The 57,671-nt window shown below is 63.6% G+C and carries 48 protein-coding genes (2 of these 48 running past the window's edge); 32 read left to right on the top strand and 16 right to left on the bottom strand.

The features are described 5' to 3' along the window. Both AB7M33_RS26080 and AB7M33_RS26075 read right to left on the bottom strand, forming a co-directional pair. Positions 1 to 1,319 carry the 5' portion of an RHS repeat-associated core domain-containing protein gene (locus AB7M33_RS26080; RefSeq protein ID WP_454243974.1) on the bottom strand. Its footprint begins 3,262 nt before the window's first position, so 1,319 of the gene's 4,581 nt are visible here — the first part of the coding sequence; the start codon lies at positions 1,317 to 1,319; its stop codon lies off the left edge, out of view. Continuing rightward, on the bottom strand, positions 1,312 to 4,071 hold the full coding sequence (locus AB7M33_RS26075; RefSeq protein ID WP_454243973.1) for a type VI secretion system Vgr family protein: 2,760 nt from the start codon (positions 4,069 to 4,071) through the stop codon (positions 1,312 to 1,314). Before AB7M33_RS26075 ends, AB7M33_RS26080 begins: the two co-directional genes overlap by 8 nt. 350 nt (positions 4,072 to 4,421) lie before the next feature. On the opposite strand from AB7M33_RS26075, the gene AB7M33_RS26070 reads away from it, so the two are divergent. Genes AB7M33_RS26070 through AB7M33_RS26060 form a run of 3 tightly spaced genes read left to right on the top strand, consistent with a single transcriptional unit; the run spans position 4,422 to position 8,600 of the window. Further along, positions 4,422 to 5,090: an ABC transporter ATP-binding protein gene (locus AB7M33_RS26070; protein ID WP_099428970.1), complete on the top strand. Its 669-nt coding sequence runs from the start codon at positions 4,422 to 4,424 to the stop codon at positions 5,088 to 5,090. Continuing rightward, a complete protein-coding gene (locus tag AB7M33_RS26065; RefSeq protein ID WP_454243972.1) occupies positions 5,087 to 7,549 on the top strand; it encodes an ABC transporter permease in 2,463 nt (820 codons plus the stop codon). The genes AB7M33_RS26070 and AB7M33_RS26065 overlap by 4 nt, the downstream gene beginning before the upstream one ends. Continuing rightward, positions 7,539 to 8,600, top strand: coding sequence for a lipocalin-like domain-containing protein (locus tag AB7M33_RS26060; RefSeq protein WP_454243971.1), 1,062 nt, complete (start codon positions 7,539 to 7,541; stop codon positions 8,598 to 8,600). Before AB7M33_RS26065 ends, AB7M33_RS26060 begins: the two co-directional genes overlap by 11 nt. A gap of 279 nt (positions 8,601 to 8,879) precedes the next feature. Here the strand turns inward: AB7M33_RS26060 and AB7M33_RS26055 are convergent, their stop codons facing one another. Beyond that, a complete protein-coding gene (locus AB7M33_RS26055; RefSeq protein WP_454243970.1) occupies positions 8,880 to 9,626 on the bottom strand; it encodes an enoyl-CoA hydratase in 747 nt (248 codons plus the stop codon). A gap of 130 nt (positions 9,627 to 9,756) precedes the next feature. Here AB7M33_RS26055 and AB7M33_RS26050 point away from each other — a divergent pair, with 130 nt between their 5' ends. The 15 genes from AB7M33_RS26050 to AB7M33_RS25980 all read left to right on the top strand — a co-directional run bounded on the left by AB7M33_RS26050 (position 9,757) and on the right by AB7M33_RS25980 (position 28,647). Beyond that, positions 9,757 to 10,401, top strand: coding sequence for a TetR family transcriptional regulator C-terminal domain-containing protein (locus tag AB7M33_RS26050; protein ID WP_027593676.1), 645 nt, complete (start codon positions 9,757 to 9,759; stop codon positions 10,399 to 10,401). A 74-nt stretch (positions 10,402 to 10,475) separates the two neighbouring features. Further along, positions 10,476 to 11,192 (top strand): response regulator, encoded by a 717-nt coding sequence (locus AB7M33_RS26045; RefSeq protein ID WP_099428974.1) that lies wholly within the window; start codon positions 10,476 to 10,478, stop codon positions 11,190 to 11,192. Positions 11,193 to 11,197: 5 nt separating this feature from the next. After that, positions 11,198 to 11,971, top strand: a complete 774-nt coding sequence (locus tag AB7M33_RS26040; protein ID WP_027593674.1) for a substrate-binding periplasmic protein — start codon at positions 11,198 to 11,200, stop codon at positions 11,969 to 11,971. After that, complete coding sequence (locus AB7M33_RS26035; protein ID WP_454243969.1) at positions 11,968 to 14,220, top strand: ATP-binding protein; 2,253 nt, start codon at positions 11,968 to 11,970, stop codon at positions 14,218 to 14,220. The genes AB7M33_RS26040 and AB7M33_RS26035 overlap by 4 nt, the downstream gene beginning before the upstream one ends. 196 nt (positions 14,221 to 14,416) lie before the next feature. After that, positions 14,417 to 15,826, top strand: coding sequence for an amino acid permease (locus AB7M33_RS26030; RefSeq protein ID WP_454243968.1), 1,410 nt, complete (start codon positions 14,417 to 14,419; stop codon positions 15,824 to 15,826). Positions 15,827 to 16,055: 229 nt separating this feature from the next. Then, a complete protein-coding gene (locus tag AB7M33_RS26025) occupies positions 16,056 to 16,850 on the top strand; it encodes an enoyl-CoA hydratase/isomerase family protein (protein ID WP_186683219.1) in 795 nt (264 codons plus the stop codon). Between the two features lie 27 nt (positions 16,851 to 16,877). Next, positions 16,878 to 18,038 (top strand): acyl-CoA dehydrogenase family protein, encoded by a 1,161-nt coding sequence (locus AB7M33_RS26020; RefSeq protein WP_099453726.1) that lies wholly within the window; start codon positions 16,878 to 16,880, stop codon positions 18,036 to 18,038. Between the two features lie 18 nt (positions 18,039 to 18,056). Next, positions 18,057 to 20,174: an acetate--CoA ligase family protein gene (locus AB7M33_RS26015; RefSeq protein ID WP_454243967.1), complete on the top strand. Its 2,118-nt coding sequence runs from the start codon at positions 18,057 to 18,059 to the stop codon at positions 20,172 to 20,174. Then, positions 20,167 to 21,774 (top strand): 5-guanidino-2-oxopentanoate decarboxylase, encoded by a 1,608-nt coding sequence (locus tag AB7M33_RS26010; RefSeq protein ID WP_454243966.1) that lies wholly within the window; start codon positions 20,167 to 20,169, stop codon positions 21,772 to 21,774. Before AB7M33_RS26015 ends, AB7M33_RS26010 begins: the two co-directional genes overlap by 8 nt. A gap of 34 nt (positions 21,775 to 21,808) precedes the next feature. After that, positions 21,809 to 23,038 (top strand): alanine racemase, encoded by a 1,230-nt coding sequence (gene alr, locus AB7M33_RS26005; RefSeq protein ID WP_454243965.1) that lies wholly within the window; start codon positions 21,809 to 21,811, stop codon positions 23,036 to 23,038. Between the two features lie 22 nt (positions 23,039 to 23,060). Then, positions 23,061 to 24,248 (top strand): pyridoxal phosphate-dependent aminotransferase, encoded by a 1,188-nt coding sequence (locus AB7M33_RS26000; protein ID WP_454243964.1) that lies wholly within the window; start codon positions 23,061 to 23,063, stop codon positions 24,246 to 24,248. After that, positions 24,245 to 24,946, top strand: coding sequence for an NAD(P)H-dependent oxidoreductase (locus AB7M33_RS25995; RefSeq protein WP_454243963.1), 702 nt, complete (start codon positions 24,245 to 24,247; stop codon positions 24,944 to 24,946). The genes AB7M33_RS26000 and AB7M33_RS25995 overlap by 4 nt, the downstream gene beginning before the upstream one ends. Before the next feature lie 251 nt (positions 24,947 to 25,197). Beyond that, on the top strand, positions 25,198 to 26,301 hold the full coding sequence (locus AB7M33_RS25990; RefSeq protein WP_099428982.1) for a polyamine ABC transporter substrate-binding protein: 1,104 nt from the start codon (positions 25,198 to 25,200) through the stop codon (positions 26,299 to 26,301). A gap of 34 nt (positions 26,302 to 26,335) precedes the next feature. Continuing rightward, entirely contained in the window at positions 26,336 to 27,748 is a 1,413-nt protein-coding gene (locus AB7M33_RS25985; protein WP_454243962.1) for an aminotransferase, read from the top strand. Then, entirely contained in the window at positions 27,745 to 28,647 is a 903-nt protein-coding gene (locus tag AB7M33_RS25980; protein WP_454243961.1) for a helix-turn-helix domain-containing protein, read from the top strand. Before AB7M33_RS25985 ends, AB7M33_RS25980 begins: the two co-directional genes overlap by 4 nt. Positions 28,648 to 28,662: 15 nt before the next feature. Here AB7M33_RS25980 and AB7M33_RS25975 read toward each other — a convergent pair whose 3' ends face one another. Continuing rightward, positions 28,663 to 29,754 carry a tartrate dehydrogenase gene (locus AB7M33_RS25975; protein WP_454243960.1) on the bottom strand — a complete coding sequence of 364 codons (1,092 nt, stop codon included), beginning with the start codon at positions 29,752 to 29,754 and terminating at the stop codon, positions 28,663 to 28,665. A gap of 97 nt (positions 29,755 to 29,851) precedes the next feature. On the opposite strand from AB7M33_RS25975, the gene AB7M33_RS25970 reads away from it, so the two are divergent. After that, the gene (locus tag AB7M33_RS25970) at positions 29,852 to 30,763 is read left to right on the top strand and encodes a LysR substrate-binding domain-containing protein (RefSeq protein WP_027593660.1); all 912 of its coding nucleotides are present in this window, start codon (positions 29,852 to 29,854) and stop codon (positions 30,761 to 30,763) included. A 226-nt stretch (positions 30,764 to 30,989) separates the two neighbouring features. Here AB7M33_RS25970 and AB7M33_RS25965 read toward each other — a convergent pair whose 3' ends face one another. Next, positions 30,990 to 31,472: an Lrp/AsnC family transcriptional regulator gene (locus tag AB7M33_RS25965; RefSeq protein WP_027593659.1), complete on the bottom strand. Its 483-nt coding sequence runs from the start codon at positions 31,470 to 31,472 to the stop codon at positions 30,990 to 30,992. Positions 31,473 to 31,595: 123 nt separating this feature from the next. Between AB7M33_RS25965 and AB7M33_RS25960 the strand changes: the two genes are divergently transcribed. Beyond that, the gene (locus AB7M33_RS25960; RefSeq protein ID WP_454243959.1) at positions 31,596 to 32,630 is read left to right on the top strand and encodes a histone deacetylase family protein; all 1,035 of its coding nucleotides are present in this window, start codon (positions 31,596 to 31,598) and stop codon (positions 32,628 to 32,630) included. A gap of 70 nt (positions 32,631 to 32,700) precedes the next feature. Further along, entirely contained in the window at positions 32,701 to 34,098 is a 1,398-nt protein-coding gene (locus AB7M33_RS25955; RefSeq protein ID WP_027593657.1) for an amino acid permease, read from the top strand. Here AB7M33_RS25955 and AB7M33_RS25950 read toward each other — a convergent pair. Further along, entirely contained in the window at positions 34,095 to 35,426 is a 1,332-nt protein-coding gene (locus AB7M33_RS25950) for a D-serine ammonia-lyase (RefSeq protein WP_454243958.1), read from the bottom strand. The genes AB7M33_RS25955 and AB7M33_RS25950 overlap by 4 nt on opposite strands. A gap of 212 nt (positions 35,427 to 35,638) precedes the next feature. On the opposite strand from AB7M33_RS25950, the gene eutH reads away from it, so the two are divergent. After that, on the top strand, positions 35,639 to 36,871 hold the full coding sequence (gene eutH, locus AB7M33_RS25945; RefSeq protein WP_454243957.1) for an ethanolamine utilization protein EutH: 1,233 nt from the start codon (positions 35,639 to 35,641) through the stop codon (positions 36,869 to 36,871). A 115-nt stretch (positions 36,872 to 36,986) separates the two neighbouring features. Beyond that, complete coding sequence (locus AB7M33_RS25940; RefSeq protein WP_238217751.1) at positions 36,987 to 37,787, top strand: helix-turn-helix domain-containing protein; 801 nt, start codon at positions 36,987 to 36,989, stop codon at positions 37,785 to 37,787. Between the two features lie 60 nt (positions 37,788 to 37,847). On the opposite strand, the gene AB7M33_RS25935 is transcribed toward AB7M33_RS25940, so the two are convergent. The 3 genes from AB7M33_RS25935 to AB7M33_RS25925 form a co-directional block, all read right to left on the bottom strand. Next, on the bottom strand, positions 37,848 to 39,119 hold the full coding sequence (locus tag AB7M33_RS25935; protein WP_454243956.1) for a D-arabinono-1,4-lactone oxidase: 1,272 nt from the start codon (positions 39,117 to 39,119) through the stop codon (positions 37,848 to 37,850). Between the two features lie 28 nt (positions 39,120 to 39,147). After that, positions 39,148 to 39,915, bottom strand: a complete 768-nt coding sequence (locus AB7M33_RS25930; protein WP_186683188.1) for an SDR family NAD(P)-dependent oxidoreductase — start codon at positions 39,913 to 39,915, stop codon at positions 39,148 to 39,150. Positions 39,916 to 40,062: 147 nt separating this feature from the next. Further along, the gene (locus AB7M33_RS25925) at positions 40,063 to 40,935 is read right to left on the bottom strand and encodes a LysR family transcriptional regulator (protein ID WP_099428992.1); all 873 of its coding nucleotides are present in this window, start codon (positions 40,933 to 40,935) and stop codon (positions 40,063 to 40,065) included. A gap of 135 nt (positions 40,936 to 41,070) precedes the next feature. On the opposite strand from AB7M33_RS25925, the gene AB7M33_RS25920 reads away from it, so the two are divergent. The 3 genes from AB7M33_RS25920 to catA are packed head-to-tail and all read left to right on the top strand — an operon-like array spanning position 41,071 to position 43,494. Further along, on the top strand, positions 41,071 to 42,192 hold the full coding sequence (locus AB7M33_RS25920) for a muconate cycloisomerase family protein (protein ID WP_027593654.1): 1,122 nt from the start codon (positions 41,071 to 41,073) through the stop codon (positions 42,190 to 42,192). Between the two features lie 32 nt (positions 42,193 to 42,224). Beyond that, a complete protein-coding gene (catC, locus tag AB7M33_RS25915; protein WP_027593653.1) occupies positions 42,225 to 42,515 on the top strand; it encodes a muconolactone Delta-isomerase in 291 nt (96 codons plus the stop codon). 43 nt (positions 42,516 to 42,558) lie between these two features. Beyond that, on the top strand, positions 42,559 to 43,494 hold the full coding sequence (catA, locus tag AB7M33_RS25910; RefSeq protein WP_099453741.1) for a catechol 1,2-dioxygenase: 936 nt from the start codon (positions 42,559 to 42,561) through the stop codon (positions 43,492 to 43,494). Between the two features lie 907 nt (positions 43,495 to 44,401). Here catA and AB7M33_RS25905 read toward each other — a convergent pair. The 7 genes from AB7M33_RS25905 to AB7M33_RS25875 form a co-directional block, all read right to left on the bottom strand. Then, positions 44,402 to 45,760 (bottom strand): spinster family MFS transporter, encoded by a 1,359-nt coding sequence (locus tag AB7M33_RS25905; RefSeq protein WP_454243955.1) that lies wholly within the window; start codon positions 45,758 to 45,760, stop codon positions 44,402 to 44,404. 94 nt (positions 45,761 to 45,854) lie between these two features. After that, positions 45,855 to 47,162: an MFS transporter gene (locus AB7M33_RS25900; RefSeq protein WP_027593650.1), complete on the bottom strand. Its 1,308-nt coding sequence runs from the start codon at positions 47,160 to 47,162 to the stop codon at positions 45,855 to 45,857. A gap of 22 nt (positions 47,163 to 47,184) precedes the next feature. Further along, complete coding sequence (locus AB7M33_RS25895) at positions 47,185 to 48,429, bottom strand: OprD family outer membrane porin (RefSeq protein ID WP_265970356.1); 1,245 nt, start codon at positions 48,427 to 48,429, stop codon at positions 47,185 to 47,187. A 114-nt stretch (positions 48,430 to 48,543) separates the two neighbouring features. Next, positions 48,544 to 49,503 carry a PDR/VanB family oxidoreductase gene (locus AB7M33_RS25890; protein ID WP_258703980.1) on the bottom strand — a complete coding sequence of 320 codons (960 nt, stop codon included), beginning with the start codon at positions 49,501 to 49,503 and terminating at the stop codon, positions 48,544 to 48,546. A 10-nt stretch (positions 49,504 to 49,513) separates the two neighbouring features. Beyond that, positions 49,514 to 49,990 (bottom strand): aromatic-ring-hydroxylating dioxygenase subunit beta, encoded by a 477-nt coding sequence (locus tag AB7M33_RS25885; protein WP_454243954.1) that lies wholly within the window; start codon positions 49,988 to 49,990, stop codon positions 49,514 to 49,516. After that, positions 49,990 to 51,270, bottom strand: coding sequence for an aromatic ring-hydroxylating oxygenase subunit alpha (locus AB7M33_RS25880; RefSeq protein ID WP_454243953.1), 1,281 nt, complete (start codon positions 51,268 to 51,270; stop codon positions 49,990 to 49,992). The genes AB7M33_RS25885 and AB7M33_RS25880 overlap by 1 nt, the downstream gene beginning before the upstream one ends. A gap of 340 nt (positions 51,271 to 51,610) precedes the next feature. Next, the gene (locus AB7M33_RS25875) at positions 51,611 to 52,561 is read right to left on the bottom strand and encodes a LysR family transcriptional regulator (RefSeq protein ID WP_225876706.1); all 951 of its coding nucleotides are present in this window, start codon (positions 52,559 to 52,561) and stop codon (positions 51,611 to 51,613) included. 486 nt (positions 52,562 to 53,047) lie between these two features. On the opposite strand from AB7M33_RS25875, the gene iacA reads away from it, so the two are divergent. The 6 genes in view from iacA to AB7M33_RS25845 are tightly spaced (at most 51 nt apart) and all read left to right on the top strand, a layout consistent with a single transcriptional unit that may run on beyond the window. Then, positions 53,048 to 54,217 carry an indole-3-acetate monooxygenase gene (iacA, locus tag AB7M33_RS25870; protein ID WP_085274412.1) on the top strand — a complete coding sequence of 390 codons (1,170 nt, stop codon included), beginning with the start codon at positions 53,048 to 53,050 and terminating at the stop codon, positions 54,215 to 54,217. 17 nt (positions 54,218 to 54,234) lie between these two features. Next, the gene (locus AB7M33_RS25865) at positions 54,235 to 54,597 is read left to right on the top strand and encodes an IacB protein (RefSeq protein ID WP_265970364.1); all 363 of its coding nucleotides are present in this window, start codon (positions 54,235 to 54,237) and stop codon (positions 54,595 to 54,597) included. Between the two features lie 15 nt (positions 54,598 to 54,612). Continuing rightward, a complete protein-coding gene (locus tag AB7M33_RS25860; RefSeq protein WP_454243953.1) occupies positions 54,613 to 55,893 on the top strand; it encodes an aromatic ring-hydroxylating oxygenase subunit alpha in 1,281 nt (426 codons plus the stop codon). Next, positions 55,893 to 56,369, top strand: a complete 477-nt coding sequence (locus AB7M33_RS25855) for an aromatic-ring-hydroxylating dioxygenase subunit beta (protein WP_099428997.1) — start codon at positions 55,893 to 55,895, stop codon at positions 56,367 to 56,369. Before AB7M33_RS25860 ends, AB7M33_RS25855 begins: the two co-directional genes overlap by 1 nt. A gap of 10 nt (positions 56,370 to 56,379) precedes the next feature. Continuing rightward, positions 56,380 to 57,132, top strand: a complete 753-nt coding sequence (locus AB7M33_RS25850) for an SDR family NAD(P)-dependent oxidoreductase (RefSeq protein ID WP_454243952.1) — start codon at positions 56,380 to 56,382, stop codon at positions 57,130 to 57,132. Between the two features lie 51 nt (positions 57,133 to 57,183). Beyond that, positions 57,184 to 57,671: the 5' portion of a PDR/VanB family oxidoreductase gene (locus tag AB7M33_RS25845; RefSeq protein ID WP_238216803.1), read on the top strand. Its footprint extends 472 nt past the window's final position; 488 of the gene's 960 nt are visible here — the first part of the coding sequence; the start codon lies at positions 57,184 to 57,186; the stop codon falls past the right edge of the window.

Below are 57,671 nucleotides of genomic sequence, written 5' to 3'. Positions count from 1 at the left end.
CCATGACGTTGGTAGATCTCCTGGCTATCATGGCCTCGTAGTATGGCGAGGGTGTCGTTTGCGATCCGTGCGATGACTACGTTCTCGATGGCGTCGTAGTGGCTGCCTTTGAGCTTCGGCAACGCATAGCGCTGGCTTCTGCCATCGCTGCCATGGAAAGTGAGGTGGTCTTCATTCAGATCGAAGCGTGCTGCAAATGGAGTAGTCCAGCGTGCGCCGTAGGGGCTGCTGTCGAAGGCTGACAGAGAGGAACGATAGGTACGGTTCCACTCGATGGGGAACACACCTGGTAGCTGGAAATCGGTGTGGACGATTGTTTCGGTCCCTGTGGCGAAGCTGATGCTGCAATGGGTGCCAGCTTTTGTCCCGCGCTTTTTGCAGTTTGGGTCTGCCTTTGTCGCGCGTTGGGCGGGAGCCGCCTCGGTGCCGTGGCGCCCCTGCACATTGCGGCTTTGGCTGGTTGAGTTTGGCGCGATGTTGCTTCGCCTCGGTGTGTACCCTCTTTTACGTAAAGCCAGGCTTAGTACGCTCAGAATATCGGCGATGCTGCCAGGGTTCGCCTTGCTGCCAATTGCGACTATTTTCTCGCCTGCCATCCGGCCGATGCTTTCGAGGCTTCGTGCTGCAGGTTCAAGAAGTTTTTTTAGCTTTTCGTTTTGTCCGAACCCCAGTTCATTTTTGCTGAAGCCAAGCCCCGTTTTTCGTTTGAAATAGTCAGAGGCTTCCGCCACTAATCGTACTCCGGGGAACAGGGCGGTCAGGGCGACATCCTTCACTGTCCCGTCTGCCACCGACCGGATCAAGTTGGCCAGGAACCTGCAGACCTCGACAACTTTCTCGGCGAAGCTGGCAAGAATGCTCTGCAACTTGGCTTCGATCTCGCCTATGAACGCTTCGAGGTCCCCAGGACAAACATGGGCTAGCGCACCTTCAATCGCTTTGAGAAGCGCTTGAGCAATGCCGTCCTTGGACGCGGTTCTTAGCGACTTCAGCGCTGGGCGCATGACTATCCGCGCCGGGCCGATACCAGGTAATGGAGCGATTGCGAATAGGTTGATGCCTAGACCTACCCAGTTGAACACGTCAGCTCGATAGGCACTGTCACCTTTGGCCAGTTCTATGATGTCGCCAATGGCATCCGTAGCCGCAAAAATCGACCCGGCGACAGGTAGCATCTCGCCTACGGATATGACGGTCCTCCAGTTAACAATGTCTCCAGTGAGGTCTGTGAGCCACTTGGCCAGCATCTCGGTGCTGGCTGTTACGTCTTCTTCATCGAAGGTATCTTTAGGGGCGACCACCCCGCTGCACCTATCCATGTTGGTTGTTCCTTGTATTGCGGAGCGTCATCGGATGGGAGCGCTCTTTCAACGTTGCTTCGGTGGCGAGTGGAGCCTTGAGGGCCGCCTGCATGAGGTGCTTGGGATCGCGAGCATCCATCTCCCCTGACTTGATGAGTTGATTGACCGCCTCCTGCATTGCGTCTGCCGGACTGAGGGGCATGCTTTTGTCGGAGGTGGTTGACGGGGGCGGCTCCTGGAACGGTGCTGCAGACGCAGCCCTGGCTTTGTCTCGCCCGAACTGCACTTTCACGGGGCCGGATGCGAGACCTGATACGGCAGAAAACCCGTTCTCATCCAAAGTGCCTTTGATGACTTGACCTAGCGCGTCTTCAACTTCGTACTTGGCTCCTTTGAATGCGTGGTTATTTGCGTAATGCTGAAAAAGCTCCAGATTGCCCTTGCCCGATTTGAGGTCTTCAGGAAACGCCGCCGCCTGGCTCTTTGAGGCCTTGTAGATGAAGTCCGTCGCGTGTGCCGTGTACTGCCCAGCCGTGGCGTGCAGAATGCCGCCCGCGTTGTAGGTCGTACTGCTGCCACCGGCTTGAATCACCAGTTCCTCCTTGGCACTGAGGGTGATCCGTTCTGCGGTCACGGTGACCTTGAGCTTGGCCAGCAGGTTGATGTTGTCCTTGAGCGCTTTCAGGTCGATGTCGCCGGAGGCCGCGACTAGTCGCCAGCCCATGCTCTGTACGAACTGCCGTATGCCCCGACTGGCACTGATTAACAGGCGCTTGCCGATGGCCATGCTGGTGTGGCCGCCTGTGCTAAGGCCCAGGTGTTCGCCGCTGGCGATGTGGGTGGATTCCGGTGTGCTTGTCGCAATGCCGGCCGGGCTGGCGATCACCAGTTGCGGATCGGCCAGTTCGGCGAAGCGGTTGGCTTCAGGGTTGCCACCGCTGCCGCGAATGGCGTCGTGCTGGGCCTTGAGGGCTTCGCCCACCTCATCCTGATCGCCGCCGTCTTGGGCCAGGTGATCGCGGGCTTCACTGGCAAAGGTGCTGTGATATTCCTGGGCTACCTTCAGGCGTTCGGCGGTTTCCGCCAAGTCGGTGTGATGCTCGGTGGCGCGGCTACGCGTTTCCGTCGTTACCAGCAGCCCGCCACCGGCGCGCACCACGCCGTGGGTATCAGTGCGCAGCTCGAAACCTTGCCCACGCGGCTTGCCGCCAAAGTGGCGAGGATGGGTGAGGTAACCGAGGTTCAGTGCCGAGTGGTCGTGATCGCTCATCAGCGCCGCGCTGATCTGCCCGGTGGTGTCGTCCAGGCGCAGTTCGTTGTGGCGTTTGCCGTGGTGCTCCTTGCTGCGTATCGGGCTGAGTGCCTTGAACTCAGGCAACCGGTACGGCGGGCGGTTGACGATGTGGTAGCTGCGCCCGGTGATCATCGGCTGATCGGGATCGCCGTTGAGAAAACTGACCACCACTTCCTGACCAATCCGGGGAATGGCCATGTGGCCCCAGGTGGCGCCGGCCCAGGCTTGGGTGACCCGCACCCAGCATGAGCTTTTCTCATCGTCCTGGCCGAGACGGTCCCAGGGGAATTGCACGCGCACACGGCCGTGCTCGTCACAGTAGATTTCCTCACCGGGTGGCCCGACTACCTTGGCCATCTGCGGGCCTTCGATTACCGGTTTGGGGCGGGCAGGGGCGTGCCATTCGACTTGCGCAGGTATGAGGGTGGCGGTGAGCGTGTAGGACGTGCCAACTTCGGCTTCGGCAGCATCCTCTTCCAGTGCCGTAAACTGGCGGCCCCTGTGGGTGATCCGCAGTGGCCGCCAGAGGATGTTCATGTCCTCCCGGGCATGGCCAGCCAGCTGGAAGGCGATACCCGGTTGCAGGCGAGCATCATCGCCTTCGACTTCGGCCACGCGAGCATCGCTGAACAGGGCATCGACTTTGGTCTGGGTGAACGGCTTGCCGGCGTTGTCGTGCTTGTAGCGGCCAGGGTAGTCGTAGCGTTCGTAGTCGTTGCTTTGATTGCCCATGTCCTGAGGGAACATGGTGTGCTCATGGTTGTAGCGTGGGTGGGTAAAGGTGTAGTCGCGCTGGACTTGGCTGCTGGTGCGTACCTGTTCGCGGTAGGCGAAGTGGCGCAGGCAGGGTTGCTGCTCCATGCCGCCGCGGTTGGCGACATACAATACTGGCTCGCCTTCCAGGCTACCGAAATTGCTGATGTGATCCGTCTGGATCACCACGTGGTTGGCTGCGCTGTGCTCGAAGGTGCAGATCAAGCCTTCCTCGGCCGACAGGCGCCAGAAGAAACCCAGGTCCGGGTCGCCGGCCTGGACGCAGAATTCGCGGCTCTGGTGTGGGTTGACCACATACTGGATCAAAGTGCCCCATTGGCGTTCGCGGAACAGTTCCTCTAACAGCTGCGGGACCGGGCGGTGCTGGAAGATGCGCCAATCCGATTGCAGGCCCGCGCGGGCCAGTTGTGGCTCGATCACGGCGCGGTAGCGGGTGCGGCGGTGACCGGTCTTGCCTTGCTCGAAACTGCTGATCAGGCCGTGGACATGGCGGACGGCTTCCTGCTGCTGCCAGATGGTCAGCACGGCGGGTTGGTCTAGAAGGGTGGCGAAGTCGGCGTCGTCGGCGAAGCTGACCAGTTCGACTTCCAGGCGGTACAACTCGCTGACTCCTTCGGTCAGTTCGAACGACACCACATCAAACGCTATTGCCTCATCGGCGGGTGTGCTGAAGGTGAAGCGCACATCGTTCAAGTTGCTCATACGGGCTCCTGCTGTTCATCCCATCGGGCAGGTTTATCGGGCCGGACGCGTTGTAGAATGCGGGGCATAAGTGCACCCAAAGACCGTAACGGGGAATCCATTCCTCGTCGCCGTAATGGCTTCCTAAAGAGTTGTAGGAAGTTTCGCTAAATGCGGATCTTGTATGTTTCTGAGCAAAGCCGTGCTCGCTGCGCTTTGGGCACAGGGGGCTGTTAAGTGAAGTCAATTAGGGGTTGCCGAATATCAAGGTCCCACTCGACGTAGTGATCAACATGACGTCCTGGTAACCCTTGCACAGCCGTGACCTGCTATGCCTATGGGATACAACGCGCAAAGAGGACAGTCCCCCGATGCTGGTCGTCGAGCAACTGCACAAGTCATTCATCACCCCCCAAGGCCCGCTGCCGGTACTGCAGGGCATCGACCTGCGCCTGGCGCGCGGCAGCAGCCTGGCGCTGATGGGGGAGTCGGGGAGTGGCAAGAGCACCTTGTTGCATTTGATTGCCGGCCTGGACCGGGCCGACAGCGGGCGCATCCTGATTGATGACGAACCCCTCGATGGCCGTTCGGAGTCGGCACTGGCGCGGTGGCGCCGGGACGGCATTGGCCTGGTGTTTCAGCAGTACAACCTGATCAGCAGCCTGGACGTGGCGGCCAACCTTGCGTTTCAAGCCCGGCTTGCCAACCGGCATGACCCGCACTGGCTGGCGTACTTGGCAGAGCGCCTGGGGCTGGCTGCGTTATTGACGCGCTACCCGGAACAGCTATCTGGCGGCCAGCAACAGCGGGTCGCCATTGGCCGCGCCCTGGCCGGTCGCCCCGCCTGGGTGTTGGCAGACGAGCCGACCGGCAGCCTTGACGAAGCCAGCAGCGATGAGGTGTTAGGCCTGTTTTTGCAACTGGTCGCCGAGGCCGGCAGCAGTGTCCTGATGGTGACCCACAGCCAGCGCCTGGCGGCGCGGCTAGCGCACAGTTGCTACCTGCAGGCGGGCCGCGTGCGCGCCGAGCACGGCCTATGAGCCCATTGCTGCTGACCCTGCAGGCGCTGTTGAGCCATTGGCGGCGCCATCGCGTGCAGTGCCTTAGCATCTTTACCGGGTTGTGGCTGGCCACTGCGTTATGGACCGGCGTCCAGGCACTCAACAGTCAGGCGCGCAGCGACTACGCCCGCGCCAGTGCGGTACTGGCGGCACCGATGCAGGCGCAATTGGTGCCGCGTGACGGCGAACGCTTCGAGCAGGCGCTGTATGTGCAATTGCGCCAGTTGGGCTGGCCGGTTGCCCCGGTGCTGGAGGGGCGGCTGCGGTTTTCTGGCGAGCAGCCGGTGACTGTCCGGCTGATTGGCGTCGAGCCGTTGAGCTTGCCAGTTTCTACTGCCGTGGCGGGTGTGCGGGTGGCCGATTTCGACCTGCAGGCCTTTATTGGCACGCCGGGGCAGGCCTGGGTAGGGCCGGACACCTTGCGCCAACTGGGCAAAACCGTTAGCGACATGGCCGTCAGCAGCGAAGGGCAGCGGCTGCCACCCTTTGTGCTCAAGCCGGAGTTGGCGCCCGGGGTGATCGTGGTCGACATCGGCCATGCGCAGGCCTTGCTGCAGGCACCCGGACAGCTGTCGCGGCTTCTACTGACAGGGCCTTCGGCGCCCTTGCCCGCAGCCATCGCTGCGCGGCTCGAACTGCAAACACCGAGTGATGACGGTGGCCTGCAACGCCTGACCGAGAGCTTTCACCTGAACCTCACCGCCCTCGGCTTGCTGGCCTTCGTGGTCGGGCTGTTCATCGCCCACGCCGCCATTGGCCTGGCACTGGAGCAGCGCCGTGGCTTGATCAGAAGCCTGCGGGCCTGTGGCGTCAGTTTGCATTGCCTGTTGCTCGGCCTGGCGCTGGAGCTGGGCCTGTTCGCGGTGCTGGGCGGGCTGGCCGGGGTGGCGGGCGGCTATGGGCTGGCCGCGTTGCTGTTGCCAGACGTTGCCGCGAGTTTGCGTGGCTTGTATGGCGCCCAAGTCGCCAGCGTGTTGCACCTGCCGGCAGGGTGGTGGTTGGCTGGGGTGCTGGTGAGTGTGCTCGGGGCCTTGTTGGCGGGGCTGAGCAGTGTTTTGCAGGCGGCGCGCCTGCCCCTGTTGGCGCTGGCTCAACCCCAGGCCTGGCGCTTGGCGCAAGGCCGTTGGTTGCGGCGCCAGACGTGGGTGGCACTGCTGTTGCTGCTGGTGGCGCTTGGCTGTTGGCAACTGGGCCAGGGCTTGGCCAGCGCTTTCGCCTTGCTGGCGGCGTTGTTGCTGGCCTCGGCGTTGCTGTTACCGCCCTTGCTCGACGGCGTGCTGGCCTGGGCTGCGCGTGGGCGCCGACGGCCGCTGTCGCAGTGGTTCGTCGCCGACAGCCGCCAGCAATTACCTGGGTTGAGCCTGGCGCTGATGGCCTTGTTGCTGGCACTGGCCGCCAGTGTTGGCGTGGGCAGCATGACCGAGGGCTTTCGCAAGACCTTCATCGGCTGGCTCGATGCGCGTTTGTCCGCCGACCTTTACGTGACGCCTCGGGACACTGCGCAGGGCCTGCAGATCAGTGAGTGGCTCAAGCAGCAACCTGCGGCCACGGCGGTGCTGCCAGGCTGGCGTGTGGAAACACACCTTAAGGGTTGGCCAGTGCAGGTGCAGGGGGTTATCGACCACCCGGCCTACCGCGACCGCTGGCCGTTGCTGGACCAGCACGCGCAGGCCTGGCAGCAGTTGGCGGCGGGCAAGGCGGTGATGCTCAGTGAACAATTGGCCCGCCGCCTAGGGCTGGCGGTGGGCGACACATTGATGCTGGCGGGCGACGCTGCGCCGCCCATGACGGTTGCGGGGGTGTACGCCGACTATGGCAACCCCAAGGGCCATGTGCTGGTCAATGCCGACTGGCTGCGCAGGCATTGGCCGCAGGCGACATTGACCGGCCTGAGCGTGGATGTCGCGCCCACGCACCTGGCACCCCTCAAAGCTGAGTTGCAGCAGCGCTTTGCCCTGGACGACAGCCGGGTGGTCGAGCAATCGCGCCTGAAGCGCTGGTCGACCGAAGTGTTCAACCGCACCTTTGCCGCCACCGCCGCCCTCAACAGCCTGACACTGGGTGTCGCCGGCGTGGCCATGTTCATCAACCTGCTGACCCTGAGCCAAAGCCGCCTGGGCCAGCTGGCGCCGCTTTGGGCATTGGGTGTGCGGCGCACGCAACTGGTTTGGCTGACCCTGGGCCAGACGCTCATGCTGAGCAGCCTCACCGTGCTGCTGGCGATCCCTGTCGGTGTCGTGTTGGCCTGGTGCCTGGTGGCGGTGGTGAACGTGCAGGCATTTGGCTGGCGGTTGCCGCTGTATGTGTTTCCTGGGCAATTGGTGCAACTGGCGGTGCTGGGCATCCTCACCAGCCTGCTGGCCAGTGCCTGGCCGGTGTGGCAACTGGCGCGGCGACAGCCCAGCGATCTGTTGAGGCAGTTTGCCGATGAACGTTAAAGCCTGTGTCGTGCTGTGCGCGCTGCTGAGCGGCTGCGACCAGCCTGCGCCAGCGCCGCAGAGTTTTGCCGGGTTGGGCGAGCAGGCCAGTGGGTTCAGCCAGGTAACCCGCGATCACCCCTTGGTGTTCCCGCGTGATCACGGGGCTCATGAGGGGTTTCGCATCGAATGGTGGTATGTCACCGCCAACCTTGAAGACGCCCAAGGGCGGGACTGGGGCGCGCAGTGGACGCTGTTCCGTTCGGCCTTGCGCCCGGGGGCGGAAACGGCCGACTGGAACAGCCCGAACCTGTGGATGGGGCATGCTGCCCTGACTGGGCCGGGTGGGCATCGCGCTGGCGAGACCCTGGCGCGTGGCGGTATCGGGCAGGCAGGCGTCGAAGTCCAGCCGTTCCGGGCCTGGATCAATGACTGGTCACTGCAGGGGGGGGAGGGCATTGCAGGGTTGCACATGAAGGCTTCCGGACAAGGCTTTGGCTACAACCTGAGCCTGCGCAGTGACAGGCCGCTGGTGCTGCACGGCAGCCAGGGCTACAGCGAAAAGTCGGGCAAGGGGCAAGCGTCGTATTACTACAGCCAGCCGTTCTACCGCGTCAGCGGCGAGGTGGAGCGCGATGGCCTATGCATTGCGGTCACCGGGCAGGCCTGGCTGGACCGGGAGTGGAGCAGCCAGCCGCTGGCGGCCGGGCAAACGGGCTGGGACTGGTTTTCACTGCACCTGGACAGCGGCGCGAAGCTGATGCTGTTTCAGGTGCGCGAGGCCAAGGGTTTGCCGTATCGGGCGGGGACCTGGGCCAGTGCCCAGGGTGAGGTGGTAGCGCTGCGAGGCGATCAGATTCAGCTTCAGGCGTTGGCCTGGACGCGGCAGGAAAACGGCAAGGAGGTGCCGACACGTTGGCGAGTGCGGGTGCTGGCGTACGGCGTGGATGTGCAGGTTGATGCCGTCGAGCCGCGTGCCTGGATGAACACCCGGTTTCCTTACTGGGAGGGGCCGGTGAGGTTGCAGGGGAGTGCGGGCGGGCGGGGTTATCTGGAGATGACGGGGTATTAGGGGCATGCAGGGGTGTGAGGCTGCCAGGTGTATGGCGATGGGGGTGTGGCGCCTGTGAGATCGAGCGCCGCCCGCGCGGCGCTTCGCAGCACAAGGCTGCTCCCACATTTGTTTCGGGCCAGTCATGTCTGTGAAGGCGGCGCGCGACCGCCTTGTGTGTCCGACTCGATAGCGCGCCATGCACCTGTAGGAGCAGCCTTGTGCTGCGAAGCGCCGCGCGGGCGGCGCTCGATCTCGACAGCGCCGCAAACCTCAACCCGATCACCTCAAACCATCACCTCAATCCTTGATCAACCCCCGTAACGCCGCCTTGGCCTCAGGCGTACGCAGGCATTCGATAAACAACTGGCTCTCCCGCTCCACAGTGGCCTCCAGCTCCGCGCGCCCCCCATCCTTGAGCAGGCGCTTGCTAATGCGCAGCGCTTCTTGCGGGTAACTCTGCAGCCGCCGCGCCAGTTGCCGGGCGGCCGCCAAGCACTGTTCGCCATCGTCATGCAGCTCACTGGCCAAGCCCCAGGCTACCGCCTGCTCACCCTCAAGCAACGCGTTGCCCATCAGCAAGCGGGCGGCGCGGGCGTGCCCGAGCATGCGCGGCAGCAGCAGGCTGGAGCCGAACTCCGGGCATACCCCCAGTGGCGCAAACGGCATGCGCAGCTTGGCCGTGCGGCTGACCAGCACCTGGTCGCAATGCAGCAGCAGGGTGGCGCCGATGCCGATCGCCGCGCCACTGACGGCAGCGATCAGGGGTTTATCCAGGCCCATCACAATGCGCATCAGGCGGAACACCGGGCTGTCCCTGTCGCTGGGCGGGTTGTCGAGGAAATCGCGCAGGTCATTGCCGGCGCTGAAGCAGTGGGGGCCGCCCGTGATCAGCACCGCATCAACGTGCGGGTCTTCGCCCGCCGCCAGCAGCAGGTCGCCAAACTGGCGGTACATGGCGATGTTCAGGGCATTGAGCTTGTCGGGGCGGTTGAAGGTCAGGGTCAGCAGGCCCTGGTCCAGGTCGCGTGTGATCAGGTCGTTCATGGCAGCCGCTTTTGTTGTTGTGGTCAGGCCCGGCAACAGGGTGCATACCGGGCATTGGCCAGTAGGGTTTATCATGGCGCTCGGCTTGCTGTACAGTCGTTCAGCCCAGTCTACTGCCCGAGAATCGCCGATGAGCCAGGAAGCCCGCTACCACCGCATGCTGCCGGAATTGCGCAAAGCCAACCTGGTCGAGGCGACCTTGGTGTGCCTCAAACGCCATGGTTTTCAGGGGGCTTCGATCCGCAAGATTTCCGCCGAGGCGGGGGTTTCGGTGGGGTTGATCAGCCACCATTACGCGGGCAAGGACGAACTGGTGGCCGAAGCTTACATGGCGGTCACCGGGCGGGTCATGGGCTTGCTGCGCGAAGCCATGGCCCAGGCCGCGCCCACGGCCCGCGAACGGCTGTCGGCGTTCTTCCGTGCCTCGTTTTGCGCCGAACTGCTCGACCCGCAACTGCTCGATGCCTGGCTGGCGTTCTGGGGCGCGGTGAAGACCGCCGATGCGATCAACCAGGTGCACGACCATTCCTACGGTGAGTACCGCAACGAGTTGAGCCGGCTGCTCGCCACGCTGGCGGTGGAAGAGGGCTGGCAGGGCTTTGACGCCGACCTGGCGGCGATCAGCCTGAGCGCGTTGCTCGATGGCTTGTGGCTGGAGTCGGGCCTCAACCCGGGCACCTTTACGCCGGCCCAGGGCGTGCAGATCTGCGAGGCCTGGGTGGATGGCTTGCAGGCCGGTGGTCGGCAACGCTTCAGCCTGCCCAAGGGCTGTTGATCGCCTGTTCAGTAACGAGTAGGCTGCTGTCGCGAGTGTGTAGAACAAACCAATAAAAAAAGAGACTTCACGCAATGACGCCTCGGGTATTGATCGTCGATGACGATCCGCTTATTCGTGACTTGCTGCAGGCCTATCTGTCCCAGGAAGGCTATGACGTGCACTGCGCCGACACCGCAGAAAAGGCCGAGGCATTGCTCGGCAGCCAGGACGTCGACCTGGTGCTGCTGGACATTCGCCTGCCCGGCAAGGACGGCCTGACCCTGACCCGCGAGCTGCGGGTGCGCTCGGAAGTCGGCATCATCCTCATCACCGGGCGCAATGACGACATCGACCGCATCGTCGGCCTGGAGTGCGGCGCCGACGACTACATCATGAAACCGCTCAACCCCCGCGAGCTGGTGTCCCGCGCCAAAAACCTGATTCGCCGTGTACGCCATGCCCGCGAGGTGCACCCGGCGCCCGCCTGCGCGCAGTCGCTCAAGCAATTTGCCGACTGGGCACTGGACACTGACCGTCGACGCCTGATCGACCCGCGTGGCGGGCAAACGCTGCTGACCCATGGCGAGTTCCAACTGCTCAGCGTCTTCCTGCGCAACAGCGGCCACACCCTGAGCCGCGACCAGTTGATGGACCAGATCCGCAACCGTGAGTGGGTACCCAACGACCGCTCCATCGACGTGCTGGTCGGCCGCCTGCGCCGCAAGCTGCATGACGACCCGGCCGAGCCGCAACTGATCATCACCATTCATGGCACCGGCTACCTGTTCACCGCCAGCGTGGCCGCGTGAGCACCCTGCGCCGCCTGCTGGCGCTGGCGGTGCTGGTACCAGGCTTGCCAGCAGCGGCGGCTGAGCCGGTGCGCTACTGCGACTACCCCGTGTACCCGCCGATTTCCTGGAGCGATGGCCACCAGGTGCGCGGCCTGGCGCCGACGGTGGTGCGGGAGCTGTTTGCGCGCATGGGCCGAGAGGTGCAAACCGTGGTGCTGGGCAATTGGAAGCGCTGCCTGATGGACGCTGCCGCCGGGCGGGTGGACGTGGTGCTCGCCTACGACAGCGACCAACGTGACCAAGGCATGCGTTTTTCGTCGGTACCGGTGATACGTGAAGAGGTGGCGGTGTTTTTCAATCGCCGTCGGCCCGTGCAGTTTCAGCACCTGGAAGACTTGGCCGGGTACCGTGGTGGCTTGCTCTACGGTGAAAGCTACGGCGCCGACTTCGACCGTTTTGTCGCGCGCCACCAGAACATCGAGCGGGTGTCGTCCAGCCAGCAGAACTTCGGCAAGCTGATCCGTGGGCGCATCGACTTCGTGATCCAGGAGCGGCGTACCGGCGAGCTGTTCATCGAGCACCTGCCCGGCGCCGAAGACATCCGCGCCTTGCCGGCCGCGCTGAGCGTGGACTACCTGCGCGTGGCGGTGTCGCGCCAGTCCTCCCTGAGCCAGCACATGGACGAGATCGACCACCAGTTGCGGCGCATGCACGAAGCTGGCGAGATCGACCGCTGGCTGGAGCAGAGCGAAGTGACCTACCGCGACATGATCAACCTGCCGGCGGATGCCCGATGATCCGCCTGCGCACCGACGGCCTGTTGCGCCGCCTGCTGCTGTTTATCCTGCTGTTCAGCCTGTGCTTCACGGTGCTGGCCAGTTCCGTGCAGCTGTATTTCGAGTACCGCCGCGAGATGCGCGACATCGAGGCGCGCATGGCGTTGATCCGCGCGGGTTACCTGGCCAGCCTGGAGCGCAGCTTGTGGGACCTCGACGAAGCGCAACTGGATGTTCAATTGCGTGGCCTGGTGGACTTTTCAGATGTGGCGCGGGTACGTCTGCTCAGCGATGACTTCACCCTGTTGCGCGGTGAAGCCGAGCCTAAGGGGCCGCTGCGCATCGAGCGTTTCCCGCTGGATTACCAGCCACCGTCGGGGCCGGCACGGCACCTTGGCGAGCTGGAGGTGAGCATCGACCTGGGCGCGGTGCACCGGCGGCTGTATGCCACGGGCCTGGCCAGCCTGTTGTGGATGGGGGTGTTTCTGTGTGGCCTGGCGGTCGCGTTGTCTGGCTTGTTCTACCGCTTGGTGACGCGCCATTTGCAAGTCATGGCCGAGTTTGCCCGGCGGATCGGGGCCGGGCACTGGCAGGAGCCGCTGCGCCTGGATCGCCGCCGTTCGGCGCATGCCGATGAGATCGACACCGTGGCGCATGCACTGGACGACATGCGCCGAGCCATCCTCAGCGACATCGAGCGCCGCGAGCTTGACCGCGTGGCCCTGCAGGACAAGCGTGACGAGCTACAGGCCATGGTCGAGCGGCGTACCGCGAGCCTGGCCCGGGCCAAGGATGAGGCCGAAGCCGCCAACCTGGCCAAGTCACGCTTTTTGGCGACCATGAGCCATGAGCTGCGCACGCCGCTCAATGGCATCCTCGGCATGGCCGAACTGCTACGTGGCGCCAGGCTCGATGCGCTCGACCGGCAACGCCTACAGGCTTTGTACAAGGCGGGCGAAGGGCTGTTGGCCATTCTTAACGAGGTGCTTTGCTTTGCCCGTCTCGAAGAGGGCGAGAGCCAGGCCGAAATGCTCGGTTTCTCACTGCGCCAGTTGTGCACGGAGGTGCTGGCATTGCTCGAACCAATGGCCTTGGAACGCGGCGACACCCTGCACGTGGAGGTCGATGAGCAACTGGCGGCGCATCAGCATGGCGCCGAGCAGTACCTGCGCCAGGTACTGAGCAACCTGCTGGCCAACGCCATCAAGTTCACCGCGCACGGCCAGGTCGAACTCAGGGTGCAGGTGCTGGCCAGCGATCAGAACGGGCAGCGCCTGCGCGTATCGGTCAGTGACAATGGCATTGGCATCGAACCGGCCATGCAGGCGAAGATTTTTGACCGTTTCGTGCAGGCCAGCGAAGCGGTGGCCCGGCGCTATGGTGGCACTGGCCTGGGCTTGGCGATCTGCAAGCACCTGGTGGAAAAACTTGGCGGCCGCATCGGCCTGAACAGCGTGCCGGGGCAGGGCAGTTGCTTCTGGTTCGAGCTAGACATGGCGCGTGGGCAGCCTGCCGTTGCCCATGAGCCGGCAGGCTCGGCGTCGGCCAGCCTGAGTATCCTGGTGGTCGAGGACGTGGCGTTGAACCGTGAGGTGGCGGGTGGGTTGCTGGTACGCGATGGCCACCAGGTGTGCTTTGCCGAGGATGCCGAGCAAGCCCTGCAAGCCTGTGCCCAGCAGCGCTTCGACCTGATCCTGCTGGATGTGCACTTGCCCGGCTTGAGCGGGGTTGAGTTGTGCCGGCGCATCCGCGCCACCCCAGGGCCAAACCGTGGCAGCCGGATCCTGGCGCTGACTGCCGGGGTGCAACCGGCGCAAGTCCCCGATTACCTGGCCGCAGGCATGCAGGGGGTGCTGGCCAAACCGCTGCGGCTGGAGCACCTGCGCCAGGCCCTGGCCGAGGTTGCGCCTGCCCCGGTGGCTGCACCTGGCTCGGGCATGGACTGGTCACTGCTGCAAACCCACCGCAGCTTGCTGGGCGAGCCGAAGCTGCAGGCGCTGCTGGCAGTGCTGCGCCAATCGATCGAGCAGCACGCCACGGCGCTGGCCGAAGCCTTGCAGGCACGCGACTGCGCTGCAGTGTCGCACTTGGCGCACCGCCTGGCGGGCAGTTGCGATTCCCTCGGCTTTGCTGGCCTGGCTGGCGTGTTGCGCCGCCTCGAAGACGCCGCACAAGGCCAAGATGAACAGGCGCTGCTGGCGCTCAGCGAGCCACTAGCGGCAGAGCTGGAACAGGCCCGCACCACCCTGAAACAGTTGATCCAGAGCTGACGTACAAAAAACTTACGACTTTTTACATCTTTGATCGGTTCGTACAACGGCACCTTACATCCGTTTCCAATAATCGATGGCAACCGTGTTGCACGCGGTCCATGAGGCTTATTGGAGATAACAATAATGACATGCCGTAGCGCTCAGCCCCTCCTTGAACGATCGTTTTGCACCCCCTGCTACAGCGGGGTGAACCATGACTGACACACACGAAGGCAAAATCCAGCTGACCCGCGCGCTGAAAAGCCGGCACATCTTCATGCTGTCGCTGGGCGGCGTGATCGGCACCGGCCTATTCATGGGCTCGGGCGTCACCATCAATCAGGGCGGGCCGGTGGGGGCGATCCTGGCCTACCTGGTGGCGGGGCTGTTGATGTACCTGGTGATGGTCTGCCTGGGCGAGCTGTCGGTGCAGATGCCGGTTTCCGGTTCGTTCCAGGCCCATGCCACCAAGTTCATCGGCCCAGCCACGGGCTTCATGATTGGCTGGGTGTACTGGATGAGTTGGGCCACCACGGTGGGCCTGGAGTTCACCGCTGCGGGCATGCTGATGACCCGCTGGTTCCCCGAGGTGCCAATCTGGTATTGGTCGGCGTTGTTCGTGGTCGTGCTGTTCGGCCTCAATGCTCTGGCCACACGGGCCTTTGGCGAGGCGGAGTACTGGTTCTCGGGGATCAAGGTGGCGACCATCCTCGGCTTTATCGTGGTCGGCCTGCTGGTGATCTTCGGCGCCATCCCGCTGAACAACGGGGCGCCGGCTCCGATGCTGAACAACTTGGTGGGCGAGTCGCTGTTCCCCCATGGCCTGTCGGCGGTGTTCGCGGTGATGATGACCGTGGTGTATGCCTTCCAGGGCTGCGAAATCATGGGCGTGGCGGCCGGTGAGACCGAGCACCCGGAAAAGAGCATCCCCCGGGCCGTGCGCAACGTGGTGTTCCGCGTGCTGATCTTCTATGTGCTGGCGATTGCCGTGCTGTCGGCCATCGTGCCGTTCGAGCAGGCCGGGTTGATGGAAAGCCCGTTCGTGCAGGTGTTCGACATGGTCGGCATTCCCTATGCGGCCGACCTGATGAACTTCGTCATCCTCACCGCCATCCTGTCGGTGGGTAACTCCGGGCTGTATGCCTCCACGCGCATCCTCTGGGCCATGTCCAAGAGCGGCATGGCACCCAAGAGCCTGTCGCCGCTGAGCAAGCGCGGCGTGCCACTGCGTGCCCTGAGCATCACCCTGTGCTTTGCCCTGGTGTCGCTGATGACCAGCTTCGTGGCTGCCGACACCTTGTTCATGGTGTTGATGGCCGTGAGCGGCATGTCCGGCACTGTGACCTGGATCGTCATCGCCCTGGCGCAGTACCGGTTCCGCAAGGCGTACCTGCGTGATGGCGGGCAACTGCAGGACCTCAAGTACAAGGCGCCGCTGTACCCCTTGGTGCCGCTGCTGTGCATCACCCTGTGCTGTTCGCTGTTCGTGTTTCTGGCCATCGATGAGACCCAGCGGCCGTCGTTGTACTGGGGCTTTGGTTTCATTGCCCTGTGCTATGCGGCGTATTACGCGGTGAACCGCCGGCGGCAAGGGGCCTTTGCGCCGAGTGCGCCTGGAGTTTGAATCCGCTTGTTGGGGGCAGCCTTGTGCTGCGAAGAGGCCGGTGCAGGCATCGACATTGTTTTGAGCCTGCACTGGCCTCTTCGCAGCACAAGGCTGCCTCTACAAGGGAAGCGCAAGGATTTTGATCCGAGTTGTGCAAAGTTGTAACAACCCATCCCGCCTTGTTGAACACTCGTTTAGTATCACCTTCATCACGTCCTCCACCCCAATAACAACAGCGAGGCCTCCCATGACCACCCCGTCATCGTCAGTGTTGAGCAAGGTCGAAGCCGGCGTTGCCTGGCTCACCCTCAACCGCCCCGAGCAGCGCAACGCACTGGACATTCCCACCCTCAAGCAACTGCATGCCCTGCTCGACACCTGCAACAGCGACCCCGCCGTCCGTGTGGTGGTGCTGACCGGCAGCGGGCGCAGCTTCTGTGCCGGCGCCGACCTGGCGGAGTGGGCCGAGGCCGAGGCCCGTGGGGCACTGGAAAGCTACGGCTGGACCGAGACCGCCCACGCCCTGATGCTGCGCCTGCACAGCCTCGACAAACCGACCCTGGCCGCCATCAACGGCACCGCCGTCGGCGGCGGCATGGACCTGAGCCTGTGCTGTGACCTGCGCATCGCTGCTGCCTCGGCACGCTTCAAAGCCGGATACACCAGCATGGCCTACAGCCCCGATGCCGGCGCCAGCTGGCACCTGCCACGGCTGATTGGCAGCGAGCAGGCCAAACGCCTGTTGTTCCTCGACGAACTGTGGGGCGCCGAACGGGCCTTGGCGGCAGGGCTGGTGAGCGAGGTCTGCGCCGACGAGCAATTACCTGCGGTGGCCGCTGAACTGGCGGGCCGCCTGGCCAACGGCCCGACCTTCGCCTACGCGCAGACCAAGCGGCTGATCCGCGAAGGCGCCCAGCGCACCCTGGCCGAGCAACTCGAAGCCGAGCGCCAGGCCGGCTTGCTATGCGGGCGCAGCCAGGACGGCGCCGAGGCGCTCAAGGCCTCGGTAGAACGGCGCCCAGCACACTTCGTCGGCCAATAACCCGTTACCTCTTCAGGACCTTCGCAGATGAATTTCCAACTGACCCAAGAACAAGAAATGTTGGTGGATGCGGTACGCAGCTTCGTGGCCAAGGAACTGCTGCCCCATGAAGAAGCGGTAGACCGTGCCGACGCGGTGTCGCCGGAACTGGCTGCGCAGATCCGCGGCAAGGCCATCGCCGCCGGGTTCTATGCCTTCAACATGCCTGAAGAAGTCGGCGGCGGTGGCCTCGATTACCTGTCCCAAGCGCTGATCGAGCGCGAGTTGTCCAAGGTTTCCTGGGCGCTGCACGTATTCGTAGCGCGCCCTTCGAAGATTCTCATGGCCTGCAAGGACCAGCAGATCACCGACTACCTGCTGCCGTGCGTACAGGGCGAAAAGACCGATTGCTTCGCCCTTACCGAGCCTGGCGCGGGCTCTGACGCCAACGCCATCAAGACCCGCGCCGTGCGCCAGGGCGATGACTTCGTGATCAACGGCAGCAAACACTTCATCAGCCACGCCGGGCATGCCGACTTCGCCATCGTCTTCGCGGTGACCGACACCTACGAGCACAACGGGCGCAAACGCAATGCGGTCACCGCCTTGCTGGTCGACCGGGACACCCCCGGCATGACCATCCGCCGCGGGCCCAAGTGCGTGAGCAACCGCGGCTACCACACCTACGAGCTGTTCTTCGACGACTGCCGGGTGCCAGCCAGCAACGTGCTGGGCGAAGTCGGCAAAGGCTGGGAGGTGGCCAACGCCTGGCTTACCGCTGGCCGGGTGATGGTCGCCGCCAACTGCGTCGGCCAGGCCCAGCGAGCATTGGACGCATCGCTGCAGTGGGCCGCCGACCGCAAGCAATTTGGCCAGCCCATCGGCAGCTACCAAGGTGTGTCGTTCAAGCTGGCGGACATGGCCACGCAGATCCGCGCCGCCGAACTGCTCACCCTGCACACCGCCTGGAAGATGGACCAGGGCAGCATGACCGATGGCGAGGCGGGCATGGCCAAGCTGTTTGCCAGCGAAGTGCTGGGCAAGGTCGCTGACGAAGCCGTGCAGATTTTTGGCGGCATGGGCCTGATGGATGAGGGGCCGGTCGAGCGCATCTGGCGCAACGCCCGCATCGAGCGGATCTGGGAGGGCACGTCGGAAATCCAGCGGCACATCATTTCCCGTGAGCTGCTGCGCCCGTTGCTGCGCTGATCGACCTGGAGACTCAGCATGTCGCATTCCAATCGTGACAACCTCAAGCGCCTGCTGGCCCCACGGCACCTGGCCTTCGTGGGCGGGCGCAGCATGGCCCGTGCCCTCAAGCGCTGTGCCGAAGGCGGCTTTGCCGGCCCGCTGTGGCTGGTCAACCCGCAACACGCGAGCCTGGAGGGCATCCCTTGCGTGGCGCGGGTGGCAGACCTGCCATGCGCCCCAGACGCGGTGTTCATCGCCACCCACCGTGAACTGACCCTGCAGTGTGTCGCGGAACTGGCCGCCATCGGTGCCGGTGGCGCCATCTGCTACGCCTCGGGCTTCGCCGAAAGCGGTGAACAAGGCCGCCTGTTGCAGCAGCGCCTGCTTGAGGCCGCCGGCAGCATGGCTTTGCTTGGCCCCAACTGCTATGGCCTGCTCGACTACTTGCACGGCGCGGCCCTATGGCCGGTGGCCCATGGCGGCAAGCAGGTGGAGCAGGGCGTGGCGATCCTGACCCAGAGCGGCAATTTTGCCTACAACCTGTCCATGAGCGACCGCTCGCTGCCGGTGGCCTACATGGCATCGGTCGGCAACCAGGCGCAGTTGGGCGTGGCCGAGTTGATGGACGTGCTGCTCGACGACCCACGGGTGACTGCTATCGGCTTGCACCTCGAGGGCCTGAAAAACGTGCCGGGCTTTGCCCGCGCCGCCTACAAGGCACTGCAACAGGGCATCCCGATCATTGCCCTGAAAACCGGCGTGTCGCAGATCGGCGCTGAACTGGCGCTCAGCCACACCAGTTCGCTGTCAGGCTCCGATGCCCTGTACGACAGCCTGTTCCAGCGCCTGGGTGTGATCCGCGTGAGTGGCCCGGTGAGCTTCGTCGAGACCCTCAAGGCTGCCGCCTGTGGCCGTTTGCCGGCCGGCGACCGGCTGGTCGCCCTGGCCTGTTCGGGCGGCGATGCGGGCTTGATCGCCGACTACGCCGAGCGCAACCAGTTGCGCCTGCCCGCGCTGGCGCCAGGGCAGGTGAGGGCACTGGCCGAGGTACTTCCGGCCTACGCCAACCTGGTCAATCCGCTGGACTTCACAACAGCGATCTGGGGCGATGAAGTGGCCCTGCAACAGATGCTCGACAGCACCCTGGGCGCTGACACCGATGCCGCCATGCTGGTGCTCGACTACCCCGCAGCGTTCACCGGTGAGCGCAAGGAATGCGACCTATTGCTGGCGCTTTACTGCGACGCCCTGGCGCGCCACGGCAAGATCGGCTTCGTCACCTCGGCGTTCCCCGAGCTGTTGCCAGCCTCGGCCCGTGAGCGCCTGCATGCCCATGGCATCGCCGCGCTGCAAGGCGTGGAAGATGGCCTGGCAGCGTGGGGGCGGATCGTGGCCTATCAGCGCAACCGCCAGCGGCTGCTGGAACAGGGCGAGGCGGCGCAGGTGCCGCTGTGCCCACGGCCCCTCGCAGGTGAAAGCCGCCTGCTGGACGAATGGCAGTCCAAGCAGGCCCTGAGTGCGTTTGGCCTGCCGGTGCCAGGCGGGGTGCTGAGTACCCCGGAGCACGCGCTAAACGATGCCAACCGCGTTGGCTACCCGCTGGTGCTCAAGGCGGTCAGTGCGCAGTTGCCGCACAAGACCGAAGCCGGTGCGGTGGCGTTGAACCTGCGTGATGCCGCAGCGCTGCAGGCCGCCCTGGCGCAGATGCGCCAGCGCATCGACGCCTATGCGCCGGGGGTGGCGTTCGACCAGGTCTTGCTCGAACCCATGGCGCCGCCGCCCTTGGCCGAGTTGATCGTCGGCATCAAGCGTGAAAACGACTTTGCCCTGGCCTTGGTGATCGGGGCGGGCGGTGTGCTGGTGGAGCTGCTTAAAGACAGCGTCAGCCTGTTGCTGCCCACCACCGACAGCGCCATTCGCGCCGCACTGCTTGGCCTGCGCAGCGCCAGCCTGCTGCAGGGTTTTCGGGGGCGCCCGGCTGCCGACCTGGATGCCCTGGTGGCGGCGATCCGCGCGGTGGCCGACTACGCCTGCGAAAACGCCGGGCAGCTGCTGGAACTGGATGTGAACCCATTGATGGTCGGTGCCCACGGCACCACCGCGGTCGATGCGCTGATCCGCCTCGGCCAGCCGCAAGGAGATCAGCATGAATGAGCACTCGATGACCGCCGGCCAGGCGCTGGTACGGCTGCTGGCCAACTATGGGGTGGATACCGTGTTCGGCATCCCAGGGGTGCATACCCTGGAGCTGTACCGCGGCTTGCCCGGCAGTGGCATCCGCCATGTGCTGACGCGGCATGAGCAGGGCGCGGGCTTCATGGCCGATGGTTACGCCCGGGTCAGCGGCAGGCCGGGCGTGTGTTTTGTCATCACCGGCCCAGGCGTGACCAATGCCGCCACTGCCATCGGCCAGGCCTATGCCGACTCGATCCCGTTGCTGGTGATATCCAGCGTCAACCACACCGCCAGCCTGGGCAAAGGTTGGGGCTGCCTGCACGAAACCCAGGACCAGCGCGCCATGACCGCGCCGATCACGGCGTTCTCCGCCGTGGCACTGAGCGCTGAAGACCTGCCCGAGCTGATTGCCCGTGCCTGGGCAGTGTTCGACAGCGAACGCCCGCGCCCGGTGCACATCTCGGTCCCGCTGGACGTGCTGGCCGCGCCGGTTGCCCGCGACTGGAGCGACGCGGTGGTACGTCGCCCTGGGCGCGGCCAGCCCGACCGGGGCACGCTGGAGCAGGCCGCGCTGAAACTGGCCGCAGCGAAACGGCCAATGATCATCGCTGGCGGTGGTGCTCTGCAGGCTGCCGCGCAACTCGAACAGTTGAGCACTCGCTTGGCAGCGCCGCTGTTCACCAGCGTCGCCGGCAAGGGCCTGCTGCCGCCTGAGGCGCCATTGAATGCGGGTTCTAGCCTGTGCGTTGCGCCGGGCTGGCAGATGATCAGCGAAGCCGATGTGGTGTTGGCGGTGGGTACCGAAATGGCCGATACCGACTTCTGGCGCGAGCGCCTGCCGCTCACGGGTGAGTTGCTGCGAGTCGACATCGACCCACGCAAGTTCAACGATTTTTACCCGTGTGCAGTGGCCTTGCACGGCGATGCTCGACAAACCCTCGACGGTTTGCTGGCGCACCTGCCCGAGGTCGAGCGCGACCCTTGCCAGGCCATCGAAGCGGTGGCCGGCCTGCGCCAGGCCATTCGCACCGGGCACGCACCGTTGCAGGCCATCCACCAGGCCATTCTCGACCGCATCGACGCGGTGCTGCCAGACAACGCCTTCATCAGCAGCGACATGACCCAACTGGCCTACACCGGCAACTACGCCTTTGCCAGCCGGGCGCCGCGCAGTTGGTTGCACCCCACCGGTTACGGCACCCTCGGCTATGGCTTGCCGGCGGGTATCGGCGGCATGCTCGCCACTGACCATCGCCCCGGCCTGGTGCTGGTGGGCGACGGCGGCTTCCTCTACACCGCCCAGGAGCTGGCTACCGCCGTCGAGGAACTGGACCGGCCGTTGGTGGTATTGCTGTGGAACAATGACGCCCTTGGCCAGATCCGCGACGATATGCTCGGCCTGGATATCGAGCCGGTCGGCGTACTGCCGCGCAACCCTGATTTCATCGGCCTGGCCCGTGCGTTTGGCTGCGCGGTGCGTCAGCCACGTGACCTGGATGCCTTGCAGGCTGACCTGGCCGACGGCTTCGCCACGCCAGGCGTGACCTTTATCGAACTCAAACATACCTGCGTCTGCTGACCGCAGCGCATCGTCCATAACAAGAGAAACCACCATGCAATTTCGCCGTACGCTCCTCGCTGCCTCCCTGGCCCTGCTGATCACCGGCCAAGCCCCGCTGTATGCCGCGCCGCCGCTGTCGATGGACAACGGCAGCACCGCGCTGACCGTGCAAAACAGCAACGCCTGGGTCGAGATCAGTGCCAGTGCCTTGCAACACAACATTCGCACCCTGCAAGCGGAGCTGGGTGGCAAGTCCAAGCTGTGCGCCGTGCTCAAGGCCGACGCCTACGGCCACGGTATTGGCCTGGTGATGCCGTCGGTGATCGCCCTTGGCGTGCCTTGCGTGGCGGTCGCCAGCAACGAGGAAGCCCGCGTGGTGCGGGCCAGCGGCTTCACTGGGCAACTGGTGCGGGTACGCCTGGCCAGCCTGAGCGAGCTGGAAGATGCCCTGCAATACGACATGGAAGAGCTGGTCGGCAGCGCCGAGTTCGCCCGCCAGGCCGATGCCATCGCCGAGCGCCATGGCAAGACTTTGCGCATTCACCTGGCGCTCAACTCCAGCGGCATGAGCCGTAACGGCGTGGAAATGGCCAGCTGGAGCGGGCGAGGTGAGGCACTGCAGATCACCGACCAGAAGCACCTCAAGCTGGTGGCGTTGATGACCCACTTCGCCGTTGAAGACAAGGATGACGTGCGCAAGGGCTTGGCAGCGTTCAACGAGCAGGCCGACTGGTTGATCAAACATGCCAAGCTCGACCGCCGCCAACTGACCCTGCACGCCGCCAACTCGTTCGCCACCCTGGAGGTACCGGAAGCACGCCTGGACATGGTCCGCACCGGCGGTGCGCTGTTCGGCGACACCGTGCCCGAGCGTACCGAGTACAAGCGTGCCATGCAGTTCAAGTCGCGAGTGGCGGCGGTGCACAGCTACCCGGCTGGCAACACTGTCGGCTATGACCGCACCTTCACCCTGGCGCGCGACTCGCGCCTGGCCAATATCACCGTCGGCTATTCCGACGGCTACCGCCGGGTGTTCACCAACAAGGGCCATGTGCTGATCAACGGCCACCGCGTGCCGGTGGTGGGCAAGGTATCGATGAACACCTTGATGGTGGATGTCACCGACTTCCCCGACGTCAAGAACGGCAACGAAGTGGTGCTGTTCGGCAAACAGGCCGGTGGCGAGATTACCCAGGGCGAGATGGAGGAAATCAACGGCGCTTTACTGGCCGACCTCTACACCGTGTGGGGCAGCTCGAACCCCAAGATTCTCGTCGATTGACCGCATTTGAAGGGAGACTGCCATGCGCTATGCCAAGCTGACCCAACGCATCGCCGGTGACGGTGCTGCCGCCTGGGACATCCACTACCGCGCCCTGGCGATGCAGGCCGAGGGCAAGGACGTTCTGCTGCTGTCGGTGGGCGACCCGGACTTCGACACCCCGGCCCCCATCGTTGAAGCGGCCATCGACAGCCTGCGTGCCGGCCACACCCATTACGCCGATGTACGCGGCAAACTCGCGCTGCGCCAGGCCATTGCCGATCGCCACCGGCAGCGCAGCGGCCAGCCCGTCAGTGCTGACCAGGTCACGGTACTGGCGGGCGCCCAGTGCGCTTTGTTCTGCGTGGCCCAGTGTGTGCTCGACCCGAGTGATGAAGTGATCGTCGCCGAGCCGATGTACGTCACTTACGAGGCGGTGTTCGGTGCCTGTGGTGCCACGGTGGTGCCGGTGCCGGTCAAGCCGGAGAACGGTTTTCGGGTGTGCCCGCAGGACGTGGCCGCGCGCATCACCCCCCGCACCCGCGCCCTGGCCTTGAACAGCCCGCACAACCCCTCGGGCGCGAGCTTGCCGCGCTCGACCTGGGAGGCGTTGGCCGAGCTGTGCGTCGCCCACGACCTGTGGCTGATCTCCGACGAGGTGTACAGCGAACTGTTGTACGAAGGCGAGCATGTCAGCCCGGGCAGCCTGCCCGGCATGGCCGAGCGCACCGCAACCCTCAACAGCCTGTCTAAATCCCATGCCATGACCGGCTGGCGGGTGGGCTGGGTGGTGGGCTCGCCTGAGCTGGCCACGCACCTGGAGAACCTGGCGCTGTGCATGCTCTATGGCTCGCCGGACTTTATCCAGGACGCCGCCGTGGTGGCCTTGAATCAGCCCTTGCCCGCCCTTGAGGCGATGCGCGACGCCTATCGCCAGCGCCGGGACCTGGTGTGCGAACAGCTGGCCGGTTGCCCGGGCGTCAAGGCGCTCAAACCCGACGGTGGCATGTTCGTGATGGTCGATATCCGCGAAACCGGCCTCAGTGCCCAGGCCTTCGCTGACCGCCTGCTGGACCGCGAAGGTGTGTCGGTATTGGCGGGAGAAGCCTTTGGCCCGAGCGCCGCCGGGCATATTCGCCTGGGGTTGGTGGTAGGCGCCGAAGCCTTGGCCGAGGCGTGCCAGCGCATTGCCCGGTGTGCGGGTGAACTGATGCAAGGAGAACTGTCGTGAATGTCCTGATCGTCCATGCTCACCCCGAGCCGCAATCCTTCACCGCCGCCCTGCGTGACCAGGCGGTGGCTACCTTTCGCGCCCAGGGCCACGCGGTCAAGGTCAGCGACCTGTATGCCATGGGCTGGAACCCGGTGGCCAGTGCGGACGATTTCGCCACGCGAGAGAACCCCGAGTACCTGGTGTATGCGCTGGAGCAGCGCCTGGGGGTGAAGAGCGGCGCCATTGCCGCAGATATCCAGCAAGAGCTGGACAAGCTGTTATGGGCCGATTTGCTGGTGTTGAACTTCCCAGTCTTCTGGTTCTCGGCGCCGGCCATGCTCAAGGGCTGGATCGACCGGGTGCTGGTGTCGGGTGTCTGTTATGGCGGCAAGCGCTTCTACGACCAGGGTGGGCTGGCCGGCAAGAAGGCACTGGTGACGGTGACCCTTGGCGGGCGTGAGCACATGTTTGGCGAAGGGGCTATCCATGGGCCGCTCGAGGACATGTTGCGGCCGATTCTGCGGGGGACGCTGGCGTACGTTGGCTTCGACGTGCTGCCGCCGTTTGTGGCTTGGCATGTGCCGTATATCAGCGACGAAGCGCGGCAGGGTTTTCTGCAGCAGTACCAGCAGCGTCTGGAGCAGTTGGCGGATGATCACCCGCTGGTGTTCCCGCGGTTGGCGCAGTTCGATGAGGCGTTGTACCCGCTGGCGTGAATCAACCCGAGTTTGAGTCGATTGATCCGGCCCTATCGCCGGCAAGCCGGCTCCCACACTTACCGCACCGACTCTGAATTGTGTGCGATACCTGTGGGAGCCGGCTTGCCGGCGATAGGGCTATGAGTACCTACCAATGAGTATCTGCCCAAAAACGACCACCCACACATTCGGGGTATGTTGCCCTCAAGCAAATCCCCCGATAGTGAACCCATCGGCTCGTTCCGGAGCAGTCACACGATGGAGTTGCTATGCGCAAGGCACTGAAGGTGATTGGCAGCCTGTTGCTGGCGTCGACCGCGACGCAGGCACTGGCGGTAGAGGGGGACAGCGGTAACACGTTAAGGCTGTACAACTGGACCGACTACATCGGCGAAACCACCTTGGCCGACTTCGAGAAGGCCACCGGCATCAAGGTCATCTACGACACCTTCGATGGCTACGAAACCGTCCAGACCAAATTGCTCACCGGCCGCTCCGGCTACGACCTGGTAATGCTCAACGCCTCCCTGGTACCCCCGTTGATCCAAGCCGGCGTGTTCCAGCCGCTGGACAAGCAGCAACTGCCCAGCTGGCATAACCTGGACGAGCAGGTGGTGAGCAACCTGCAAGGTTACGACCCCGGCCTCAAGTACTCGGCACCCTATACCTGGGGCAGCTCCGGGATCACTTACAACGTCGACAAGATCACCGCGCGCATGCCCGATGCACCGATCGGCTCGCTGGCCATGCTGTTCGACCCCAAGATCGTTTCGCGCTTCGCCGACTGCGGTGTCACCCTGATGGACGCGCCGACCGAGGTGATCCCGCTGGCCCTGCAGTACCTGGGCAAGGACCCCCGCAGCGCAGCGCCCGCCGACCTCAAGGCTGCCGAGCAGCTGCTGATGGGCATTCGCCCGTACATTCGCAAGTTCGACTCGGTCAACTACCTCACCAGCCTGCCCAACGGCGATGTCTGCCTGGCCCTGACCTGGTCAGGTGACTACGCCACCGCCCAGGCCCGTGCCATAGAAGCGAAAAAGGCCATCAAGCTGGCGTTCTTCATCCCCAAGGAAGGCTCGCTGATCTGGTTCGACAACCTCTACATCCCCAAAGACGCGCCGCACGCGGCCAATGCTCACCGCTTCATCGAGTTTCTGCTGCAGCCGCAGACCATGGCCAAGGTCACCGACTTCATCCACTACGCCAACAGCAATGCCGCTGCCACGGCGCTGGTGCACGCCGACATCCGCCAAGACCCGGCGATCTACCCCGATGCCCAGACCCGCCAACGCCTGTTCGCCCAGAAGACCCAGAGCCCCAAGGACATGCGCGCCATCACCCGGGTCTGGAGCACGGTCAAGACCGGTTTCTGAACACTGCCAACCGATTCCCGCCAAGGAGCTGCCCATGGCCACACCCAGCAAAGCATTCGCCATTGCCCACGACCCACTGGTGGACGCCGACAAGGCCCACTACATGCACGGCTACCATGTGTTCGACGAGCACCGCGAGCAAGGTGCGCTGAACATCGTCGAAGGTGAGGGCGCCTACATCCGAGACACCCACGGCAACCGTTTTCTCGATGCGGTCGGCGGCATGTGGTGCACCAACATCGGCCTGGGCCGTGAAGAGATGGCCCTGGCCATTGCCGACCAGGTGCGCAAGCTGGCCTACTCCAACCCGTTCTCCGACATGGCCAATGACGTCGCTATCGCGCTGTGCCGGAAGCTCGCGCAACTGGCGCCAGGTGACCTCGACCACGTATTTCTCACCACCGGTGGCTCTACCGCCGTCGATACCGCCTACCGGCTGATTCAGTACTACCAGAACTGCCGGGGCAAGCCGCACAAGAAGCACGTCATCGCGCGCTACAACGCCTATCACGGCTCCACCACCCTGACCATGGCGATTGGCAACAAGGCTGCCGACCGCGTGCCAGAGTTCGACTACGCCCATGACTTGATCCACCATGTCTCCAACCCCAACCCGTACCGTGCCCCGGACGACATGGACGAGGCCGAGTTCCTCGACTTCCTGGTGGCCGAGTTCGAGGACAAGATCCTCTCCCTGGGCGCCGACAATGTGGCGGCGTTCTTCGCCGAGCCGATCATGGGCTCGGGCGGGGTGATCATCCCGCCCAAGGGCTACTTCGAGCGTATGTGGCAGGTGTGCCAGACCTACGACATCCTGTTCGTCGCCGACGAGGTGGTGACCTCGTTCGGCCGACTGGGCACCTTCTTCGCCAGCGAGGAACTGTTCGGCGTCACGCCAGACATCATCACCACCGCCAAGGGCCTGACCTCGGCCTACTTGCCGCTGGGCGCGTGCATCTTCTCCGAGCGGATCTGGCAGGTGATCGCCGAGCCGGGCAAGGGCCGCTGCTTCACCCATGGGTTCACTTACAGCGGGCACCCGGTGTGCTGCACGGCGGCATTGAAGAACATCGAAATCATCGAACGCGAGCAGCTGCTGGCGCACGTCAAGGACGTGGGCAGCTACCTGGAGCAACGGCTGCAAACCTTGCGCGATCTGCCTTTGGTGGGGGATGTGCGTTGCCTGAAACTGATGGCCTGTGTCGAGTTCGTTGCGGACAAAGCCAGCAAGGCGCTGTTCCCTGATGCGGTCAACATCGGTGAGCGCATCCACAGCAAAGCCCAGGCCAAGGGGCTGCTGGTGCGGCCGATCATGCACCTGAACGTGATGTCGCCGCCGTTGATCATCACGCATGCGCAAGTCGACGAGATCGTCGAAACCCTGCGCCAGTGCATCATCGAAACGGCGCGCGAACTGACCGCGCAAGGGCTGTACCAAGGGCGATGAGCCTGGCGCAAAGGGCTGTGCGTGGGCGGGCCTGGCAGGCTAGACTGCCGGGCATGACCCAGGCCACTTCCGACACTCCGCTCACCCTCTCGCTGGGGGCGCTGCAGCACTGGCATGCAGCGCTGCAGCGTGCGCTCGCCCACTGTGAATCAGCCGATGCCCTGAGCTACGTGGCGGCTGCGATCAGCCAACTGGTGCAGGTCGAGTCGATGATGATCAGCCTCGAATGCCAGGGGCGTGCACCGCGCCTGCTGTACAAGCAGGGCATCCCCGAGGTGCATCGTGATGCGGTGCTCGAGCGTTATTTCAGCGCGGGCTACCTGCTCGACCCCTTTTGCCTGGCCGTGCAGAGTGGCTTGGCCGAAGGGTTCTATCACTTGCAGGAAATCGCCCCGGACAACTTCTTCGACAGCGACTACTACAAGGCCTACTACCTGGGCACCGGCTGCAGTGAAGACAGTTACTACATCGTCGACCTCAGCGAGGGCCGCAAGCTTTCGTTCAGCTTGTTTCAGGGGTGCAGTGGCACGCGTTTGAGCAGCGGGCAGATCGACCTGTTGCGGGCGGTCGAGCCAATGGTGCGCGAGCTGCTGGTGCGTTATGCCCGCTACAACCTTGAACCTGCCACGGCCTTGGCTGAACAGGGCAGTGTACAGGCAGCGTTCGAGAGTTTTGGCTGCCAGGTGCTTACGGATCGTGAGCGTGAAGTGGCGCACATGATCTTGCGCGGGCACTCGGTGAAGTCCACGGCGGTGGAGTTGGGGATCTCGCCGGAGACCGTGCGCATGCACCGCAAGAATTTGTACCTGAAGCTTGAGATCAATTCACAGTCGGAGCTGTTTGCGCGGTTTATCGACTGGTTGCGCCAGGGTGCCGTCGAGCACACCCAGGCGTTGTAGGCGCGGCCCTGGGCGTCAGGCCTCGATCAGGGCAGTGATAGCCCGGCCGACTTCCTGGGTGGACTTGTGGCCGCCCATGTCGCGGGTGGTGTTGCCTGCGGCGATGACCTGCTCGGTGGCCTTGAGGATATCATCGTGAGCGGCGCGGTAGCGCGGGTCGGCACCGTCGTTGCCGAGGAATTCGAGCATCAGCGCTCCGGACCAGATCATCGCGATCGGGTTGGCGATGTTCTTGCCGAAGATGTCCGGCGCCGAGCCGTGTACCGGTTCGAACAGGGACGGGAACTTGCGTTCGGGGTTGAGGTTGGCCGAAGGGGCGATGCCGATGGTGCCTGCGCAGGCCGGGCCGAGGTCGGAAAGGATGTCGCCGAACAGGTTAGAGGCCACGACCACGTCGAAGCGGTCCGGTTGCAGCACGAAGCGGGCGCAGAGGATATCAATGTGCTGCTTGTCCCAGCTGATTTCCGGATAATTGGCAGCCATGGCTGCGGTGCGTTCGTCCCAGTACGGCATGCTCACGGCCATGCCGTTGGACTTGGTGGCCGAGGTGACGTGTTTGCGCGCGCGGGTTTGTGCCACGTCGAAGGCGTATTTGAGGATGCGGTCGACCCCACGGCGGGTGAACACCGATTCTTGCAGCACAATCTCGTTTTCGGTGCCTTCGAACATGCGCCCGCCCAGGGACGAGTACTCGCCTTCGGTGTTCTCGCGGATCACCACGAAGTCGATGTCGCCGGGTGCGCGGCCGGCCAGCGGGCACGGCACGCCCGGGAACAGGCGCACCGGGCGAATGTTCACGTACTGGTCGAAGTCGCGGCGGAACTTGAGCAGCGAGCCCCACAGCGAGATGTGGTCCGGGACCTTGTCGGGCCAGCCGACTGCGCCGAAGTACAGGGCGTCGAAGCCTTTGAGCTGCTCGAACCAGTCGTCCGGCATCATCTTGCCGTGGGCCAGGTAGTAATCGCAGCTGGCCCACTCGAAGAACTCGAAGCTGATGGCCAGGCCGTGCTTGCGAGCGGCAGCCTCGACCACGCGAATGCCTTCGGGGAGCACTTCGGTGCCGATGCCGTCACCGGGGATGGCTGCGATTCTGAATGTCTTGGTCATGGGGCGCACTCGTTGGCTAGGGAACAGGTGCGAGCCATGCTATAAGGCCTTCAATCGGAGATAATCCAGCCTTTCATGGATTCTTGGAACACGAAGCGTGAATAATCTGCCCAACCTCGATGACCTCAATATCTTTCTGCAGGTGGCCAAGCGCGCCAGCTTTGCCGCCGTGGCCGACGAACTGGGCATGTCGGCGGCGTACATCAGCAAACGCATTCGCGTGCTCGAGCAAAACCTGGAGGTGCGTTTGCTGCACCGCACCACGCGGCGGGTGACGATCAGCGAAGAGGGTGAGCGGGTGTACCAGTGGGCGCTGCAGATTTTCGATGCGGTGCAGCGCATGGGCGATGACATCAGTGCCCAGCACCGCGAACCGGCAGGGCAACTGCGCATCGCCAGCAGCTTGGGCCTGGGGCGCAGGTTCGTGGCCCCAGCCTTGTCGGAACTGGCCGAGCGCTACCCGCGTCTGGATATTCGGCTGGACGTGCATGACCGCCTGGTGGACCTGATCGAGGAGGGGGTCGACCTGGACATCCGCGTGGGCAATACCATTGCGCCCAACCTGATCGCCAAGCTGCTGGCCAAGAACCGTCGGGTGCTCTGTGCTTCACCTGCGTACCTGGCGCGGCAAGGCACACCGAAAGTGCTGGCCGACCTGGGCAGCCATGACTGCCTGGTGATCAAGGAGCGCGACCACCCGTTTGGTATCTGGCAGCTCGAAGGCCCTGAGGGCCAAGAAAGCGTGCGGGTGACGGGGGGATTGTCCAGCAACCATGGCGAGGTGGCGCACCAGTGGTGCCTGGATGGGCGCGGAATATTGTTGCGGTCCTGGTGGGATGTGCACGACAGCCTGCTGGATGGGCGCCTGGTGCAGGTGTTGAGTGACTATCACCAGCCGGCGGATATCTGGGCCGTGTATACCTCGCCGCTGGCGAGTTCGGCCAAGGTGCGGGTGGCAGTGGATTTCTTCCGGCAGTATTTTGCCGAGCGGTATAGGTTGCCAGGGTAGCCGGGCTTTCGTGTTGTGGCGCCTATGCGATCGAGCGCCGCACGCGCGGCGCTTCGCAGCACAAGGCTGCTCCTACAGTTGTTTCGCAACGCCTGTACCAGCGCGCGCGACCGCCTCAGGAATAATTGGCCCGAAAAAATGTAGGAGCAGCCTTGTGCTGCGAAGCGCCGCGCGTGCGGCGCCCGATCTCATAAACGCCCCAAAAACCAAGTCAGGCACCCAACGCCTACCTCACCGGTATCCGGCTAACCGCCTTGATTTCCCGCAGGGCCAGGCTCGACTGGATCGACGCTATGCCAGGTTGCCGCCGCAACACGTCTTCGACGAAACGGCCATAGCTTTCCAGGTCGGTCGCCAGCACCGTCAGCACGTAATCAGCCTCACCCGTGACCTTGTGGCAGGACAATACCTGCGGCAATTTCAGAATCACCTGCTCGAAGTCGTCAGGTGCTTCGGCCGAATGGTTGCCGAAGCGCACCTGGGCGAAGGCCATGACGTCATAACCCAGTTTCTTGCGGTCCAGGTTGGCCTGGTAGTCCTTGATCAGGCCCAGCTCCTCCAGGCGTTTGCGCCTACGCCAGCAGGGCGTCACGGTCATCGACAGGCGCTCGCCCAAGGCGGCGCTGGACAAGGTGCCGTCCTCCTGCAGCAGGCGCAGCAGTTCGCGGTCTACTTCGTCCAGTTCTTCGTAAGCAAAGGCTTTGCTCATTATGGGGCTACCGGGTGAATGTTTCGCTCAAGCATCCGGTTTGGCTGAGCATAAAGCAAAGCATTTTCAGCGGTCTGTCGCGAAAATTGGTTATCCGATACCACCTTGAAAAAGGACATTCGCGTGCTGACAGTCTTTAGTAACAAACACCGCTTGCACCATGGCTCCGAGCTCAAGGACGGGGCCATCACGCCGTCATTCGAGAACCCTCAGCGTGCCGATACCGTGCTGGCGCGTGTGCAGTCCACCGGCCTTGGCGATGTCATCGCCGAGCAATCGTTTGACCGTGCCTGCTATGTCGCGGCGCACAGCGAGCGCTATGTGAGCTTTCTGGAAAGTGCCTGGGCAGAATGGACCGCCACCGGCAAGACCCATGATGCGCTGCCGCTGGTATGGCCGGTGCGCGACCTGGCCATCGACCGGGAGCCGGGCTTCATCGATGGCAAACTGGGCTTCTACGCCATGGACGCCGGCGCGCCGATTACCGGCGGCACCTGGGAAGCTGTGCGCAGCAGTGCCAACGTGGCACTGACCGGCATGCAGCGTGTAATCGATGGCGCGCCCAGTGCCTTCGCCCTGTGCCGCCCCCCTGGGCACCATGCGGCCCGCGAATACATGGGCGGCTATTGCTACCTCAACAATGCCGCCATTGCCGCCGAACGCTGCCTGAGCCAGGGTGCACGGCGCGTGGCCGTGCTGGACGTGGATTTCCACCACGGCAACGGCACGCAGAACATTTTCTATGACCGCCCCGATGTGTTTTTCGCCTCGATCCACGGTGATCCGCATGTGTCCTACCCGTACTTCTCCGGCTATGCCCACGAACAGGGCGCGGGGGCCGGGGAGGGCTTCAATGCCAACTACCCGCTGGGCAAAGGCACCCTCTGGGCGCAGTACCGGCTGGCGTTGCAGGACGCGCTCAAGCGCGTTGTCGCGCACCAGCCGGACTTTCTTGTCGTGTCGCTTGGCGTCGATACCTTCGAGGACGACCCGATCAGCCACTTCAAGCTCACCAGCGAAGACTTCCTGCGCCTGGGCGCGGAGATCGCACGCGTAGGCATCCCGACGCTGTTCGTGATGGAGGGCGGCTACATGGTCGATGAAATCGGCATCAATGCCGTGAACACGTTGCAAGGGTTCGAAGGCGCGGTTCGATAGCACACCGTGGCAAGGCCCTGCGCGGGCCTTGTTCGAAAGCCCTGATACCCACAATAAAAAGAGGTCGCTCATGCAAGACATGTCCGCAAGCCTTGATCAAAGCAAACCTACAGACTCAGCCCAAGACGGGCACCTCAAACGCACGCTGGAAAACCGCCATATCCAGCTGATCTCCATTGGTGGCGCCATCGGCACCGGCTTGTTCATGGGCTCGGGCAAGGTCATCGCGCTGTCCGGTACCTCCATTCTGCTGGTCTACGCGATCCTCGGTTTTTTCGTGTTCTTCGTCATGCGTGCCATGGGCGAGCTGCTGCTTTCTGACCTGCGTTTCAAATCGTTCGCCGACATCGTCGCCCACTACCTGGGCCCGCGCGCCGGCTTCGTGCTGAGCTGGTCCTACTGGCTGAGCTGGAGCGTGGCGGTGGTCGGCGACGTGGTGGTCGTGGCGGGGTTCTTCCAGTACTGGTATGCGGATGTGCCCGCGTGGATACCGGCGTTCTTCACCCTGTTCGTGCTGCTTGGGCTGAACATGTTGGCGGTGCGAATCTTCGGCGAAGTGGAGTTCTGGTTCGGGATCATCAAGATCGTGGCCATCGTCACGCTGATCATCACCGCAGCGGTGATGATCGCCACCGCCTATGTATCACCCAACGGCGTGGTGGCCTCGCTGTCCAACGTGGTGGCGCCCGGCGCGGTGCTGCCCCATGGCATCAGTGGGTTTTTCGCAGGCTTCCAGATTGCCGTGTTTTCCTTCGCTGGCACCGAGCTGATCGGTACCACCGCCGCCGAGGCAAAGAACCCGCACCGTTCGCTGCCCAAGGCCATCAACACCATTCCTTTACGCATCCTGCTGTTCTACATCCTGGCGCTGGTGTGCATCATCAGCGTGGTCTCGTGGGCAGAAGTGCCGGCCAACCGCAGCCCCTTCGTCGAGCTGTTCCTGTTGGCCGGCTTTCCCGCCGCTGCCGGCATGCTCAACTTCGTGGTGCTGACGTCGGCGGCATCCTCTGCCAACAGCGGCGTCTATTCTGGCTGCCGAATGCTGTTTGGCCTGGCCGAGCGGGGTAATGCACCCGCCATCTTTGCCAGGCTTTCGGCCCTCAGCGTGCCGGTGCACAGTTTGCTGTTTTCGGCGATGTGCATGCTGGCCGGGTTGGCCCTGCTGTTCATCATCCCCGAGGTGATGACGGTGTTCACGCTGATTTCGACCATCTCGGCGATTCTGGTGATCTTCACCTGGTCGATGATCCTCGCCGCGTACATCGCCTACCGCAAGCACAACCCGGCCGCGCACCAGGCGTCGAAGTTCAAGCTGCCGGGTGGCGTGCCGATGGCCGTCACCTCGCTGGGCTTTCTCGGCTTCGTGCTGGTGCTTCTGGCCCTTGAGCCGGATACGCGGATGGCCCTGTGCGTGATGCCGTTGTGGTTTGTCTTTCTGCTTGTGGCTTATCGTCGGCGCAAGGCCTAACGCCCCTTGGCCAGGTAGGCGGCATATTCGTCATCCGGCACCATGCTGCCACCGGTGCCCCACACCAAGTGGGTCGCGTTGGCCATGCGCTGCGCCGTCAGCCCCATGCGCGCCAGGTACTGCGTTGCTTGCAGTACCTGCACCATGCCAGGCATGCCGGCCAGCGCCGAGGGCTCGAGGCGCACCTGCTCCAGGTCATGGGCCAGCACCAGCAATTGGTACAGCCGCTCGTCCGTGACCGTGTAGTAGCCGTCGAGCAGGCGCTGCATGGCCTTGCCAACAAAGCCGGAAGGGCGGCCTACCGCCAGGCCATCGGCTGCGGTGACGTTGTCGATGCCGAAGTCCTGCACGCTGGTTTCGTCATGCAGCCCGGTGTACACGCCAAGGAACATGCAGGGCGAATGGGTGGGTTCGGCGAAGACGCAGTGCACGTGATCACCAAACAGCAGCTTCAAGCCGAACGCCACCACGCCAGGCCCGCCACCCACGCCGCAGGGCAGGTAGACGAACAGCGGGTGCTCGGCATCGACCTTGATGCCGGCGGCCTTGAACTGGCCCTGCAAGCGTTCGGCAGCCACGGCATAACCGAGGAACAGGTGAGGCGAGTTTTCATCATCGACGAAGTAGCAAGTAGGGTCCGCTGCTGCTTGCTGGCGGCCTTGTTCCACCGCAACGCTGTAGTCGGAGGGGTACTCGATCACGCTCACGCCGTTGGCGCGCAGTTTGTCCTTTTTCCACTGCCGCGCATCCGACGACATGTGCACCGTGGCCTGGAAACCCAGCCGCGCGCTCATGATGCCGATCGACAGCCCGAGGTTGCCGGTCGAGCCGACCGCTACCTTGTACTGGCTGAAAAACTGCCGGGCGTCATCCCTGGCCAATACTCGGTAATCGCTGTCCAGGGTGATCAGGCCGGCCGCCAGCGCCAGGTCTTCGGCATGCTTGAGCACTTCGTGGATGCCGCCGCGGGCCTTGATCGAGCCGGAAATCGGCAGCTCGCTGTCGGCCTTGAGCCAGAGCGCACCGCCTTGGGCAAGGCCAGCCTCTTGCAGCAGGGTGTGCTGCAGGGCAGGCAGCGGGCGGATCGGCGACTCGATGATACCGCCAGACGCGGCGGTGTCGGGGAACACCTCGGCCAGGTACGGTGCAAACCGCTGCAGCCGGGCACTGGCTGCGCTGACGTCGGTGGCAGTGAGGCCGACGTCGCCCAGGGCTTGTGCGGTGGGCACGATGCCTGGGTTGAACCAGCAGGTTTCGCGCAGCGTGACCAGGTCCTCGACCCGCGGGTGAGAGGCGTACCAAGCGTCTAGCGATTTGCCGTGAATCATGCGTTGTTCCTGTGTTGATGACCCGTGTGGAGTAGCAGGGTTGCCCCACATTCTGTGAACTGCCTATACCTCTCGGTATATGGACAGCCAACTGCCTGCCGAATAGCTTAACCCTCGACGGGGCGCACCTTGCATGCGCGATAAAAACAATTACGCCCCCCGCGACATTCAGTCCTGCCAACCCAACAACTCTTACAAGAATGAGGCGGCAAATGGAAAGCATCGGCACCTATGTCATCTACGTCATCATGGTGTGCGCGGTACTGGGTGCCGTGGCATCCATCTACAACCCGGAAGGCGAATTGGGCCAGGAATTCATTGCCGGCCTGCACAGCATTGGCCCCATCTTCATCCCCGTGGCCGGCATCATGGCGGCGATCCCTTATATTTCCGCAGGCATCAGCCAGTTGATCGCGCCGCTGTTCCTGGCGTTAGGCGCCGACCCGGGGATTGCCGGGCCCATCTTCATCGCCTCCGACATGGGCGGCTACCAGCTTGCCAAGGCCCTGGCGCAAAGCCCCGAGGGCTGGATCCTCGGCTTGATCACTGGCTTCCAGTCTGGTTCGACGATCATCTTCGTGATCCCGGTTGGGCTGGCGATGCTGCGCAAGGTCGACCACAAGTACATGGCCTTAGGCATCATGGCTGGCTTGTTGACCATTCCGGTCAGCATCATGGTGATTGCCATGACCATTCAAATGCTCGGCCTGGAGGTCCGCCCGGACATCGCCACCACTGGCGTGGCCACTCAGGCACTGCACTTCACCTGGCCGATGCTGGTGCGTAACCTGATGCCGTTGATTCTGTTCTGCATCGCGCTGGCTGCTGCACTTCGCTACTTCCCGACGCTGATGGTCTACCTGTTCCTCAAACTTGGGCAGTTCATGTACATCACGGTGGTGTTGGTGCTGGTGGCCTCCATCGTCCAGTACTTCACCGGCTTCTTCAGCAGCGTATTCGGTGGCTGGGGCTTCGCCCCTATCATCGCCGATGCCGACGACCAGTTCCGCGCACTGGAAATTGCGGGATACGTCGGCCTGATGCTGTGTGGGGCATTCCCGATGGTGCACCTGCTCAAGCGCTTTCTGGCCAAGCCCATCGAGCGGGTCGCCTCGCGGTTCGGCATGTCGGGTGTTGGTGCAGCCGGTGTACTGGCCGCATCGGCCAACATCCTGGCAATGTTCAGGCTGGTCAGCGAAATGCCGCCCAAGGACAAGGTTTTGGTGATCGCTTTTTCGGTGTGCGCCGCCTTCACGTTCGGCGACCACATGGCGTTCTCTGCCAACTTCCAGCCCTCGTTGATCCTGCCGCTGATGATCGGCAAACTCAGCGGTGGCCTGGTCGCCATGTTGCTGGCCAGTTGGCTCGCCGTACCCAAGGCACTTGAGATGGGGCGCCAGGATGAGGCCGCCAGCGCCTTCAAGGTGGCGGCTGAAGCGTCCTGATCGAAAAGCGTCGTCGACATGATCCGGAGCGCCCAGGGCGCCCCGGATTTTGTGCTTTTTGCGGCGCAGGGCGGTAAGTTCTGGGTGCTTCAGTGCACAAGAGCAGGGGGGAACGATGACATTGGAAGAAGCGAACAGGCTGGCGGCCGTTATCGACGCGATAGGCACGGAACACTTGGGGCCCGCCATCGATGCGCTGCTGCGAGAGAAACTGGCCTTTGAGATGAGCTGTGGCTACCTGTTCCAGTTCAACCAGAAGGCCGTGCTGGTGCATAACGGCTACAACGACTCGGTGTCGGAGCGCACCTTGAATGCCTACGTGCGCGGCGGCTACCTGCTCGACCCGTTTTATGTCGCCTGCGTCAACGAACACCCGCCCGGGCTGTGGCGCATGAGTGAGCTGGCACCCGACAGCTTCTTCTCTTCGGGCTTTTCCATCTCCAAGGACATCCACCCGTGCGTGTCGTCCGACTACGGCACCTCGGTGGAGGAGGTGGGGTTCATCATCGCACTGCGCCCCCAGGTGGCTGTCGTCTACTCGCTGATGCGCAACCTCAGCAGTGGCAGCTTCGGCGAAGACGACATGCAGATGCTGGCCGCCATGGCGCCTGTGCTGGCCTCGGTACTCGGGCAGCATTGTCGGCTGAAGTACGCGGATTGCCTGCGCGATGCGCCAGCCGAGAGCGTGGTGCTGGAAGATGCGTTCGTCGAGATCCTGCAGGGCCAGTTGACCGAAACGCAGCGCTACATCGCCAAGTTGCTGTTGCAGGGGCACAGCAACGCGTCGATTGCCAGGCAACTGAATATTTCCGATGGCACGGTGAAAGTGCACAAGCACAACATCTACCAGCGGCTTGAAATTTCTACCAACGCCGAGCTGTTTCGCCTGTTCATCGACTACCTGGCCAAGGCCTGACGGCCTTGAAAGCACAACGCCCGAGGTGCTCCCCCGGGCGTTGTGCCAAGCCGTTGCGGCCTACTTGAACAGCGGGCTCAGGTGCTCGCTGAGGTACACCCCCTGAGGGTCGAGTTGGCGGCGCAGGGTGCGGAAATCCTCGGCACGGGGGTAGATCGCGCTGACGTCGTCGCCGGTCAGAAAGTGCAGCTTGCCCCAGTGAGGCCGGGCGCCGTATGAACGCAGAATCTGGTCGACCGCACGCAGGTAGTCCCAGTAGTCGGTGCCTGGCTGGCCGGACACCGAAATGGTGACACTGTCCTGCTCGAAGAACGGGCTCATCCAGGCGCCGTCGCCTGCGGTGAAACGGTATTCGATGGGGTAGATCGCCTCGGGGAAGTCCTCAAGCATCAGCTTGCGCACCGCCCGCAAGGCGTCCTTGCTGTGCCTGATGGGCACGGCGTATTCCAGTTCATGGAAGTTGGGCAGGTACTCGATGGGGTAGACGTCCGAGCTGTAGGCCACTTTCTCGAACGGGCTTTCCCAGGCCGGGCGGTCGGTGATGTCCATGACCTTTACTTCACAGACGTCGGTGGTGCGCCCGCTGGTGGAGGTGGCGGCGGTGTCGGGCAGGCAGTAGCAGTGCCGGCTCTGCTCGTAGGGGCACCAGAAGAAGCTGAAGTGGCGGTGTGTACGGGCCAGATCGTCGTGCTTGTCCATCACGCTTTCGAAGTCTTCACGCCAGATGCGTTCGTGCAGGTTGAAGCTGTCGGTCACCTGCAAGGTCAGCTCCGAGACGATCCCCAGCACCCCCAGCGACACCCGGCCAGCCTGCAGCAGGTCGGGGGTGCTTTCGTCCACCACGATGATCTCACCGTTGGGCTGAACCAGCTTCATGCCGACGATCGAGGAGGCCAGGTTACCCAGGGTCAGGCCGGTGCCGTGGGTGCCTGTGGTCAAGGCACCGGCAATCGACTGGCTGTCGATGTCACCCTGGTTGACCATGGACAAGCCTGCAGCCCGCAGCGCCTTGCCGAAGGCGTTGATGGTCGTTCCGGCCGCCGCAGTGACGCGTTTTTTTTCGTGGTCGATGTGGCGTACACCGCTCATGTTGCCCAGCGTCAGGTGCAAGCCATTGGTCAGCGCCACCGGTGTGAACGAATGCCCGGAACCTGCCACGCGCACGTTCATGCCATTGGCGCTGGCCTGGCTCACCAAGGTGCACAGTTCGTCTTCGCTGGAGGGCGCGCCACGCGCCGCGCGGATACACGACTGGTTGCCCGCCCAATTGCGCCAGTGCGCCTGATTGAGCCCGAACTCGTTGATGTGCATGTTGTTCGATGAGGTGGTCACGTTGCTCTCCTGCCCATTATTGTTGTGATCAGATGGCGGTGTAGCCGTTGTCGGCAAACAGGTGGGCGCCGTTGACGAAACTGGCGTCGTCGCTGGCCAGGAACAGCGCCGCAGTGGCCACTTCCGACGGCTGGCACAGGCGCCCTTGGGCGGCGGCGATGGCATGTTCGCTGACATCCACGCCGTGTTTGCGCAGCATGTCGATTTCGCGCAGGCCATGTGCGGTGGCGATGAAGCCCGGGCAGATCGCGTTGGCGCGGATGCCGCGGTCGCGGAACTCCACGGCGATGGCCCGGGCGAACATGTGCGTGGCGCCCTTGCTGGTGCAATACAGCACCTCCATCGGCGTGCCCACCACGGCCGAGATCGACGACGTACAGACGATGCTGCCGCCGCCTGCCGAGAGCATGCCCGGCAAGACCGCCTTGGTGACCAGGAACATGCTTTTCACGTTCACGGCCATGATCCGGTCCCATTCTTCTTCGCTGGTTTCCAGGAAGGGCACGGCAGCCAGGATACCGGCGTGGTTCATAAGGACGGTGATGGGCCCAAACGCCTGTTCCACGGCAGCAACGGCAGACTTGACCTGTTGCGCGTCGGAGACATCGGCGGGGGCGAACAGCACGTCATGGCCGGCATCGCGCAACTGCTGTGCCACCTCAGCGCCTTTGCTGCCAGGCAAGTCGACGATACCGACTCGCGCCCCCTCTGCCGCGAACAGCTCCGATGCGGCCAGCCCGCACCCACCCGCGCCGCCTGTAATCAGCGCGACCTTGCCCTTGAGACGTCCCGTCATGTTCGACTCCGCGCCGCGCCGTTTGCCGGCGCAGCATTGGTTTTTATTGAATGTGTGTGATGCCTCGGCGGTTCGCGATCGCGTGTCGGAGCATGAAACAGTTCAACGGGAACATCCATATACCGATGGGTATACGGGGAGGGCAGGTCAGGTCGCCTGTTGTGCAATCAACGCCAGGCACCGCTGCACGATCGGGCTCACATCGCCCTTGCGACGGCTGAGGATGATCGGGCTGACGGCGCTGGTGTCCAGCAAGCCGACATACTCGATATCCGTGCGGTGCTGCTGTTGCACCGACGCCGGCACCAGGGTCACGCCGAGCCCGACGGCCACCAGGCCGATGGCCGTTTGCAGTTCGTTGGCCCACTGGCTGATTTTCAGGGTCATGCCGTGGTGGGCGAACAGGGCCAGCACATGGTCGGCATAGCTGGGCCTGGGGTTGGCCGGGTACAGAATGAACGGCTCCTTGGCCAGTTGCGCGAGGGTCAGTGGGGTGCCTGCCAACGGGTGGCCCTTGGGCAATACCGCGACCAAGGGGTCTTCGCACAGCACCTGCTGGAGGATGGCCGGGTCATCGATACGAATACGGCCGAAGGCGATGTCGATGCGGCCACTCTTGAGTGCCTCGACCTGCTGCAGCGTGGTCATCTCGCTCAACCCCAGTTCCAGCTCGCTGTCCTGGCGCAGTTCGCGGATCAGCGCTGGCAGCACGGTGTACAAGGTGGAGGGCGCAAAACCGATGCCCAGCCATTGGCGTTGCCCATGGCCGATGCGGCGGGTGTTGTCGCTGATGTTTTCCAGTTGCTGGAGCAGGGTGCAGGTCTGTTCATAGAAGAACCGCCCGGCTTCGGTCAGGCGCAGCGGGCGTTCACGCAGCACCAGCAGCGTGCCGAGCTGCTCCTCGAGCTGGCTGATCTGCCGGCTTAGCGGCGGCTGGGCGATATGCAGCAGCTCGGCAGCACGGGTGAAGTTCAGCGTTTCGGCCAGCACCTTGAAGTAGCGAAGGTGACGCAGTTCCATCAGACCTCCAGGGTATGGTGGGAGATTCATTTGATATTGGACGGGTATCAGGGTCTCGCGCAATGCTTGATCAATCAAGTAAGTGCAACTATCGGGTCTGCCATCTGCGGTCCGATCTGACGGGACCTGGCAACAATGACAAACACCCTGATTGAACGCATAGATGCAATTATCGTCGACCTGCCGACCATTCGCCCGCACAAGCTGGCCATGCACACCATGCAACAGCAAACCCTGGTGGTATTGCGCGTGCGTTGTAGCGACGGCGTCGAAGGTATCGGCGAGGCGACCACCATTGGTGGCCTGGCCTACGGCTATGAAAGCCCCGAGGGCATCAAGGCCAATATCGACGCACACCTGGCGCCGGCGCTGATCGGCCTGCCGGCAGATAACATCAACGCCGCCATGCTCAAGCTGGACAAGCTGGCCAAGGGCAACACCTTTGCCAAGTCGGGTCTCGAAAGCGCCTTGCTCGATGCCCAGGGCAAGCGCCTGGGCCTGCCGGTCAGCGAGCTGCTGGGCGGCCGCGTACGCGACAGCCTGGAAGTGGCCTGGACCCTGGCCAGTGGCGATACCGCCCGCGATATCGCCGAAGCCCAGCACATGCTGGAGATCCGTCGCCACCGTGTGTTCAAGCTGAAGATCGGCGCCAACCCGGTGGAGCAAGACCTCAAGCACGTGGTGGCGATCAAGCGCGAGCTGGGTGACAGCGCCAGCGTGCGGGTCGACGTCAACCAGTACTGGGACGAGTCCCAGGCCCTGCGCGCCTGCCAGGTGCTCGGCGACAACGGAATCGACCTGATCGAACAGCCCATTTCGCGGATCAACCGCGGCGGCCAGGTGCGTCTCAACCAGCGCAGCCCAGCGCCGATCATGGCCGACGAATCGATCGAAAGCGTCGAGGACGCCTTCAGCCTGGCCGCGGACGGCGCGGCCAGCATCTTTGCCCTGAAAATCGCCAAGAACGGCGGCCCACGTGCAGTGCTGCGCACGGCGCAGATCGCCGAAGCGGCCGGTATCGCCTTGTACGGCGGGACCATGCTCGAAGGCTCGATCGGCACCCTGGCTTCGGCCCACGCGTTCCTCACCTTGCGCCAGCTGACCTGGGGCACCGAGCTGTTCGGGCCGCTGCTGCTGACCGAAGAGATCGTCAACGAGCCGCCGCAGTACCACGACTTCCAGCTGCACATTCCACGCACGCCAGGCCTTGGCCTGACCCTGGACGAGCAGCGGCTGGCGCGCTTTGCCCGCCGCTGAACTGTACATTCAACGCCTTAAGGAGAACCCGCATGCTGTTCCACGTGAAGATGACCGTGAAACTGCCGGTCGACATGGACCCGGCCAAGGCCGCCAAGCTCAAGGCCGATGAAAAGGAACTGGCCCAGCGCCTTCAACAAGAAGGTACCTGGCGCCACCTGTGGCGCATTGCCGGGCACTACGCCAACTACAGCGTGTTCGATGTGGCAAGCGTCGAGGCCCTGCACGACACCCTGATGCAACTGCCGCTGTTCCCGTACATGGAGATCGAGGTGGACGGCTTGTGCCGCCACCCGTCGTCGATCCACAGTGACGACCGCTGATTCGTCCCTGACTACCTGACAAGAACAAGATGAGGTAAGCAAAATGACCGTGAAAATTTCCCACACTGCCGAGATCCAGTCGTTTTTTGAAGAGGTCGCAGGCCTTGGGCACGCCGAGGGTAACCCGCGCTTCAAACAGATCATCCTGCGCGTGCTGCAGGACACTGCCCGCCTGATCGAAGACTTGGAAGTGAGCGAGGACGAGTTCTGGCATGCCGTCGACTACCTCAACCGCCTGGGCGGCCGTAACGAGGCGGGCCTGCTGGCAGCAGGCCTGGGGATCGAGCACTTCATCGACCTGCTGCAAGACGCCAAGGATGCCGAAGCGGGCCTGACCGGCGGTACCCCGCGCACCATTGAAGGCCCGCTGTACGTTGCAGGCGCGCCGCTTAGCCAAGGCGAAGCACGCATGGACGATGGCACCGACCCCGGCGTAGTGATGTTCCTCCAAGGCCAGGTATTCGGCGCCGACGGCAAGCCGCTGGCAGGCGCTACCGTCGACCTCTGGCACGCCAACACCCAGGGCACCTATTCGTACTTCGACTCGACCCAGTCCGAGTACAACCTGCGCCGACGCATCATCACTGACGCAGAGGGCCGCTACCGCGCCCGCTCCATCGTGCCGTCCGGTTATGGTTGCGACCCGCAGGGGCCAACTCAGGAGTGCCTGGACTTGCTTGGCCGCCACGGCCAGCGCCCGGCGCACGTGCACTTCTTCATCTCCGCGCCGGGGCATCGCCACCTGACCACGCAGATCAACTTCGCCGGTGACCAATACCTGTGGGATGACTTTGCCTATGCCACCCGTGATGGGTTGATCGGTGACCTGCGCTTTGTCGAGGATGCGGCGGCGGCGCATGATCGGGGTGTGCAAGGGGAGCGTTTCGCCGAGTTGGCCTTCGACTTCACGTTGCAGGCTGCGCAGGCGCCTGAGGCCGAAACCCGCAGCCATCGCCCGCGTGCGTTGCAAGACGGCTAAAGCTCGACCCTTGTAGGAGCAGCCTTGCGCTGCGAAGAGGCCGGTGACAGCAGCGCAGATCTACTGTGTTTTCACCGGCCTCTTCGCAGCGCAAGGCTGCTCCTACACACGCCAGCCTCCACAGTATTCACCGTTTATGCCTGGGCCTTTCCGTGCGGGGAGGGTCCGGGCTTTTTTGTGTGCCACATGTGGTGTGGGAAAAGAAAGTGTTGTCTTGAGTTTGGAGGTGGCGCTCGGCTGACGCTCAACCCTTGTAGGAGCAGCCTTGTGCTGCGAAGAGGCCGGTGAAAACACAGTAAATCTCCGCTGCTGTCACCGGCCTCTTCGCAGCGCAAGGCTGCTCCCACACACGCTAGCCTCCACAGTTTTCACCGTTTATGCCTGGGCCTTTCCGTGCGGGGGGGCCGGGCTTTTTTGTGTGCCACATGTGGTGTGGGAAAAGAAAGTGTTGTCTTGAGTTTGGAGGTGGCGCTCGGCTGACGCTCAACCCTTGTAGGAGCAGCCTTGTGCTGCGAAGAGGCCGGTGACAGCAGCGCAGATCTACTGTGTTTTCACCGGCCTCTTCGCAGCGCAAGGCTGCTCCTACACACGCCAGCCTCCACAGTTTTCACCGTTTATGCCTGGGCCTTTCCGTGCGGAGAGGGTCCAGGCTTTTTTGTGTTTACAAGGAATATTGGGGAAGCGGGCTGCTATGTGCTTGTCGGCAGACAGGGTGAAGGCGGCCAGGTGCTTGCCTTGGGCTTGGAGGTGGAGCGGATATCGAGCGCCGCCCGCGCGGCGCTTCGCGGGGCAAGCCCGCTCCCACTTCTGTTTCGGGCCAGTTATTCCTGAAGCATTGGCTCGCGCCCCCTTTTCGCGCTCACCTCCCAGTGCCCCCGACTACAATCGGGTCATGCTGGCCAACACTTCAGGCCGCGATGGGGTGCTCACGCTGCATGCTGTGTCGGAAGCACTTGCAGCCTTTGGCCAGCAACACGATGGCCAGCAACGACGCGACGAAGCTGACAATCGACATCGAAGAACCGACCGCAGCCGGTACGCCGAAGTAGCGGTCGGTGATCAGCGCCACCAGCGTGGTGCCCAAGCCCAGGCCCAGCAGGTTACTGATCAGCAGGAACACCGCCGATACCTGCGCACGCACCTGGTTCGGCGAGAGGATCTGCATGGCCGCAGTGGACGCCGGCATGGGGAACGAGGCGAAGAACATGGCCGGTACCAGCAGGGTCACCGACAGCCACAGCTGGTCCACCTGCGAATACAGCACGGCCGGCACGATCATGCCCAGCGCACCGATGACCCCGGTACGCATGGCTGCATCGCTGCGGCCGCGCTTGGCCAGGTGGTCGGTCAGCCAACCGCCGAACACCACACCCGTGGTGTTGGCCAGCAGCAGGATGGTGCCGAGCATGAAGCCTGCTTGCTCGGGGCTCATGCCGAACTTGCGGATGTACAGCGCCGGTGTCCAGCTCATCATGCAGAACAGCGCCATGGCGTAGAACGAGAAGCCCAGGTAGTGGCAGCTGAACGTGGCCCGGTGACGACCGATGAAGCGCAGGCCGTCGGTGAGCTTCACCTTGCGCACATTACCGTCGGCGTCCAACTGCGCGCCCTTGCGCTCGGGGTTGCGCACGGTCAGCCAGATCAGCAGGCCCACGAGCACCCCAGGCAGGCCGACGATGAAGAACGCCAGTTGCCAGGCCTTCATGGCGCCAAGGAAGGCCACCTCGATGGTCTGTGCGTCCTTGAGCAAGGTGATCACGTAGCCGCCGACCAGAAAGGCAATGCCGCCACCGACGAACGAGCCGATGGAGTAGATGCCCACTGCGCGGCCGAGCTTTTCCTTGGGGAACAGGTCGCTGAACATCGAGTAGGCCGAAGGCGACAGGGCCGCTTCGCCGACGCCCACGCCGATACGGGCAAGGAACATCTGCGTGAAGTTCTTGCTCAGGCCGCAAGCGGCGGTGGCGAAGCTCCAGAAAATCACCCCGACCGCGATGATGCGTGGCCGCGAAAAGCGGTCGGCCAGGTAGGCGATGGGCATGCCCATGAAGGCGTAGAACAGCGAAAACGCCAGGCCGTGCAGCAGGCTGAACTGGGTGTCGCTCAGCTGCAGGTCGGCTTTTATCGGCTCGATCATCAGGGCCAGAATCTGCCGGTCAACGAACGAGAAGATGTAGGCCACCATGCACAGGATGACCACATACCATTCGTACACGTAACGTTTTTGGGTGTGCTTGAGGTGTTGCGCTTCGGTCAGGGTATTCATGCTTGCAAGTTCCTGAGGGGACAGCCCTGATTGGGACAGCCTGATGGCCCCTTCGCAGCCCAAGGCCGCTCCTGCGAAGGGGCTGAACACGCGGTCAGTTATTGTCTGCAGAGGCTTGTGGCTTGATGGAAATCACCGCCAGGGTGGTGATCGCGCCCATCACCACGAGCATCACCGACACCGGCCAGGCATCCTTGTAAATGCTGAACAGCGCCGTTGCCGCCAGTGGCGCCAGGCCGCCGGAGAAGATCGAGGCAATCTCGTGCCCCATGGCCAGCCCCGAATAGCGCACCTTGGCCGGGAACAGCTCACCCATCAGCGCCGGCTGGGTGCCGATCATCGCGCCGTGACAGAAGGCCATGCCCAGCAACGCCGCCAGGTACACCCACACCGGTGAGTGGGTATCGAGCATCCAGAAGAACGGGAACGCCAGCACCATCAAACCGACCGAGCCGATGGCATACACCACCCGCCGGCCAATGATGTCCGACAGCCAACCCCAGAACACGATGGTGCCGGCCTCGACGATCATCGCCACCATCACGCTGGCCAGCACCAGTTGCGTATCCAGGCCGGTGAACTTGGCGTAGGCGATGGTGAAGGCGAGGAACAGGTAGGCGCTGCCGTTTTCGGCGATGCGGATACCCATGGCCTGCAGCACGGCCTTGGGGTGGTTGCGCAGCACTTCCATGGCCGGCATGTGCTCGGGCTTGTCCTGCTGGGCCTGTTCCTCGACGAAGGCTTTGCTCTCTGGCAGGCGACGGCGGATGTACACCCCCACGCCAAAAATCAGGATGCTGGCCAAAAATGGCACCCGCCAGCCCCAGCTCATCATGTCTTCGACGGGCAGCATCTGCACCAGGTAGAACGCAGCGGCAGACAGTACGAACCCGCCGGAAACACCCAGCTGGCTCCAGGCCGCATAGAAGCCGACGCGGTCCTTGGGCGCGTTCTCGCTCAGCAGCAGCACGCCGCCGCCCCATTCGCCGCCCGAGGCAACGCCTTGCAGCACGCGCAGGATCACCAGGCAGGCGGGGGCCAGGTAGCCGACCTGTTCGAAGGTTGGCAGCAGGCCCATGGCGAAGGTTGCCGCCCCCATGATCGCCAGGGTCATCACCAAGGCCTTCTTACGTCCGGCCTTGTCGCCGATATGGCCAAAGATCAGGCCACCCAGCGGGCGTGCCAGAAAGCCCACGGCGAAGCCGGCAAACGAGGCCATGGTGCCAAGCACCGGGTCGGTGCCGGCGGGGAAGAACAGCGGGGCGAAAATCAGTGCTGCGGCCGTGCCATAGAGGAAGAAGTCATACCATTCCAGGGCATTGCCCAGGACCGAGGCGATGACAATGCGGCGCATGGTGCGCGGGTCGGTATCGCGGGTGATGCTGGTGTTCAGGTTGCTCATGAGCCATCTCCATGCGGGCCGGTCACCAGAACTTCCAGGTGTAGGAAGTGATCAGGCGATACTCGTTGTAGTCGTTGCCGTACTGCTGTTGGGTACGCATGTTCTTCAGGTCGAAGGCCAGGTCTTTGAGCGGGCCGCTCTGGATCACGTAGCTGAGCATGATGTCGCGCTCGCTTTCCTGGTCCCTTGCAAGGCCCGGGCCGCGGTCGATATCGGTGCCTTTGATGTAGCGGGTGAACAGCTTCAGCCCGGGCAGGCCCATGGCGGCAAAGTTGTAGCCATAACGCACCGACCAGCTGCGTTCATCTGGGCGAATGAACGGCAGGCCCGCCCAGTTCGGCAGCCACAGCTGCGGCACGTAGCCGTTCAACGTCGGGAACACGGTATCGCCGGTCATGCGCTGGTAGCTCAGGCCCAGCATGTGCCCGCTTTTTTCCAGGGTGACCAGGCCGAAGTAGGCGCGGTTGTCCACGGTGCCGCTGCGTGCGGCACCGTCTTCACGGTTGTTGAAGTACCCCACGTCGGTTTTCAACTGGTAGCCGTCGGCGAACTTCAGGGCGTGCTTGATGCCGCCGTAGTCCTGCTTGTAGATGTCGTTGAGCACACCATGGAAGTAACTGGCTTGCAGGTCTGGGGTCAGGGCGTAGGTGGCGCCGGCGAAGTCCAGGCCATCACTGTCCAGGTCGTCGCGGGTGCCGTAGCGGTAGAGGCGCTCATGGTTGGACGACTCGCGGGTGACGATGGACCAGAAGCGCCCGCCAACGAGGGTCAGGTTGTCGATGTCGCGTGATTCGATCACCGCGCCCTGGTAAATCGTGTCGAGCTGCCGGCTGGGGTCGTTGGAGGCGACGGGGTAGAAAGGTTTCTGATCACCGATCAGTACCTTGGTGTTGGCGTACTTGAGCTTCAGGGTCGCACCGCCGCGGCTATAGTCGTCGGCGGCCTGCTGGCGGTGCTTGCTGAAGGGCAGCGAGCCATCGTTGCCGGTGGAGTCCAGGCGCACGGCATACTGGCCGTTGAGGTCGAGACCGACTGCCACGGGGGTATCGGTGTAACCGGACTCGAACTGCAGGTCGAAGCCCTGCGACCAGTTGCCGACCTTGGACACCGGCGCGCTGGGGTTGGTGAAGTTACGGTTCAGGTAGAGGTTTCTGAAATTGAGCGAGAGGTGGCTGTCATCCACCACATCGGCCAAGCACGTCAGGGGTAATACGGCGCCCACACACAAGCAAAACGGTTTCGCACGCAACGGCCATTTGAGTTCCATGGGGTAATCCTGGAAGTGTGATCAGTACAAGTCCTGGGCAGTCGAGCAACTGGGCAGAAGGGCTGCAGGTCTTGCGCCCGCTTGTCTGTCACGTATTGTTTTTGTTTTTGTTTCTCAGATATCCAGCACCAGGCGCTTGCCGCGCGCCCGGGAACAGCACAGTACGATCTGCTCGTTGGTGTGTTTCTCCTCTTCGGTCAGGTAGTGGTCACGGTGGTCGGGTTCGCCTTCGAGCACGTCGCACAGGCAGGTGCCGCACACACCTTGCTCGCAGGACACCTCGACCTTGATCCCGATACTGCGCAGGGCGGCGGTCAGGGGCTGGCCTTCCTGCACCTGCACGGTCTTGCCGCTGCGTGCGGCGACCACCTCGAAACTGCCGCCCGAGGTGTCGACCTCGGCCTGGAAGTACTCGTGGTGGATGTGTGGGTCGTCGTAGCCTTGCTGGCGCGCCCCTGCGATCACCCAATCCATGAAGCCCGCCGGGCCGCAGGTGTACAGGTGCACGCCAGGCATGGCGGGGCCCAGCACCTGGGCCAGGTCCAGGTGCTGCTCAGGGCCTTCATCGCTGAAGTGGGTGAACACGCTGGCCGCGAACGGTGCGCCGAGCAGTTCGTCGACGAACGCGCAGCGGCTGCGTGAGCGGCCGCGGTAATGCAGCTCGAACGGTTTACCTTGGGCATGCAGGGCATGGGCCATGGCGATCATCGGGGTGATGCCGATGCCACCGCCCAGCAAGATTGAGCGCGTGGCGTCGCTGGCCAGTGGGAACAGGTTGCGCGGCGCGCTGATGCGCATTGGCGTGCCAGGCTGCAGTTGCTCGTGCACTGCCACCGAGCCGCCACGAGACTGGCTGTCCTTGAGCACGCCCAGGCGGTAGACATTGGCATGCGCGGGGTCGCCGCACAGCGAGTACTGCCGCACCAGGTCGGGCGCCAGGTGCAGGTCGACGTGGGCGCCTGCCGCAAAGCGCGGCAGGGCCTGGCCGTCGACCGCGGCCAGTTCCAGTACGACCACGTCGCCGCCTTGCACTTCGCGGGCTTGCACGATCACATCGAGCAGTTGTTCGCTCATGGTCGTGGCCCTAGAGGATGTAGCCGATACCGGCGAGGGTATCGTCACTGTTGATCAGGCTGATCACCTTGCGGTGGATCTTGAAGCTGCCTTGCGCCCGCAACAGGGTGTAGGTCAGGTCGGCGCTGTAGTGCTTGAGGCTTTCCTTGCGGAACTCACGCACGTTCTGCGCGCAGCGCACGGTGACGTTGACGCCGTCGTCGCCCAGCACCCGGAAGCGCGAAATCGTGCGCACGGTACGTGGCTGGGGGCTGGTGGAAATCGACTCGCCGCCGATCAACCGCTGCACGCGCAGGCCACGCATGTGGTGGTCGTCGTAGGCGTAGTTGAGGGTGTTTTCGTAGTCGCTCTCGCGCGGGTCGATGGGGATGATGTACGTGCCTTTTTCGGTCCATTGGCCGAGCCAGGTGTCGTACTCGCCGTGGTCGAGCATGTCGCCTTCCTGCCAGATGAAGGCGGTGACTTCGTTCAGTAGGTTCAGATCCATCACTTGCTCTCCGTCATCATCTTCTTCCACTGCTGGTACGCCGCGCGCATGCCGGTTTCGGCACTCACGTCAGACACCAGCCCGTCTGCGCTGGGCTTCTCGCCCGGCAGGCCGCGGTTGAGCATGATCCACAGGTCTTCACCGGCACGGGCGCCTTTCTGCACGCGCTCCCAGGCTTCGGAATCGTCCGGGGTGCCAAAGCCCATCGGGCCCTGGAAGTGCTCGTGCAGGCGCAGGCGGTAGCGGTTGGCCGCGGCTGGGCCGCCGTCCATGGTGATCACCGAGTGGTGGATTTCGGTCTCGGTCACCGAGATCGGCTGCAGCACGCGGAAAAACGCCATCGAGCAGGCGACGTTGGGGAACAGGTTGAGGTTGAAGCCCGAGCCACCGACGGCGCGGACGATGCGACGCACCTGCTGCTCGTCGATGCCTTCGTCACGCAGCTCGGCGGCGAGGGACTCGAAGCGCTCGGGGATCGGCTTGTCGAGGTCGGCTTCCAGGTCCACCAGCTCGGGGATCATCACCATCACGCTGTGGCCGTTGCCGAGGTCTTCGACGTAGCCGGGGCCTTTGACGAAGTCGAACAGCTCCAGGGTCTGCTCGTCGACCGAGGACAGGAAGCTTTTGTGCACCAACGGGAAATGATAGGCGTCGGTGGTGTTTTCCAGCTGGATCTTCCAGTTGCCGGGGAAGCGGAAGCGGTGCTCGCCGGGGACCTTGATGCCGTAGCCGGCGCCTTGCTTCATGAACAGGTCCATCCACTTCTTCGCTGCGCCGAGGAAGTCTTCGAGCGGTTCGATGTCGTCCTTGAAGGTGGCGAAGACCATGCCGGCGTAGCTTTCCACGCGCAGGCTGACCAGTGGCAGCTCGGCCTTGTCCAGGCAGTCGCCGTAGCTTTCCGGGTGGGGGATGCCGCGCAGCGAGCCGTCGAGGGCGTAGCCCCAGCCGTGGTAGGGGCAAACGAAGCTGTTGGTCTTGCCCTTCTTGTGCTCGCAGACCGTGGCGCCGCGGTGGCGGCAGCGGTTGAGCAGCACGTTGATGGCCTTTTTGCGGTCACGCACGACGATCACCGGCTGTTTGCCGATGAAGGTGGTCTTGTAGCTGCCGGGCTCGGGGACTTCGCTCTCGTGGGCGACCCAGATCCAGGTGCTGTGGAAGATCTTCTGCAGTTCGGCGTCGAACAGGGCCGGGTCGGTGTAGAGGGAGGTGTGGACACGGTCGGGCTGGACCAGCTCGGCCGGGTCGACCGTCAGGTTGACGGCGGGGATCAGGTTGCTCACGGGGTCACCTATGGGGCGTTTTCTTATGGGAGCAACGCTAAAGGGCAGGGGGGTGGGGCTCAATGACAGGGGGGATCAATGTTGTTGCGTTTTTTGCAATGGGGGGTGGCTATGCGTTCGGCGTAGTTTTTTTGTGGGGGCGGACATCGAGCGCCGCCCGCGCGGCGCTTCGCAGCACAAGGCTGCTCCTACAGGTGAGACGGGCGCAAAGGGGGGCGCGCGCCCATGTCACAGGAATAATTGGCCCGAAACAGATGTAGGAGCAGCCTTGTGCTGCGAAGCGCCGCGCGGGCGGCGCGCGATCTCATAGGCGCTGCATGTCATAAGACAAGCACCAAGATCACAACGCCATCCGCACCGCCTTGGCCATCTCCGTCGCCAATTCCCGGCTCATGCCATCCAAGGTTCGCCCACGGCGCGTAACAATCTGGATATCGGTCGCATTCATCGCCTCGCAATCGATGGCCAGGGCCTTGAAGGTGCCGTTCTTGAGCTCGTCGATGATCGGCAGTTCGGCCAGCAAGGTGGCGCCCAGCCCCGACCGAACGAAGTCCAGAATCACCGCCAGGGAGTTGGAGGTGAGGGTGGGCACGATGGCGAACGGCTGGTCCTTGCAGGCGGCATCCGCCAGCTCCCGCACGCGGAAGTTGGCGCCGGGCAGCACCAGTGATTCGCGGGCCACTTCGGCGAGGCTGACCGTGGAGCGCTCGGCCATCCGGCTGTCACGGTGAACAATCATCCGCAATGGCTGCGCCAGGCTGAACAGGCGCGTCAGGCGGGCCGACGCGTTAGGCGCAAAGACTACGCCGAGGTGCGCCTCGTCGTTCATCACCATGCGCTGCACCTCCAAGGACGGGGCGCTGATGATCTCGGCCTTGTGCGCATTGTGCGCGTGCAAAAAGCCCTGCAACGAATTGATCGCCCGGGCCCCCAGCAGGCCTTCGCCGATGGCGATCACCGTCGAGGCTTGCTGGCGGCTTCGCAATTCGTCCAGCCGGTCGACCAGCAGCGCGTGTTGGCGAATGCGTTCGATGTAGTAGTCCACGGCAGCCTCGCCCGCGGCAGTCAGGCTGATGCGGTGGGTGCCGGGGCGCACCAGTTCGATGCCCAGTTCTTCTTCCAGCCGGGCGATCTGCCGGCTGACCGATGAGGTGGCGACGCCGAGCACTTCGGCAGCGGCGCGCATGGAGCCCTTGTCATGGCTCAGGTGCAGGTAGCGCAGGCGGTGGTCCTGCAGATCGATATGGCGGGTGGGCATGACCTCGACCTCGGGGGTAATCACGGCAGGCATTGGCGTGTCCCCATCCATCCTGGTGGGGCGTTGGCTTGTTTTTTTTGTGTGCTCGGCGTGGGTGGCCGGCGTTGTCGCGCTCCATGCCAGGCCATCGTACACGCGTTTTTTTCTGTCCGAAATCATGTGAAAAAGGCGCTAAAAATTTTTCGTGATATCGGCGCTGGTCGTTAGTTTTTTTAGGCGCGTTGTAACCGGTTTTTGAAGTCGTATAAATCCATTTAAATCATGTAGATAGCCAATTTTTAGAGGGTTTATCCGTTAGGGATAGGCAAATTTTTCTCCTGATTTAGCGTGAAAATTCAATTGACAATTCACGTAAATCGCCGCAAATATTTGTCACCGGCACCTAAAACAAGAGAGACAGACCATGCCGCCCGAACCTGCCTTCGCCCCTCTGTATGGCCAGTGCTTGCCTTCCACGAGCCCAGCCAACGCCCCCCACAAGCATCAGTACAAAAACCGCGCCTGAGACGGAGAATGTCCATGGATTCGCTTTGCCTGCGTGCCGCGCCTGTGTCGGCGCTCGCCTCTGGCCCTGCTTTCGAGGCCTTGCTTGACGGTGTTCGTGATCGTGCTCGCCTCGGTGAGTTCGACCGCCAGCGCTACATATCCCGCGATGTGATCGACGCCTTCAAGGCCCATGGCGTGTACCGCGCCTTGGTGCCTAAGCGCTTTGGTGGGCTTGAGTGCTCGCCGGGGGCCTTCTGTGAAATGATCGAACGCATCTCCCATGCAGACGGCTCTGCCGGCTGGGTGGCCAGCTTCGGCATGAGCCCCGTGTACCTGGCGGCGCTGCCGCTGGAGACCATCGCCGAGATCTACGGCAACAGCCCCGACACGGTGTTTGCCGGGGGCATCTTCCCGCCACAACCGGCCGAGATCGTGCCCGGAGGCTTCAAGGTCAACGGCCGCTGGAAGTACTCCAGCGGGTCCATGGGCGCGGACATCGTGGGGGTCGGGATTGCCCCGCGTAATGGCGACAAGCTCGACCTGCCGCGCCTGGCCGTGATGCCGCGCCAGCAGGCGCGCATCGAAGAAACCTGGGACACCGTCGGCCTGCTCGGCACCGGCAGCCACGACCTGGTGGTCGAGGACGTGGTGGTGGGCGAGCAGTGGACCTTCGTGCGGGGCGGCAAGCCCAACCTGGACGAGCCGTTCTTCCGTTACCCATCGCTGTCGTTCGCCACCCAGGTGCTCTCGGTGGTCGGGCTGGGCATCGCCCGCGCTGCATTGGACGAACTGTCAGGCATGGCCAGTGGGCGCATCTCGGTGACCGGCGCCCCGGCACTGGCCGACCGGCCGCTGGCCCAGGTCGATGTGGCCAAGGCCGAGGCGGCGCTGCGCTCGGCGCGGGCGTTCTTCTACGAGTCCATCGAACGTGCCTGGGAGCACGTGCTGGCGGGCGACCCGGTACCGGTCGACGTCACCAACCTATTGCGCCTGTCCTCCACCCATGCCGCCCGTGTGGCCGCTGAAGTGGCGCGCAGTGCGCAGATGCTCTCGGGCATGACCGGCATCTACAACGAAAGCCCGCTGGCCCGCTGCGTCAACGATGCGCAGGTGGTGACCCAGCACGCCTTCATGGGCGACGTCACGTACCAGAACGCCGGTGCGATGTTCTTCGGTAAACAGCCCCTTCCGGGCTACCTGTAACTTTCGGGAATTTTGTCATGAGCGATAAGAAAGCGTTGCGTGTGCTGTTCTGCATGGGCATCAACCAGAACTTCTTCGATGCCCCCCGTGAGGAGCAGCTGCAGGTGTGGGCCGCCTTCAGCGCGATGTGGAATGGCATTCACGACCTGACCGGGGTGAACGTGCTGGGCAACATGGACGATGACCAAGGTATGGTCGGCCCGTCCGACGGCTTCCCCTGGACCACCTACCTGCTGGCCGACGTACCGGACATCGAGACCGTGCACGCCGCCTGCAACCTGTTCCGCTGCACGGCGGTGGGCGAGGGGCCGTACAAGCTGTGGCGCTACGCCAAGGTCGAGGCCCGTGTCGGCCGCGAACTGATCATCCAGCGCGCCTGAGTGGAGGACGATACCGTGAGCAACCTGATCCCTGCCGTCAACCTGACGGTCGACCCGGCCGAGCTGGTCCAGCCCGACCGCGTCCACACCTCCCTCTACACCGACCCGGCCCTGTTCGACGCCGAACTGCAGAAGATCTTCCACAGCACCTGGATCTGGGTCGCCCACGAGAGCGAAGTCCCCGAGCCCGGCAGCTACAAGACCACCTTCATCGGCAAACAGCCGGTGATCGTCGTGCGTGACCGCAAAAAGGCCATCAACGTGCTGCTCAACCGCTGCCGCCACCGCGGCGCCACGGTCTGCGAGCACAAGAAGGGCAAGACCAACAGCTTTGTCTGCCCCTACCACGGCTGGGGCTACGCCCTCGATGGCTCGCTGCGCGGCATTCCCCACCCGGAAAGCTACGGCGACTGCCTGGACAAGGCCGAGCTGCCACTGGTCAGCCTGCGCGTGGAAAGCTACGCCGGCATGGTCTTCGCCACCTTCAAGGACGACATCGAACCGCTCGAAGACTTCCTCGGCGCAGCGAAGAAGTGGATGGACCTGTTCATGAAGCAAGGCGCCGGCTACGGCATCAAGGTCCCCGGCGAGCACCGCTTCCGCTTCCCCGGCAACTGGAAGATCCAGCTGGAAAACACCACCGACGCCTATCATTTCCCGTTGGTGCACAAAAGCTTCCTGTCCTCGGTCGACGAGCAGACCCTGGAGCTGTTCGACTTCGTCAAAGGCCCCGGCTACGTCGAAGACCTCGGCAACGGCCACAGCGTGATGGTGATGATCCCCGAGCTGGTGGACCTGGAAGCCGACCTCGACAAGCCGATCCCCGAGCGCTTCGAGTCCCTCGCCGCCGAGCTGCGTGACGAAGGCATCGACGAGCAGCAGGTGCGTCGCATCGTCCGCGCCGTTGGTGGCTCGGGCTTCAACCTCAACCTGTTCCCCAACGTCGCCTGCTCGATGGCGTTTTTCCGCGTGCTGCAGCCGATCTCGGTGACCGAGACCGAAATCCACCACTCGGTGATCACCATGGACGGCGGCCCAGCCGCGGCCAACCGCTACCGCCTGCGCCTGCACGAGCACTTCCAAGGCCCGATGGGCTTTGGCACCCCGGACGATTCCGAAGCCTGGGAGCGCGTGCAGAAAGGCGCCCGTGCCGGTGAAGACCTGTGGATCATGCTCAACCGCGGCCTGCCGGGCGAGAAGCCCAGCGCCGACGGGCTGGTGTCTGACGTGAGTGCCGAAACCGGCATGCGCGCGGCGTACCAGCAGTGGAAGAAGATGATGACGGAGAGCAAGTGATGGATCTGAACCTACTGAACGAAGTCACCGCCTTCATCTGGCAGGAAGGCGACATGCTCGACCACGGCGAGTACGACACCTGGCTCGGCCAATGGACCGAAAAAGGCACGTACATCATCCCCATCGACCCGCGCGAGAGCGACTACGAAAACACCCTCAACTACGCCTACGACGACCACCACATGCGTGGCCTGCGCGTGCAGCGGTTGATCGGCGGCGAGTCGATTTCCACCAGCCCGCAGCCACGTACCGTGCGCACGATTTCGCGCTTCCGGGTGCTGGGCGACGACGGCGTCAACGTGACCGTGCGCTGCGCGCAGAACGTGCGTGAGTTCCGCAAGGAAAGCCTCAAGCACTACAGCGCCGACCTGACCTACACCCTGGTGCGGGCGCAAGGCAGCTTCAAGATCCACCGCAAGGTGATCAGCCTGATCAACAGTGACGATACCCTCGCCGGTATCGGCTACATCCTGTGAGGAACCGACCATGAACCAAGTCGCATTGGTAACCGGCGCCGGCCAGGGCTTGGGCCAGCGCTTCTGCGCGCAACTGCTTGCCGCAGGCTTTGACGTGGTGGTCTCGGACCGTGACCTGGCGCTCGCTCAGGCCAGCGCCGAACAACTGCAGCAAGCCCGGCAAGGGCAGGGCGGCCGTACCCTGGCGGTCAAGCTCGATGTCGCCAGCAAGGCCGATTTCGAGCAGGCGCTGGCCCAGGTGCTGGGGCACTTTGGCGCCCTGCACGTGGTAGTCAACAACGCTGCGGTGACCAAGACCACGCCGCTGATGCAGATCAGCCCAGAAGAATTCGACGCCGTGGTTGGCTTGAACCTGCGCAGCGTGTTCCTCGGTTGCCAGGTGTTCGGCGCGTACCTGGCCGAGGCCGGTTACGGGCGGATCATCAACATGGCCTCGCTGGCCGGGCAGAACGGCGGCACCGCGACCGGCGCGCACTACGCGGCAAGCAAGGGCGCGATCGTCACCCTGACCAAGATCTTCGCCAAGGAGTTCGCTGCCCGTGGCGTCACGGTCAACGCCATCGCCCCCGGCCCGATCGATTCGCCGGCGGTGCATGCCGCGGTGCCCGCCGAGCGCATGCCAGGGTTACTGGCGAACATCCCGGTGCAGCGCCTGGGGGACGCCGGTTTTCTGGGCGACCTGATCGTGCAACTGGCGCGGCCCGAAGCCTACTTCACCACCGGGGCGACCTGGGACGTGAACGGCGGCCTGTTCATGCGTTGATTTTTTTTGCGGGGCGCTGCGCGCCTCCTGTCGTTACACGGGACACCGGCCATGAATGAACAATTGTTGAACGTAGTCGTGCGCAAGCGCGAGATCCAAGGGGCCGACGTGGTCGTCCTCGACCTGGGGCGCGCTGATGGCGCGGCGTTGCCGGCCTTCGAGGCGGGCGCGCATGTCGATATCCACGTGGCGCCCGGCGTGGTGCGCCAGTATTCGCTGTGCAGTGACCCGGCCGATGCTTCGGTGTATCGCCTAGGTGTGCTGAAAGACCCAGCTTCACGCGGCGGTTCGGTGGGCGTGCACGAGACCTTGCTGGAAGGGCGCGAGCTGCAGATCAGCGCGCCGCGCAACCTGTTCCCGCTGGCGCCGCAGGCCAGCCGTTCGATCCTGCTGGGCGGTGGTATCGGCATCACGCCGATGATCGCCATGGCCCACGCCCTGCACCAGCAGGGCGCGGATTTCGAACTGCATTATTGCGGGCGCTCGCGCAGCCGCAGTGCGTTTCTCGAGGCGCTGGCGGCGGCGCCGTTCGCCGCGCG

This window comes from Pseudomonas sp. Y3 TE3536, from assembly GCF_053629175.1.
This window is presented reverse-complemented; position numbering and strand designations above follow the sequence as displayed.

Excerpts from the sequence above, each read along its gene's own strand:
- AB7M33_RS26065 (WP_454243972.1), top strand. The coding sequence starts at position 5,087 with ATGAGCCCATTGCTGCTGACCCTGCAGGCGCTGTTGAGCCATTGGCGG.
- AB7M33_RS26000 (WP_454243964.1), top strand. The coding sequence starts at position 23,061 with ATGCGCTATGCCAAGCTGACCCAACGCATCGCCGGTGACGGTGCTGCC.
- AB7M33_RS25855 (WP_099428997.1), top strand. The coding sequence starts at position 55,893 with ATGGATCTGAACCTACTGAACGAAGTCACCGCCTTCATCTGGCAGGAA.
- AB7M33_RS25950 (WP_454243958.1), bottom strand. The coding sequence starts at position 35,426 with ATGATTCACGGCAAATCGCTAGACGCTTGGTACGCCTCTCACCCGCGG.
- AB7M33_RS25895 (WP_265970356.1), bottom strand. The coding sequence starts at position 48,429 with ATGGAACTCAAATGGCCGTTGCGTGCGAAACCGTTTTGCTTGTGTGTG.
- AB7M33_RS26025 (WP_186683219.1), top strand. The coding sequence starts at position 16,056 with ATGACCACCCCGTCATCGTCAGTGTTGAGCAAGGTCGAAGCCGGCGTT.
- AB7M33_RS26015 (WP_454243967.1), top strand. The coding sequence starts at position 18,057 with ATGTCGCATTCCAATCGTGACAACCTCAAGCGCCTGCTGGCCCCACGG.
- AB7M33_RS25980 (WP_454243961.1), top strand. The coding sequence starts at position 27,745 with ATGAGCCTGGCGCAAAGGGCTGTGCGTGGGCGGGCCTGGCAGGCTAGA.
- eutH (WP_454243957.1), top strand. The coding sequence starts at position 35,639 with ATGGAAAGCATCGGCACCTATGTCATCTACGTCATCATGGTGTGCGCG.
- AB7M33_RS26035 (WP_454243969.1), top strand. The coding sequence starts at position 11,968 with ATGATCCGCCTGCGCACCGACGGCCTGTTGCGCCGCCTGCTGCTGTTT.
- AB7M33_RS25865 (WP_265970364.1), top strand. The coding sequence starts at position 54,235 with ATGAGCGATAAGAAAGCGTTGCGTGTGCTGTTCTGCATGGGCATCAAC.
- AB7M33_RS26055 (WP_454243970.1), bottom strand. The coding sequence starts at position 9,626 with ATGAACGACCTGATCACACGCGACCTGGACCAGGGCCTGCTGACCCTG.
- AB7M33_RS25990 (WP_099428982.1), top strand. The coding sequence starts at position 25,198 with ATGCGCAAGGCACTGAAGGTGATTGGCAGCCTGTTGCTGGCGTCGACC.
- AB7M33_RS26010 (WP_454243966.1), top strand. The coding sequence starts at position 20,167 with ATGAATGAGCACTCGATGACCGCCGGCCAGGCGCTGGTACGGCTGCTG.
- alr (WP_454243965.1), top strand. The coding sequence starts at position 21,809 with ATGCAATTTCGCCGTACGCTCCTCGCTGCCTCCCTGGCCCTGCTGATC.
- AB7M33_RS25965 (WP_027593659.1), bottom strand. The coding sequence starts at position 31,472 with ATGAGCAAAGCCTTTGCTTACGAAGAACTGGACGAAGTAGACCGCGAA.
- AB7M33_RS26030 (WP_454243968.1), top strand. The coding sequence starts at position 14,417 with ATGACTGACACACACGAAGGCAAAATCCAGCTGACCCGCGCGCTGAAA.
- AB7M33_RS25930 (WP_186683188.1), bottom strand. The coding sequence starts at position 39,915 with ATGACGGGACGTCTCAAGGGCAAGGTCGCGCTGATTACAGGCGGCGCG.
- catA (WP_099453741.1), top strand. The coding sequence starts at position 42,559 with ATGACCGTGAAAATTTCCCACACTGCCGAGATCCAGTCGTTTTTTGAA.
- AB7M33_RS25985 (WP_454243962.1), top strand. The coding sequence starts at position 26,336 with ATGGCCACACCCAGCAAAGCATTCGCCATTGCCCACGACCCACTGGTG.
- AB7M33_RS26050 (WP_027593676.1), top strand. The coding sequence starts at position 9,757 with ATGAGCCAGGAAGCCCGCTACCACCGCATGCTGCCGGAATTGCGCAAA.
- AB7M33_RS25925 (WP_099428992.1), bottom strand. The coding sequence starts at position 40,935 with ATGGAACTGCGTCACCTTCGCTACTTCAAGGTGCTGGCCGAAACGCTG.
- AB7M33_RS25885 (WP_454243954.1), bottom strand. The coding sequence starts at position 49,990 with ATGGATCTGAACCTACTGAACGAAGTCACCGCCTTCATCTGGCAGGAA.
- AB7M33_RS25940 (WP_238217751.1), top strand. The coding sequence starts at position 36,987 with ATGACATTGGAAGAAGCGAACAGGCTGGCGGCCGTTATCGACGCGATA.
- catC (WP_027593653.1), top strand. The coding sequence starts at position 42,225 with ATGCTGTTCCACGTGAAGATGACCGTGAAACTGCCGGTCGACATGGAC.
- AB7M33_RS26045 (WP_099428974.1), top strand. The coding sequence starts at position 10,476 with ATGACGCCTCGGGTATTGATCGTCGATGACGATCCGCTTATTCGTGAC.
- AB7M33_RS25890 (WP_258703980.1), bottom strand. The coding sequence starts at position 49,503 with ATGAGCGAACAACTGCTCGATGTGATCGTGCAAGCCCGCGAAGTGCAA.
- AB7M33_RS25850 (WP_454243952.1), top strand. The coding sequence starts at position 56,380 with ATGAACCAAGTCGCATTGGTAACCGGCGCCGGCCAGGGCTTGGGCCAG.
- AB7M33_RS26020 (WP_099453726.1), top strand. The coding sequence starts at position 16,878 with ATGAATTTCCAACTGACCCAAGAACAAGAAATGTTGGTGGATGCGGTA.
- AB7M33_RS25900 (WP_027593650.1), bottom strand. The coding sequence starts at position 47,162 with ATGAGCAACCTGAACACCAGCATCACCCGCGATACCGACCCGCGCACC.
- AB7M33_RS25875 (WP_225876706.1), bottom strand. The coding sequence starts at position 52,561 with ATGCCTGCCGTGATTACCCCCGAGGTCGAGGTCATGCCCACCCGCCAT.
- AB7M33_RS26075 (WP_454243973.1), bottom strand. The coding sequence starts at position 4,071 with ATGAGCAACTTGAACGATGTGCGCTTCACCTTCAGCACACCCGCCGAT.
- AB7M33_RS25975 (WP_454243960.1), bottom strand. The coding sequence starts at position 29,754 with ATGACCAAGACATTCAGAATCGCAGCCATCCCCGGTGACGGCATCGGC.
- iacA (WP_085274412.1), top strand. The coding sequence starts at position 53,048 with ATGGATTCGCTTTGCCTGCGTGCCGCGCCTGTGTCGGCGCTCGCCTCT.
- AB7M33_RS25920 (WP_027593654.1), top strand. The coding sequence starts at position 41,071 with ATGACAAACACCCTGATTGAACGCATAGATGCAATTATCGTCGACCTG.
- AB7M33_RS25955 (WP_027593657.1), top strand. The coding sequence starts at position 32,701 with ATGCAAGACATGTCCGCAAGCCTTGATCAAAGCAAACCTACAGACTCA.
- AB7M33_RS25905 (WP_454243955.1), bottom strand. The coding sequence starts at position 45,760 with ATGAATACCCTGACCGAAGCGCAACACCTCAAGCACACCCAAAAACGT.
- AB7M33_RS26060 (WP_454243971.1), top strand. The coding sequence starts at position 7,539 with ATGAACGTTAAAGCCTGTGTCGTGCTGTGCGCGCTGCTGAGCGGCTGC.
- AB7M33_RS26070 (WP_099428970.1), top strand. The coding sequence starts at position 4,422 with ATGCTGGTCGTCGAGCAACTGCACAAGTCATTCATCACCCCCCAAGGC.